The 57,671-nt window shown below is 59.5% G+C and carries 30 protein-coding genes (2 of these 30 running past the window's edge); 16 read left to right on the forward strand and 14 right to left on the reverse strand.

From position 1 onward, the window contains the following. The 9 genes from BGIM_RS0105485 to BGIM_RS0105525 all read left to right on the forward strand — a co-directional run. Window positions 1-165, forward strand: the end of a protein-coding gene (locus BGIM_RS0105485; RefSeq protein ID WP_020468793.1) for a DUF1549 and DUF1553 domain-containing protein. Its footprint begins 1,401 nt before the window's first position; 165 of the gene's 1,566 nt are visible here — the last part of the coding sequence; its start codon lies off the left edge, out of view; it ends in the stop codon at window positions 163-165. 28 nt (window positions 166-193) lie between these two features. Beyond that, complete coding sequence (locus tag BGIM_RS0105490) at window positions 194-1,483, forward strand: DUF1501 domain-containing protein (protein WP_020468794.1); 1,290 nt, start codon at window positions 194-196, stop codon at window positions 1,481-1,483. Further along, on the forward strand, window positions 1,480-2,718 hold the full coding sequence (locus BGIM_RS0105495; protein ID WP_020468795.1) for a CREC-EF hand family protein: 1,239 nt from the start codon (window positions 1,480-1,482) through the stop codon (window positions 2,716-2,718). The genes BGIM_RS0105490 and BGIM_RS0105495 overlap by 4 nt, the downstream gene beginning before the upstream one ends. Window positions 2,719-2,733: 15 nt before the next feature. After that, window positions 2,734-3,141, forward strand: coding sequence for an EF-hand domain-containing protein (locus BGIM_RS48825; protein ID WP_020468796.1), 408 nt, complete (start codon window positions 2,734-2,736; stop codon window positions 3,139-3,141). Window positions 3,142-3,373: 232 nt separating this feature from the next. Next, the gene (locus BGIM_RS0105505) at window positions 3,374-4,375 is read left to right on the forward strand and encodes a DUF1559 domain-containing protein (protein WP_029629764.1); all 1,002 of its coding nucleotides are present in this window, start codon (window positions 3,374-3,376) and stop codon (window positions 4,373-4,375) included. A 1-nt stretch (window position 4,376) separates the two neighbouring features. Further along, window positions 4,377-5,309, forward strand: coding sequence for a DUF1559 family PulG-like putative transporter (locus tag BGIM_RS56990; protein WP_020468798.1), 933 nt, complete (start codon window positions 4,377-4,379; stop codon window positions 5,307-5,309). 47 nt (window positions 5,310-5,356) lie between these two features. Next, window positions 5,357-9,307 (forward strand): cobaltochelatase subunit CobN, encoded by a 3,951-nt coding sequence (locus BGIM_RS48835; protein ID WP_020468799.1) that lies wholly within the window; start codon window positions 5,357-5,359, stop codon window positions 9,305-9,307. A gap of 1 nt (window position 9,308) precedes the next feature. Then, window positions 9,309-9,917 (forward strand): MotA/TolQ/ExbB proton channel family protein, encoded by a 609-nt coding sequence (locus BGIM_RS0105520; RefSeq protein ID WP_020468800.1) that lies wholly within the window; start codon window positions 9,309-9,311, stop codon window positions 9,915-9,917. Further along, window positions 9,910-10,233 (forward strand): DUF2149 domain-containing protein, encoded by a 324-nt coding sequence (locus BGIM_RS0105525; RefSeq protein WP_020468801.1) that lies wholly within the window; start codon window positions 9,910-9,912, stop codon window positions 10,231-10,233. The genes BGIM_RS0105520 and BGIM_RS0105525 overlap by 8 nt, the downstream gene beginning before the upstream one ends. A 23-nt stretch (window positions 10,234-10,256) precedes the next feature. On the opposite strand, the gene BGIM_RS0105530 is transcribed toward BGIM_RS0105525, so the two are convergent. The 4 genes from BGIM_RS0105530 to BGIM_RS0105545 all read right to left on the reverse strand — a co-directional run bounded on the left by BGIM_RS0105530 (window position 10,257) and on the right by BGIM_RS0105545 (window position 14,850). Beyond that, complete coding sequence (locus BGIM_RS0105530) at window positions 10,257-11,894, reverse strand: serine hydrolase domain-containing protein (protein WP_020468802.1); 1,638 nt, start codon at window positions 11,892-11,894, stop codon at window positions 10,257-10,259. 89 nt (window positions 11,895-11,983) lie between these two features. Further along, window positions 11,984-12,385: a RidA family protein gene (locus tag BGIM_RS0105535; RefSeq protein ID WP_052639670.1), complete on the reverse strand. Its 402-nt coding sequence runs from the start codon at window positions 12,383-12,385 to the stop codon at window positions 11,984-11,986. Window positions 12,386-12,422: 37 nt separating this feature from the next. Further along, window positions 12,423-13,388 (reverse strand): peptidyl-alpha-hydroxyglycine alpha-amidating lyase family protein, encoded by a 966-nt coding sequence (locus tag BGIM_RS0105540; RefSeq protein ID WP_238537526.1) that lies wholly within the window; start codon window positions 13,386-13,388, stop codon window positions 12,423-12,425. 1 nt (window position 13,389) lies between these two features. Further along, window positions 13,390-14,850: a sulfatase family protein gene (locus BGIM_RS0105545; protein ID WP_020468805.1), complete on the reverse strand. Its 1,461-nt coding sequence runs from the start codon at window positions 14,848-14,850 to the stop codon at window positions 13,390-13,392. Window positions 14,851-15,143: 293 nt separating this feature from the next. Between BGIM_RS0105545 and BGIM_RS48840 the strand changes: the two genes are divergently transcribed. The 4 genes from BGIM_RS48840 to BGIM_RS0105575 all read left to right on the forward strand — a co-directional run bounded on the left by BGIM_RS48840 (window position 15,144) and on the right by BGIM_RS0105575 (window position 20,562). After that, window positions 15,144-16,169, forward strand: a complete 1,026-nt coding sequence (locus tag BGIM_RS48840) for a DUF1559 domain-containing protein (protein WP_020468807.1) — start codon at window positions 15,144-15,146, stop codon at window positions 16,167-16,169. A 169-nt stretch (window positions 16,170-16,338) separates the two neighbouring features. Beyond that, window positions 16,339-16,743 carry a hypothetical protein gene (locus tag BGIM_RS0105560; protein ID WP_029629767.1) on the forward strand — a complete coding sequence of 135 codons (405 nt, stop codon included), beginning with the start codon at window positions 16,339-16,341 and terminating at the stop codon, window positions 16,741-16,743. 145 nt (window positions 16,744-16,888) lie between these two features. After that, window positions 16,889-19,147, forward strand: a complete 2,259-nt coding sequence (locus tag BGIM_RS48845; RefSeq protein ID WP_020468809.1) for a DUF1549 and DUF1553 domain-containing protein — start codon at window positions 16,889-16,891, stop codon at window positions 19,145-19,147. Between the two features lie 11 nt (window positions 19,148-19,158). Then, window positions 19,159-20,562, forward strand: coding sequence for a DUF1501 domain-containing protein (locus tag BGIM_RS0105575; RefSeq protein ID WP_020468810.1), 1,404 nt, complete (start codon window positions 19,159-19,161; stop codon window positions 20,560-20,562). Window positions 20,563-20,570: 8 nt separating this feature from the next. Here the strand turns inward: BGIM_RS0105575 and BGIM_RS0105580 are convergent, their stop codons facing one another. Then, window positions 20,571-21,887, reverse strand: a complete 1,317-nt coding sequence (locus BGIM_RS0105580) for an MFS transporter (RefSeq protein ID WP_020468811.1) — start codon at window positions 21,885-21,887, stop codon at window positions 20,571-20,573. Between the two features lie 9 nt (window positions 21,888-21,896). Beyond that, entirely contained in the window at window positions 21,897-23,054 is a 1,158-nt protein-coding gene (locus tag BGIM_RS0105585) for a mandelate racemase/muconate lactonizing enzyme family protein (RefSeq protein ID WP_020468812.1), read from the reverse strand. 202 nt (window positions 23,055-23,256) lie between these two features. Between BGIM_RS0105585 and BGIM_RS0105590 the strand changes: the two genes are divergently transcribed. Continuing rightward, a complete protein-coding gene (locus BGIM_RS0105590; protein WP_020468813.1) occupies window positions 23,257-24,645 on the forward strand; it encodes a hypothetical protein in 1,389 nt (462 codons plus the stop codon). Window positions 24,646-24,668: 23 nt separating this feature from the next. Here the strand turns inward: BGIM_RS0105590 and BGIM_RS0105595 are convergent, their stop codons facing one another. After that, window positions 24,669-25,289 carry a hypothetical protein gene (locus BGIM_RS0105595; RefSeq protein ID WP_157368626.1) on the reverse strand — a complete coding sequence of 207 codons (621 nt, stop codon included), beginning with the start codon at window positions 25,287-25,289 and terminating at the stop codon, window positions 24,669-24,671. On the opposite strand from BGIM_RS0105595, the gene BGIM_RS65750 reads away from it, so the two are divergent. Both BGIM_RS65750 and BGIM_RS0105600 read left to right on the forward strand, forming a co-directional pair. After that, a complete protein-coding gene (locus BGIM_RS65750; protein ID WP_157368627.1) occupies window positions 25,269-25,598 on the forward strand; it encodes a hypothetical protein in 330 nt (109 codons plus the stop codon). The genes BGIM_RS0105595 and BGIM_RS65750 overlap by 21 nt on opposite strands. Before the next feature lie 224 nt (window positions 25,599-25,822). Beyond that, the gene (locus BGIM_RS0105600) at window positions 25,823-27,055 is read left to right on the forward strand and encodes an MFS transporter (protein ID WP_052639674.1); all 1,233 of its coding nucleotides are present in this window, start codon (window positions 25,823-25,825) and stop codon (window positions 27,053-27,055) included. Between the two features lie 22 nt (window positions 27,056-27,077). Here the strand turns inward: BGIM_RS0105600 and BGIM_RS0105605 are convergent, their stop codons facing one another. The 7 genes from BGIM_RS0105605 to BGIM_RS0105635 all read right to left on the reverse strand — a co-directional run. After that, a complete protein-coding gene (locus BGIM_RS0105605; protein WP_020468816.1) occupies window positions 27,078-28,499 on the reverse strand; it encodes a WD40 domain-containing protein in 1,422 nt (473 codons plus the stop codon). Between the two features lie 11 nt (window positions 28,500-28,510). Beyond that, window positions 28,511-30,964, reverse strand: coding sequence for a DUF1553 domain-containing protein (locus BGIM_RS48850; protein WP_020468817.1), 2,454 nt, complete (start codon window positions 30,962-30,964; stop codon window positions 28,511-28,513). Window positions 30,965-30,980: 16 nt separating this feature from the next. Then, window positions 30,981-32,354: a DUF1501 domain-containing protein gene (locus tag BGIM_RS0105615; RefSeq protein ID WP_020468818.1), complete on the reverse strand. Its 1,374-nt coding sequence runs from the start codon at window positions 32,352-32,354 to the stop codon at window positions 30,981-30,983. Window positions 32,355-32,478: 124 nt separating this feature from the next. Beyond that, window positions 32,479-37,755 carry an FG-GAP repeat domain-containing protein gene (locus BGIM_RS56995; RefSeq protein ID WP_020468819.1) on the reverse strand — a complete coding sequence of 1,759 codons (5,277 nt, stop codon included), beginning with the start codon at window positions 37,753-37,755 and terminating at the stop codon, window positions 32,479-32,481. Between the two features lie 30 nt (window positions 37,756-37,785). After that, window positions 37,786-52,824, reverse strand: a complete 15,039-nt coding sequence (locus BGIM_RS0105625; protein ID WP_020468820.1) for an SBBP repeat-containing protein — start codon at window positions 52,822-52,824, stop codon at window positions 37,786-37,788. A 308-nt stretch (window positions 52,825-53,132) separates the two neighbouring features. Continuing rightward, complete coding sequence (locus BGIM_RS57000) at window positions 53,133-56,597, reverse strand: serine/threonine-protein kinase (protein ID WP_020468821.1); 3,465 nt, start codon at window positions 56,595-56,597, stop codon at window positions 53,133-53,135. Window positions 56,598-56,690: 93 nt separating this feature from the next. Further along, window positions 56,691-57,671, reverse strand: partial view of a protein kinase domain-containing protein gene (locus BGIM_RS0105635; RefSeq protein WP_020468822.1) — the 3' portion only. 252 nt of this gene lie beyond the right edge of the window; 981 of the gene's 1,233 nt are visible here — the last part of the coding sequence; its start codon lies off the right edge, out of view; the stop codon is at window positions 56,691-56,693.

The raw sequence follows: 57,671 nt of genomic DNA on the forward strand, positions 1-57,671 counted from the left end.
GAAACACTGTTCTTTGCCACATTGGGTCGCAACCCCACCGAGGCTGAGTTGGTTGCCTTGGTGAAACATGTGGACTCGGGTGGAGCCGAAAAGAACCCGACGAAAGCCTTGGCCGATGTGTTTTGGGCGTTGCTGAACTCCAGTGAATTTAACACCAACCATTGATCCCCCGGTATTCCCCAAGGAGTGAGACATGATTCGTTCCGTTGATATTTCCCGGCGGGATCTGCTCCGCACGGCGGGCGTCGGCTTCGCGGCCGCCTGGTCGTCGGGCTGGTTCAACCGGCTGGCTGCCGAGACGGCCGCCGATCCGCGTCGGCAAAAATCCGTCATTCTGTTATGGATGAACGGCGGCCCGGCCACCATCGACATGTGGGACTTGAAGCCCGGCCACGCCAACGGCGGACCGTTCCAAGAAATCGAAACCGCCGCCCCCGGCGTGAAGATCTCCGAGAACCTGCCGAAGCTTGCCAAGTGGACCAAGGACATGGCGCTGATTCGCTCCATGACTGGCAAAGAAGGGGATCACGGCCGGGCCACCCAGTTCGCCATGACGGGCTATTCCCCGGTGGGGGCCATCCAGTTCCCGGCGGTCGGCTCGTTGGTCGCCCATGAAATTGGCCGGGAAAACATCGACCTTCCCGGCTTCGTGTGCATCGCCCCGGCCCGCAATGGCATGACCTTCGGCGGCGGGTTCTTGGGGCCGAAGTATTCCCCGCTGGCCATCGGTGAGGAAGGCGGCACCCTCGACGGCCTCAAGGTTCCCGATCTTGACCGGCTGTCGGGCGTGAGTGCCACGGCCCAAGGGGACCGGTTGAATCTATTGAACGGCTTGGACAAAGAATTCGCCGGGAAGCGAACCAGTCCCGTGGTGGCTGGCCTGCAATCCGCGACGACACGGGCGGTTCGGTTAATGAGTCCCGAGGCGGCCGGGGCATTCCGCATTGAGGACGAAAAGGAGACCACCCGCACGGCTTACGGTCGAAATCTTTTTGGACAGGGCTGTCTGCTCGCCCGGCGTTTGGTCGAACGCGGCGTCGCTTTCGTCGAAGTGACCCTCGGCGGTTGGGACACACATCAGAACAACTTTGAGCGGGTGAAGGATTTGTCCGGCACGCTCGACAACGCTTTCGCCGCCCTCTTGGGTGATTTGAAAGAACGGGGCCTGTTGCAATCGACGCTCGTTGTTTGCATGGGCGAATTCGACCGCACGCCGAAGATCAACGGGGCCAAGGGCCGGGATCACTGGCCAAGTTCGTGGACGGCCGTGATGGCCGGAGCGAACGTCAAGGGCGGCCAGACGGTCGGCAAGACCAGCGCCGACGGCACGACGGTCGAGGATCGCAAGACGACTGTGCCGGACATGATCGCCACGATGTGCAAATCCCTCGGCATTGACCCGACCAAGCAAAATATGTCCAATGTCGCCCGGCCCATCCGCATTGCGGACCCGAGCGCGAAGCCCATTGAGGGGATCGTATGACCGGCCGGTTTTCGTTGCTCGCCGTCGTGCTGACGGCGGGCGTTTTGTTGGCCGATGAATCGAAACCCCGGCCCAAGGTCGCCGTCGGCCCTCGGGCCGATCATCTGGATCTGATCGCCCTCGCCGGGGATCGCGTTCTGCGAATCCAATTCCAAGTGGAGATCGACGGGAAATCTGTTTGCGCTCTTCAAGACGAGGCGTTCGCCAAGTTGTTCGCCTTCGTGGATCGGGACGGCAACGGCGTGATCGACCAAAAAGAAGCGGTTCGTTTGCCGAGCGCGTTTTCGCTTCGTCAAAACATCTGGGGCCAGTTCGGCCCTTATGGGGGGCAGGCGCCGTCATGGACGGAACTAGATGCAGATGGCGACGGCAAACTCACTCTTGCCGAACTGATTGATTTCCACCGTCGGGCGGGGCTGGGGGGCACGGTGATCGGGATTGGCCGTTCGGCCAACGCCGACGTGCTTTCCTCGACGATCTTGAAGGCTCTCGACACGGACGGGGACAAGATTGTCACCGCCAAAGAGTGGCAGGCCGCTCCGGCGATGCTTTCCAAGTTTGATCGCAACGACGACGAAATGGTCAGCCCGGCCGAACTCGTCTCCAAAGTCGCCTATCCGGGCGCCATCGGGGCCACGATGCTCCCGGCTCCCTCGCCGGAAGATCGGCCGGCCAAAATCATCGACGAGATGCCGCTCATCACTCTTCCGCTCCGACTGAATGACACTCATTGGGCGACGGTCTTGATCGCCCGGCGGGACGCGAACAAAGACGGTAAACTGGACCGTCCGGAATCCGACTTGGATGCCGCGACATTCGAGAAACTGGACACAGATAAAGATGGCAAACTCGGCCCGGCCGAATTGCTGGTGTGGCGAACCTTGGAACCGGACATCCGTTGCCGTGTCATGCTCGGCGAATCGAAGGAAGGCAAGCCAGCGTTTGAAATCATCGGCTCCCCCAAGGGGGCGACGATTCGGAACGAACGCTTCGATCTGGCCGTTGGCAACCTCCGATTGGAAGTCCGACATGATGTCGGCAAACTGCCATCGGCCCTTGCCGCCGCTCGCAAGCGGATCGTTGATCGATTCACCCAAACCGACGTGAACGGCGACGGCGTGATCGATGAAAAGGAAGCCGCCGCCCCCGCCCGTAATGGCGATTTGGTTCCGCTGCTCGCTTTCGCGGATCGTGATGCCGATGGCAAATTGACACGCAAGGAGTTCGACGCCTAGCTCGACCTTCAGGACTTGTTTGCCAACAGCCTCGTCTTGCTGACGGTCTTGGACCACGGAAACGGTCTGTTTGAACTGCTCGACGCCGATCGGGATGGCAATCTGTCCATCCGCGAAATTCGGGGGGCATTGGACCGTGTGACGTCCGCCGGTTTAATGAAGGATGGCAAATACGATCCCGCCGCGCCCTTGCCGCGCCAATTGATCGCCACTGCCAGCCGGGGCCATCCCCTGACTCCGTTGGGAACGGGCCGCCGAGCCGGACCATCGTGGTTTCGGGCGATGGACCGCAACGGCGATGGCGATGTGTCCCGCCGCGAGTTCACCGGAACGGCCGCCGACTTCCAGAAACTCGACACGGACGGCGACGGATTGATTAGCCCCGCCGAGGCCGAGGCGTTCAAATTGCCGGGGAAGAAGTAAGCGCATCGGGCATGTGATCGCTCTCACGTTTCCCTCAACCATTGCCAATTCTTCAGGTGGCTAATCGCTGGCCACCATCGGCTAAAAATTAGCCGACAAACACCGCTTCCGGTGCTAATCCGGCCCAAAACTGGGTTGGCGCCGGGTTTGCAATCTCCAGTGAGCATGTGTTTGGCGACGATTTCGCCGACATGGTTTTCACCCCCGCCAATATCCCACCTCCGGAGTTTTCGTGCGTCGTAATGCTTTTACACTCATTGAATTATTGGTGGTGATCGCGATCATCGCCATCCTGATTGGTCTGCTGCTGCCGGCGGTGCAAAAGATCCGGGAGGCGGCCAACCGGATGAAGTGTTCCAACAACCTCAAGCAACTGGTCCTCGCCTGCCATAGTTACGAGAGCGCGATGGGGCGGCTCCCCATCCCATACTCGACCGGTGATAGCTGGGTGGTCCAGGTTCTCCCATATGTCGAACAGGGGAACCTTCTCACGGGCTACACCAAATATTCCCCAGCGGCCCCGACGATCACCTGGCAGAGTTCAGTCAACGCGACCGCCGTTGCCACCCGGTTGTCGGTGGTGGAATGTCCCTCCAGCCCCACGCTCAAAACAACCCCGGCGTTCGACCTGACCGGCACGGTTCCCGTGGAATATGGCCGGTCTGATTACTTCGCCTCCTCCGGCGTGAACGCGACCGCTTACACCAACGCTTGGGGCGTGGCCCCCGGCGATGGCAGCGGTATCTTCGGCAACCAGATCAACGGCGCCACAGGCTTGGTGTCCGGGGAAACCTTCGCCGGGGCGACGGACGGCACCTCCAACACCATCGCCATCGGCGAATGTTCGGGCCGGCCTTGGGTCTACATCGCCAACGGCAAGCAACTCACCTCGTTCACGGACCCGAATTACATCGCCACCCCGACCGGCTTGTTCCCCGCCAGCGCCGTGACGGATCGCAATGGCACGATCCTGTGGTCTTCCACCATCCACGGCGCCTGGGCGCACAACAACACCTATAACATCAACACATTCAACGCCATCGGGAACATCGGAACGACCGGTCCATGCACCGTCAATTGCAGCAATGTGCGGGGGATTTATTCGTTCCATCCATCCGTCGGGAATGTTGGAATGGCCGATGGCTCGGTTCGCTCTCTCCGTTCGAGCCTGTCGCCAAAGATTTTGATGGCGATTACCACCCGCAGCAACGGCGAAGTTCCCGATAACTTCTGAGATGAATCACAAACTCTTGCGGGACAAATCGATGGACAAGCCAGGACGATCGGGATTCGTCTTGATCGACGCACTGGTGACAGTGGGTCTGTCACTCATCACGGCGAGCCTGATTTTTCCTGTCATCTGGCAAACACGGGCCATCGCCGACCGGGTCGGGTGTCAGGATCGGTTGAAACGCATCTCGATGGCCGTGTTGGCTTACGAACGCGAACATGGCAGACTCCCTCCTCGATCGACGATCTCCCCGGAACATGGTTGGTTCACGCTCATCCTCCCCTTCGCCGGGGAGGAGGCCATCGTGAAGAAAATTCGCTTCGACTTGCCTTATTACGATCCGGCGAACAAGGAAGCGATCGGCACCCATTTGTCCGTGATGCAATGCCCTGCGACGCCAAGCCCCGGCCGGACAGTGGCTGGAACCACCGGCGGCAAGAACTGGACAGCCTCGGCCGGGGACTACGCCGGCAATGGCGGCGTTTTCCCGAATGTGATGGAAATGGGCATCCTGCCCCCGGAGACAGATCGTTGGACTGTCTTCGCCAACGAAAGCATTCGGGCGCCGTTGCGGCTAGCGGACATTGTCGACGGCCAATCAAACACCCTGCTAGTGACCGAAATGGCCGGGCGCAACGAGGCATGGTTCGCCGGAACCAGAGACAAGGAACATCCCCAAGACGCCACTCGCGGCCCGTGGGCGGCCCCCAACCACTTTGAGGTACGCGGCCACTCTCGCGACGGCCGGACTTATCCGGGGTTGTGTGCCGTCAATTGCTCGAACTTCTCGGGAATTTACGGTTTCCACCCGGACGGGGCGAATGTCGCCGCTTGCGATGGCTCCGTTCATTTCATTCACAAGGACATGAACATCATGATCCTGTACGCCCTATGTACCCACGCCGGCGGGGAAATCATGACCGCCAGCGATTGGTGACCAAGTTTTCTTCGCCAATCAACCGCCGTTGATCGGATAATATCCCGATGAAATCCATCTTGCTCTTTCCTCTGTTGCTAATCACGGCGATCAGCATTCCCGCCGCCAATGCCGGGGAGAAACTGCTGGTCATCGGCGGTTGGGATTACGGCGAAGCCGTATTCGACCGGGCGGCCACCCAAGCCGGCATGTCGGCCAAATTCATCACCACTGAGGACACGGGCTTGGTCACCGTTGACCAACTCGCGGCCGCCGATGTGGTTTTTTTGTTGAACCTGCACCCGCAGGGCGCGCCGGTGCTTTTGGAACGCCTGACCGAAGCCCGCAAACGCCAGCCGAAATTGATCGTTCTCCCGCTGGACAACCGCGAGACGCAGAAGGGAATCGAACAAGCCGGGTTGCTCAAGCGGGATGAGGAAATCCGCAAGTATTGGCGGTTCAATGGATACGAGAACACCAAGCGATTGCTTGGCTATGTCCGCGTCAAACACTTGGGCGGCGCCGGGGAAATTCAACCGCCGATCCCCGTGCCGGATCATGGAATTTACGCCCCCGGCGCCCCGGACACATTTCCGGAAATCCCGGCGTTCACCACATGGGCAAAATCCAACGGTCAGTTCCGCGAAGGGGGTTCCCGCGTCGCCCTGTTGGTTCAACAAAGCTTTTTGCTAACCGGGGACACGAAAGTATACGACGCAATGGTGAACGCCCTCGGCAAACGCGGAGTGAACGTCGCCGTGATCTTTGCGAGCGATCCCAAAAAGCAAAAGGCCTTGCTGGATGCTTGGGACCCCGAATTGATGATCGACGACGCACATGCTTCTCCCGCCTTGAAGCAAGGGGCCGAGGAGCGGGACATTCCCATGCTGAAGTCGGTCGCCCTGTTGCGGTCCACCGTGGCCGAGTGGCAGGCGTCGGCGCAAGGAATGCTCCCGGCCGATGTGGGATTGCACTTTCTCACGCAAGAAGTTCACGGCATCATCGACCCCGTTTTGGTCGGCGGGATGAAAGCCAATGTCGGTGGCTACAAGCTCCACGAACCGATTCCCGACCGCGTTGAACGCCTCGCCGATCGGGCGGCTTCCTGGCTGAATCTGCGGCACAAGAAGAATGCCGAAAAGCGGATCGCTATTGTCTTTTACAACAAATATCTGGGTAAATCAGATGTGGGCCGCGGCTCGGCCACCGGGGCTTTTCTTGATGGTCCCGCGAGTTTGTTTCGTGTGCTTGTCTCCCTGAAAGAACGTGGCTACTCCTTCTCGAAGTTCCCCAAAGATGCCGACGAATTGCTTTCTTGGATGAAACGGGATGGCCGCAACATCGGCAATTGGGCCGGAGGCGACCTCTCGGAACTCCTGCGGGACGGCAAACCGGAACTAATCCCGACGGCAACCTATGAACGCTGGTTCGCCCGCCTGGGCGACGACAACCGCCGGATGGTGACGACCGCTTATGGCCCGGCGCCCGGCATGCAGATGGTGACAGGGGAAAACGCAAAAAGCATCGTGATTCCCCGTGTGAACCTCGGCAATGTGATCCTGCTGCCGCAACCGGCACGCGGTCCAGAGAACGACGAGAAGTTGCTGCACGCCCGCGATGTGCCTCCGCCGCATCAATATCTGGCGTGCTACTGGTGGTTGCAGGAAGGGTTCAAGGCCGATGCAGTCATCCACTTCGGCACACATGGCACCGAGTTGCTCCTTCCCGGCAAGTCAAACGGCATGTCGGCCGATAACTTCGGGGACATCTGTTTGGGAAACATGCCGAACATTTACCCGTGGATCATCGACAATATTGCCGAGGCCATCATTGCCAAACGCCGCGCCTACGCCGTGACCATCGACCACCTGACGCCGACGCTCGAATCGGCCGGGTTGTCCGACGAGTTGAAGACGCTCCACGATGACATCGAAAAGTTCGCCACGCTCGACGAGGGACTGCTGAAGCAAAAGTATCGCAAAACCATCTCGGAGGCCGCGAGCAAGGCCGCCCTCACCAAACTCGGCGGCGAATTGACGGATCCGCAAGTGGAGGAAATCGCCGGGCAACTACACCGGATCGAGCTTTCAGTGACGGCCGTGAAACTACACACGCTTGGCCTTGAACCGGAGACGAAACATCTGGTTCCCTTCATCACAAGCATGCTCGGCCGGGCATTCCTTGATGATCTCGCCAAGGCGCTGCCGGTGCCGGCTGACATTGCCAAGGAACCCGAGCATGTGCCGTTGTGGACACGCCCCCGGCTGGAATCTATCGTCAAATCAATGATCGTTGATGGGTTATCCCCGGCCGACGCGCTGACGCTCGCCGGAGGCAAGCTTCCCAAGGGCGATCCGGGCAAGATCATCGAAACCCTCTCGCGGGCCACAGAATATCGCAAGCAGATCGGCATGGCCGACCGGGAAATAGGCAACATCCTGCGGGCGCTTGATGGCAAGTTCATCTCCCCCGGCTCCGGAGCCGATCCGGTGCGGAATCCGTCGGCCGTGCCCACGGGCCGCAATCTCTACGCTCTCAACCCGGAGGAAATCCCCACGAAGCAGGCTTGGGCGGTCGGTGTTGAATTGGTCGATCAACTGCTCAAGCAAAAGCCCGGATTGAAGAAAGTCGCTCTCGACATGAACGGCCACGAAACGATGCGGGACTTCGGCGTAACCGAGGCCCAAGCTCTTTATCTGATGGGCGTCAAGCCAGTTTGGAATCACAACAACCTTGCTGTCGGTGTCGAGATCATTCCACGGGCCGAGTTGAAACGACCCCGTGTTGATGTGTTCCTTTCCATCGGCGGGAGCATGAGAGATCGCTTCCCGACACGGGTGAAACTGCTAGACCGGGCCATTCGGCTCGTCTCCGAACTCGATGAACCAGACAATCTCATCCGGGCTGGCACACAAGAAAAAGCCCGCGAACTGGCAGCCCAAGGTTTCTCGCCGGAGAAGGTTCAGCTATATGCCCCTGCCCGAATGTTCGGCGGCAAGCCCGGCGAATACGGCACGCGCATCCTCTATCTTGTGCCGCGAACCGGCGCGTGGGAGGACCGCAAGGAGATCGCGGACATTTACAAACAGCAAATGTCCCATGTTTTCACTGGTGATGCTTGGGGCGAGCACGTCCCCGGCCTGTATGAGCAATCGATGCGGGGAACCGAACTGATCTTGCGGACATGGACCTCGAACATGACTGGCCCGCTCACCAACCATCATGTGTACGAGTATGCTGGCGGCCTGAGCATCGCCATCGAATCGACGACCGGGAAACAGCCGAAACTGATCTTCAACGACGTGCGGGGCAAGCCGCAAGTACGGGACTTTGACGAGGTGTTGGCGAGCGAAGCCCATGTGACCATGTTCAACCCCAAATGGCTTCGCGGCATGATGGAGAACGGCTATTCCGGCGGCGGGATGATGGCCGAGGTTGTGCGAAACACCAGTGGTTGGGAGGCTACCCGGAAAGGGGCCGTGTCCCAAGAAATGTGGGCCGAGATTCATGCGGTGTATGTGCGGGACAAGCATGACCTCAAACTCCGCGAGTGGCTGGATGCCCAAAACCCTCATGCCCGTCAGGAGATTCTGGCGACGCTCTTGGAGGCCGCTCGCAAAGGGGATTGGAAGGCTGACGAAGTCACCCGCCGGGAGATGGCCCGCGATTATGCCGCGAGCGTGGCAAAATTCGGTGACAGCGCTGGGTTGGCCACCGGCGGCAACACGAAACTTCAAACCGAGGTGGCCAAACTTCTGAACGCTCCAGGCGATGCCGGTTTGGCCGGTGAATACAAAGCGGCCCTCGACAAATCTCAGAAACCCGCCCCAGTCACGGAGGTCGCCGAGGCCCCGAAGTCGGAGATTGTTCAAGGCGAGGAAATGACGGCCAAACCCCGATCAGCCGAGGCCGAGCCGACCGGCAATCCCTCAACGGGTTTCTGGACAATGTGTGGCATCGGCGGAGCGTTGCTGTTGCTCGTCGGCATCGGCGCCAGTCGGCGAAAGGGAGTCATCTGACATGGGGGGCACCGTTCAATCGCTGACGGAGGTGATGTATCACCTCTCCAATTTGTTGCTGTTGCCGGTGCTGGCGGTTCTAATCACCTGCTTGGCATGGGTCTGCGTGCTGGCGGGGGGCTTTCTGAGAGAATGGGCCGCCCGGCGTTTGGCCCGCCGGACCCTTGTGGCCCTCACTGTTTCGGCGACCAACGATGAGCAAACGTGGACCATGTTCGCCGCCGCCCGGCATGGTCTCGCCGGGCATTTTGCCAAAACCATGCCCGCGATTAATGCCCCGGCTGATTTGGTGAGGAAACGCCTTGCCACCGTCGAGGCCGACGTGGCCGACTCTCTGGCGAAACTCTCGTTCATCACTCGCGTTGGCCCGATGCTCGGGTTGCTCGGAACGCTGATCCCCCTTGGCCCGGCCTTGACGGGTTTGAGCGCGGGCAATGTGCAGCAACTATCCGGCAATCTGGTGATTGCCTTTACGACCACCGTATGCGGCCTCTTGGTGAGTTGTCTCGCATACGGCATGGGCCTCGTTCGTCGCTCTTGGTATGGCCGGGACATGGACGACTTAGAATTCATCGTGGGCCGTGTCTGGCCGGAGGTGCCGCGTGCGTAAACGCCGCAAGTGGGACGCGGAAGATGATGATCCAGGCGCGGGTCTGCTGAACCTCTTCGATATCTGGCTGGTGTTCGCCGTTGCCCTTCTGCTGGCGACCCTCACTCGCACCCGAGCGCCTGATCCGGCCTCATCCAAGGATGAGGTGACGGCGATCAACAACCCCGGCCGGCCGGACATGGAGATCATCCGGCAAAAAGGGAACGACCTCGAAACCCTCACTCCTAGTGGACAACCCGCCGGGGGTGAAGGTGAACGCCTCGGCACCGCCTTCCGGTTGAAAGATGGCCGAATTGTTTATGTGCCGGGAAAGTGAGGCGAGGTACCATCCTTGCGTGGTTACTTCAACGGCTCCAATCCCGAGTTAATCGCTTCCCAGAATTTGCCGTTGTATTTGTCCTGATTCTTCCCGATCTTGTTCCGCGTCATGATGACAACGAGCTTCCGATCCACATCCACGGAGAACGTCGCGGCGCTGGCGGCTCCGTGGCCGAACTTCCTCGGCTGCCCGTCCAGGCCGAATCCGAACGTCTTGGTCGCGTCCGGGCCGAGTTCAGTGGTCAGCTTTCGGGGCAGCATCAACTCGAAGGTTTCCTCCGAGAAAAACCGGTACTTGCCGTATGCGCCCCGGTTAAGCAACATCTGCCCGAACTTGGCAATGTCGAGCGGGATACTGAAAGCGTCGGCATGCGTGCCGTTCACTTCGGTGCCGGTGCAGCCAAGCGGGTCCAGCAGATGCTTCTTGTAAAACAGCGGCACAGATTCGCCTGTCACATTCTCGATGATTTTCCCGCCGAGTGCATACCCGCCGCCGTTGTAGGCCCAAGCAGAGCCAACTTTGAGAACCGGGTAGCAATCCGCAATACGATATTCGAGGTCGTTCTGGGTGTCGTCGCCGGAGGGGAACTTGTCCAGCCCGTTGGTGTGAGTGTGCAGATGCCGGATTTGGAGCGGCTTCGTCACCTTGATGTCTCGCAGAGCAGGGGAGAATTTGCCCACCGGGTCGTCAAGCGTCAGCAATCCTCGGTCGGCGAGCATGAGGACGAGCGACGCGGACATGGGTTTGGTGATTGAGGCCATCCAGCTTGGCGTGTCCACGGTCATCGGCTTGCCGTCACGAATGCCGTATGCCTTGTGCAACACGATCACTCCGTTGCGAACGATGCACACGGCGAACGCCTGATCGTCGTCCTTCGCCCATTCGGTGAGCGCCGCATCAATCTTGGCGGCCGTGCCGGGCTTCACCTTTGCCTCGGCTTCCGTGCCCTCGCGTACTTCGGTCGCGGGAATTCCCTTGATGAGGTCCGGTCCGTCGAACGGCTTCGGAAATTCCTTGTCCAGCCCCGTGATCTTCCGACGTAACGTGACCCATGCCTGCCGTTCATAGGCAAAGGCATCATTCAATCGGCTTACCCGAGTCGTGTCCTTCGGGGTGAGCGCCAGGCCAGCAAGCAGCCGTGCGAACTTCGGATCGCTCTCAAGTTGTTTGAACGGGCGGTCCTTGCAGACCTCGGCGATGAGCTTCGATTCCGTCTCGATTACCTTCCGATCAACACCAATGAGTTCAGCCAGATCAAGTGGCTTGGCGGGATCGAATTTCCAATCGGCCGCCGGCTTTCGCAACATCCGGAACAATGTGACATAACGGGTTGCGGGAGCCTGCTTCTCTGGCTTGGTTTTGATTTCGGCAAAGTACGGCCCGACCTCGAATGTGCTTCCCAGCTTGGCGCCGTTGTGGTCGTAGATGGTGACGGAACCAGCAAACGAGTTATCGGGACTGGTTACTGGCTTCGGGACATCGCTTCCTTCAAAGACGTACGCGCGAAAGCCGACGTTCGCGGACATCGCTTCTCGTGCGGCCTTCTCCTCGGGCGTCGGTTCCGGCTGCTTCGATTGAGCAAACACGACCGTCGCCAAAACGAACGAGACTAATGCGCACGAGAAGCGAAAAAGGAGCAGACGATTAATGCGGAGCATGGCAGCCCTTGAATGAAACGGAGAGAGAAAGACGCGATCAGTGTACCGCTTACAACATCGCTCGGAAGAGGATATTCCCGATGTCCGCATCACACGGCGGCCACAGCCACCAGTTCGATTTCGATCAGCCAATCCGGGACCACCAACGCGGCCACACCAACCAGCGTGCTGGCTGGCGGGTGGTCCGGGTCGAGGTACTTTCGACGAACTTCGCGGATATGCGACACATGTTCCGGTTTCAAACCGACGACGAAATAAGTAATCTTCACCACGTCCTTGAAAGTGGCTCCGGCGGCCGCGAGGGCGGTTTTAAGGTTCTCGAATGTGTGTTCAGTCTGGGCGCGCAAGTCCCCTTTGCCGATCACCTCGGCTTTATCGTTCACGCTCACCTGGCCGGAGATGTGAATCGTTTTTCCACCCGTTGACGTAACGACATGTGTGAAGCCATTGGTCGGGTTCAACTCGGGCGGGTTGAAAAACTGTTTCTGCATGTTTGGGTTCCCTTTCAAAATAAATTCGGATCGTTGGTCAGTCAGGCGATTTGGCGGCATGTGCCGCGAACTTCTGGATGCGTTTGTTGGTCACCTCGGCAACATACACATCCCCTCGGGAATCGACGCACAACATATGCGGCATCTGGAATTGGCCCGCCGCCGTCCCTTTTTCGCCAAGGCGACCGATTGATTTTCCGTCCGCTCCGAGAACCCGGACCCAGCCTGCTCGTCCATCGGCCACGAACAATCGATCCCCGGTGGAGAACAGCCCGTATGGAGCGCCGCTTTCCTTCCATTGGGCGAGGAACTTGCCCTCGGTGTCGAATATTTGCACCCGGTTATTCTCCCGGTCGCCGACGCACACCCGGCCTTTCGCATCCAGACAGACCGCATGTGGAAGGTTGAACTGGCCTTCGCCTTTGCCTTTCTTACCCCACTGTTTGAGCAGCTTTCCATGGCGATCAAATTTCAACACTCGGGCATTTCCATATCCGTCCGTGACAAAGAACTCGCCGGTTGAGGTCACCGCCACATCGGTTGGCTGATTGAACTGATCGGGCTTGTTGCCCGGCTCGCCCTTCTTGCCGAGGGATAGGAGTAACTTTCCCTCCGGGTCGAACTTCATCACGAGATGGTTGCCGATGTCGGTGAGCCAAACATTCCCATCCGGGTCGATCCGCAAACCATGCGGCGTGTCGATGTGGTCGTCGCCCCAGGAGCGGAGAAATTTGCCATCGCGGTCAAAGACGAGGACCGGCTTCGGGCCACGGTGAGCAACAAATACCCGGTCTTTTGCGTCAGTCGCCACGGCCGACACCGGGCCGAGTTCAAACTTCGGGGGCAATTGCGGCCACCCGGCGACCGGACGATAATCGGGGAACTTGGCGACTGTTTCATCCCCGCAAGCAGCCGGGGCGAAGGCAATCATGAAGCCGATTACGGCGAGAAACAGGTGGCGCATCATCATTCTCTCGGGAAAGCGGCGGGGTCGCGCGGCCACATCAGAATTTCGGAAGGACGTTCTTGATGCCTTCGTCAATCGGCATCTTGTCCGGCAGGGCGCCGTGGTCTTTCATCAACTTTTCGAGCAAGACAGCGAGCTCCCTTTTCTGCGCGGCGTAGGCCGGGTCGGCGACGAGATTCTTTGTCTCCAGCGGGTCGTCCTTGAGGTTGTATAACTCGGTCGTATGCCGGTCGGGAGTCCCGTCGCCGTGCGGGTAATGGATGTATTTCCAATCGGCGGTTCGCACAGCCCGGACGTTCGGTGTGTACGGGAACTGAGCCTCGTAGTTGTATTGGTAGAAAAACGCCGACCGCCATCCGGCCGCCTTGCCCTCCAAAAGCGGTTTCCACGACCGCCCGTCCGCGTTGGGGAGCGGCTTGGCTCCGCAGATGTCCAGAATGGTCGGGGCCAAGTCGAGGGAGAGCGCCATCTCGTTCACCATCGCGCCGGCTTTCGCCAGCGGAGGATAGCGGACCAGCATTGGGAGCCGGATGCTTTCCTCGTAGGCCGTCCTTTTGTCGACCCGGCCGTGATCGCCGATGGCGAATCCATTATCGGTGGTGAACACGATCAGCGTATTGTCGAGTTGCCCGGCGTCTTTGAGGGTCTGATACAACCGGCCGACGCTGTCATCAACCGAGGCGATGGTGCCCAAGTAGGCCCGGACAAACTTGTTGTAATCCTTCTGACCATAAAGCGGCCCGCCCAACCCGTGCCAGGTGGGTAACGATTCCTTCAGCCACGCGGGTTTGCCGCTCGCGGTCGTGTAAGCCTCCGCGTTGGCGGGCTTGGTGATGGTCTCCGAGTCGAATGCCTTTTCGTATTTGGGTTCGGGGACAATCGGGCCTCCATGCGGGGCCTTGTGCCCGAGAACGAGGAGCCACGGCTTCTCGTGTTTTCGATTGATCCAGTCCGTTGCAGCGTCGGTCACCACGGTGGTGTAGTAGCCCTTCACGACCTTCCGTGTGCCGTCGACGTTGAATTCCGTGTCGAAGTAGTTCCCCTGGCCTTTGTGGCTCATCCAGAAATCGAAGCCGGGCCGTTTCCGGTCGTCGTCCTCGCCCATGTGCCACTTGCCGATGTAAGCCGTCTCGTATCCGGCGGCCCGCAACCCGGCTGGATATGAGGGCAGGTCGTTCGGGAAATCAGTGAAGTTGTTGAGAACTTTGTGCCGGTGGGCGTATTGGCCGCTGAGGAACGATGCCCGGCTTGGCGAGCATAACGAAGTTGTGCAGAAGACGTTGGTGAATCGCGTGCCCTCCGACGCGAGTCGATCCAAGTTTGGCGTCTTGAACCACGGAAACAAAGCGGCCTTGCCCTGTTCCTTCTGCACCACTCCCATCGCATCCCACCGCATGTCGTCGGTCAGGATCACCAGCACATTCGGACGTTCGGCAGTCATGGCGTGGCCGCTCGCGGCTAGAATCGCAACGGTGACCAAAACAGCGATGCGGATCATGTGAATACTCCTTGCGGGGAACAGGGCATCATCCCCCCGGCACGGTTCAATGTCGAGGATGTTGTCGAAATTTCCTTGCTGGAAACAAGGGCAAGGCTGTCGTGATGATTTGCATTGGCTTTGGCGAATTGAACAATTTTTTGAGAACAGCCAACGTTGGAGACGACAGATTGTTCATTTGGCGGACAAACCGAGTCGTTACAAATCAATTACCTTGACAAGCAAGAACGAGGCTGTTCAAATGCAATGACTAAACACTTTCTTTTTCCGTTTCCCTTCTCCGGAAAAATACGATGAACGCTTCTCGCAGACATGGTTTTACGTTGATTGAATTGCTGGTGGTGATCGCCATTATCGCAATTCTCATCGGGTTATTATTGCCGGCCGTGCAAAAAGTGCGCGAGGCGGCCAACCGGATGAAATGCACAAACAATTTGAAACAACTCGGTATCGCGCTGCACAATTTTCACGACACCACGCTGACTTTTCCCCCTTCGGCTTCCGCGGACATTGCTCCTTGGAAAACACCACAAACAGCCGCTGATTCCAATTGGGGCAGTTCATGGATGGTTCACATTCTGGCGTACATGGAGCAGAGTAACCTAAGCGCCAAGTGGATTTTCAGCGGCGGCAGCGGATGGCAGAATTCCGGTAATAACGCGATGATCGCGGGGCTGACAATCCCCAACTATCGATGTCCCTCGACGAGTCTGCCGATGCTCAACCCCTATTCAGCCATCCTTCCGGGCGGTGGCGGTGTCGGAATCATGTATACGAGCTATGTGGCCATCTCCGGGTCTGTAAACGATGTTGGTGTGACCACTTTTGGCAGTAACATTGTCAGCACTCATGGCATTATGAGCGCCAACAGCAAAACGGTGATGGCGCAGATCACCGATGGTTTGAGCAATACGATCATGGTTGGCGAGCAAAGCAATCACCTTCGAGATGCAAATAACGCCATCATTCTCGGGGCCACTTATGGCGGATCCAGCAAAATTGCCGTCACCAGCCAGGGTCCGGACGGGTGGATTCAAGGCTGTACCACCAGCCAGCCTTCCGGCAACCTCGGCAATAACGACGTGGTTTATAACAGCGAGACCATTCGCTATTCCATCAACCAGATCGGCATGACTCTCGGTGCCGGCGGGTGTAGTGATAATGTCGGAAACAACATTCCACTCAGTTCCATGCACACCGGCGGGTGCAATCTCCTCTTTGGTGATGGCTCGGTGCGATTTTGGACAAACTCCGCTAGTTTGCAGACTTTATGCGCCGCCGCCAGCCGTGATGGCGGGGAAACTTATCAAGGGCCTTGATATCGCCATGCGGCCGTTGGACTTGCCCTCTTCCCGCGTTGAAAACGGTGGTGTCGGACGTCTTTTCATTTGACGCTTCCTCCTCTTTCCTTCGTTCCTGTGGGGAAAGCGGAAATTGTGACCCACGTTGTTTGTCTTCATGATTGTTCACTTTGCAGGAGCCCGTCTGATGGATCGATTTTGCGCTGCGATTGGTTTCGCGCTTTCGCTTGTGGTGAGCTTTGGATGCTCTCCAGCGCCGCAGGCGTCGGGGCCACCGGTTGGCAATGTCAAGGGAATCGTCAATGTCGACGGCAAATCAGTTCCCACCGGCGAGATCCACTTTGGGATGGCGGGCGTTCCCCCCAAGGTTCTCGAAATCAAGGACGGAGCGTTCACGGGAGAGGCCCCCGTCGGCAACAACAAGGTCGAAGTGTTCATCTACGTCGAGGGGCCTTCCTCTGAAAAATATGGCGGGGCCCGGAGCAAAAAGAACTCGATCCCGCAAAAGTATTGGGGGGCGAACACCACCCTTTCGGCCGTGGTGACTGCCGGTGGCGCCAACGACTTCAAATTCGACATCACTTCCAAGTGAAGCGATTCGTTTCAAAAAGCCCGAAACAGCGGCCGGGCATTTTCCTTGTTGTCATCGGCCGCCTGAGTTACAAGTGAAGTGTCGAAGATCATCAGTCCCGCGAGCCGTCACTCTCCCGCCTCGGCTTCGTGTCAGAAAGTCCCGCATGAGCAAGTTTCTGCAATTCGCGGCCAGTTGGGTGTTTGCCGTCACCTTCGTCATCGTCGCCCAACCTGTTGTCGCGGATGAGGCCGCCCAATCAGAACTTCCACGCACCTATCGTCCGGTCAGCCGTCCGAAGGTTCCCGAAGTCCGAAGCAGTGCCCGCACAGATGTGGACCGTTTCATCTTGGCGAGTCTCGAAGCAAAAAAACTCGCTTTGAACCCCGAGGCAGACCGTACCACACTCATCCGTCGCGTATGTTTCGACCTCACCGGCCTGCCGCCGACAATCGCTGAAATAGACGCATTCGTCGCGGACAAATCGCCGGATGCTTACGAGAAGATGGTTGATCGTTATCTCGCATCGCCGCATTACGGCGAACGGTGGGGCAAGCACTGGCTCGACGCGGCAGGCTATGCGGATTCCAATGGATACTTCAACGCCGATAGTGACCGGCCGCTTGCCTGGCGTTACCGGGATTACGTCATCCGGTCGTTTAACGCCGACAAGCCATATGACCAGTTCGTGAAGGAACAACTCGCCGGGGATGAACTCGTCGGTTTCACGCCCGGCGGCGACGTGACCCCGGCGATGGTCGATGCGTTAACCGCCACGCACTTCATTCGCAACGCTCCAGACGGCACCGGTGAAAGTGATGGCAACCCGGACGAAGTGCGGACCGACCGATTCACGGTGTTGGAAGGGAATGTTCAAAACGTGATGAACAACCTATTCGGCCTGACAGTTCAATGTGCCCGCTGTCACGATCACAAGTTTGAGCCGATCACCCAAGAGGAATATTACGGGCTACAGGCCATCTTGTTCCCGGTTTATAATCCGGAGAGATGGTCAAAGCCGAATGACCGTGTGATCCCCATCGGTTCCAAAACTGAACTTCAGAATATTCAGCGTCTCAACACGTTTGTTGACAACCAAGTCAAAGCGGCCCAAGCCGGATTGGCCGCGTTTGCCGACCCGCTTCGAGATCAACTTCTCGATGAACGGCTGAAAGATCTCGCCCCGGCGGCACGCGATGCGGTCATCGAATCAGTCAAGGCCGCGAAGGAGAAACGAACCGCTGCCCAACAGGCCCTTTTGAAGACCCACGCGAAGGTCATCGACATCAAGGATGACGATTTGGCCAAGCGATTCCCGGAATATGCCGCGTTGCGTGACCGCGTGAAACAGACCATTGCGGAACGCGAAAAGGAGCGGCCGAGACCGCCCGAGAAAATTGCGGCGTTCGTGGAAACCGATCCGACCCCGGCCGCCCATCACTTGCTCAAACGCGGCCAACACCACCTGCCGGGCGGCGAAGTTTTGCCCACAGTCCCGGTTTCGTTGCAGACACCCAAAAACAAATACCAAATTGCCACCCGTCCGGCGGGGCAAGTCTCTTCCGGGCGCCGGACCGCCTTTGCCAATTGGGCGACATCGCCGGAGAATCCGTTGTTCGCCCGTGTGATGGTGAATCGCATCTGGCAGCATCACTTCGGCACTGGCATCGTTCCCACAGCCGACAATCTCGGGGCTTCCGGAGCAAAGCCTTCGCATCCGGAACTGCTCGATTTTCTGGCTTCAGAATTCATGCAACGAGGCTGGAGCGTGAAAGCGGTTCACCGTCTCATCATGACCTCGGCGGTCTATCGCCAAACCAGCGCGCCTCGCGATGGATTGGCCGCCATCGATCCGGACAATCGCCTCCTTGCTATGTTCCCGGTCCGTCGATTGGATGCCGAGGCGGTTCGTGACGCCATGCTACAGATCGCGGGTGAACTTGATGTCAAGATCGGCGGACAATACGTTCCCAGCAAACGAACACCGGAAGGTGTTGTCGAAATTCCCGAGACCGCAAATGTGCCCCATCGACGTTCCGTTTACCTCCAGCAACGCCGAACGCAGGTGGTCACTTTTCTCCAATTGTTCGACGCCCCGTCCATTGTCAGCACATGCGGGAAGCGATCACCGTCTACAGTTCCTCTCCAATCTCTCATGCTTTTGAATTCAGAGTTTGCACGCATCCGGGCCAAAAATTTCGCGGCCCGGCTGGCCCGCGAAGCGACCGAGCCGACCAAAAAAATAACCATTGCATTACGCCTCACATCTGGTCGGGATCCATTGAAAGACGAGCAACTCGCTTGCGAAAAATTTTTGGGCAAGCAACATGAGGCTTATGCGGGCCAGAAGGATGCCGGAGAGCGGGCGTGGGCTGATCTTTGTCAAATGCTCTTGGCGAGCAATGCCTTTTTGTACATTGATTGAGAGTGATCGAGATGCCGCTATTTTCCGATTTTGCCCTGAACCGTCGCGCGTTCCTTGGCGGTTCTCTCGGCTCTTTGGCGATGGCCCATTTGGCCGCCGCCGAGTCGCGTGCTGCCGAACGAAATCCGCTGGCGCCGAAGCCGCCGCATTTTCCCGCGAAAGCCAAGGCGGTAATCTGCCTGTTCCAACATGGCGGCCCCAGCCAGATGGATTTGTTCGACCCAAAGCCCGAACTCACCAAACAAAACGGCAAGCCGCATCCGGACAAACTGGAGGTTCACTTCCACACCCAACAGGGCAAGTTGCTCGCGTCGCCGTTCAAATTTCAAAAATCCGGAAAATCCGGGGTCGAACTATCGGAGTTGCTTCCGCACACGGCCGGCATCGTCGATGACATTACGCTAATCCGGTCGATGAAGACCGATTCCGTGGACCACGAGGCCGCGCTGCGAGTGATCCACTCGGGGAAAATATTTCCGGGCCGGCCGGCGTGGGGATCGTGGGCCCTCTATGGCCTCGGGACTGAACGTCAGGAGTTGCCGGCTTACGTCGTCCTGTCCGATCCCGGCGGGTTGCCGGTGGATGGGCCGAACAACTGGTCGTCCGGGTTTTTGCCGGCGGTTTATCAAGGCACGCCGTTTCGGGCCACCGGCACCCCGGTCGCGCATCTGGCGACTCCGGCCGATGTATCCCCGGCCGCCCGGCGTAACCAGCTAGATTTGCTCGGCGAGTTGAATGCGGCTCACCTTCGCCGCCATGCGGGGAACTCCGAACTCGAAGCCCGCCTTGGCCACTACGAACTGGCGGCCAAGATGCAGACAGCCGTGCCCGAGGTTCTCGACTTGTCGAAAGAGACCGATGAAACGCGGAAACTCTACGGCATCGACAACCCGAAATCCGCCGAGTATGGCAAACGGTGCCTGCTCGCCCGGCGGCTCATTGAACGCGGCGTGCGGTTTGTGCAACTGTTCCTCAGCGGTCAGCCGTGGGACACGCACAGCAAAAATGCCGAGAACCTTAAAAATCTCTGCGCCATGACGGATCAGCCGAGCGCCGGGCTAGTGCTTGATCTGAAACGTCGTGGGTTGCTTGACTCGACCATTGTGATGTGGACGGGCGAGTTTGGCCGACTCCCGATTTCACAAGGGACCGACGGCCGGGACCACAACCGACATGCCTTCTCCATGTGGCTCGCGGGCGGTGGCTTCAAGAAAGGCTATGTCCACGGCGCAACCGACGATTTTGGTTATTCGTCGGTCGAAAAAGTCGTTCGCGTCGCCAGCCTGCATGCGACACTGTTGCAAGCTCTTGGCTTGGATCACACGAAGCTGACGTATCCGCATGAAGGCCGTGACGACACGTTAACGGATGTCGCGGTGACTCGGGCCGATGTCGTTCGCGATCTTTTGGCGTGATGTCCGGTTCAGTCGTCAATTTTTGAATCGTGTCGCGTGTTTGTTTGCGGGTTGTGGATTCCCAACCAAAGCAACCCGCCAACGGCACACATCACGCAAGCCACAATAATCGCGGACTTCCAGCCGAAGTGTTCTCCGATGATCGGGGTGACAATCGGGGCGAGCATCCCGAAACCGTTGCCGCCGGTGTTCACGAGGGCACATGCCAAGCCACCGTTTCGCTCTTCCAAAATCGGCGCCGTCGTCCAAAAAATGCTTTCGCACAAGCCGAGCGCGGCAAAGGCCAGCGAGAAACAGATGGTCACGGTCCGGGCATCGCTTGTGGTGAGGCCGAGCAAACTGAACATGCCCCCCAATCCCATGCCGACAAACGCCACAATCCGGCATCCCCAAAGATGTCCGGCGTGCCGACAGATCATGTCGGTCATCCATCCCCCGGCAGCCATCCCCACGGCCATTGAAACGGAGATCACGAAGGCTGCCTCACGGCTGTCCGATGGCGGGGCGTTTAGCACATTTTTGAAGTAATATTCGATCCAGTAGAAGAAGAGGTATTGGGTGTAGCCAATCGCACCATAACTGAGCGTAAGCAATACCAAAGACCGATTGCTGAACAATTTCAAGATTTCCCCAAGAGATGCGGAACTCCGGGGCGCCGCCTCGACGGCAACAAGATCGCGTTCACCGGTGTTGCAAGCAGGATGCTCGGCCGGCCGGTCGGCGGCCAGCGAATACCAGAGCAGGCCAAAAGCGATCATCACCGTTCCGCAAATCACGAACGCCATCGGCCAGCCAACGTTATCCATCAGGCTTCCAAAAACGGGATATGTGAAGGCGACGCCGAGGAGCGCGCCGGCGGTGATGAGGCCGTTCGCCCTTGATCGTTCCCGGATTGGCAGCCAGAGCGAGACCGACCTCGCGGCCCCCGGATGCAGCGGCACACTCGTCGCCCCGGCAATACTGCGAATCGCCAGTAGCGGCACAAACATCGCGGCCATCGCCAGTCCCATCCAGCCAAGAACTCCGGTGAGGGCTGTTAAAAAACCGAGTCCGAGGCCCATGCCGGCCAATGCCCGATAAGGGCCGATCCGGTCGATCACCCAGCCGCCGGGCAACATGCCCAGCGTGTAAATGAATAGGAATGCCGAATAGACCGATCCCATTTGCGCTTCGGAGAGTTTGTCGGGCCCGATGAAGTTTGAAGTGGCGGCGACGGAGATGCTTATCCGATTGAAGTGAGCGAGAAAGACAATGCCCGCCAGCAGCGCCACAATTCGCCAACGAATCATCGTGGGCCGCAAGGCTTCAGACGCGGGAATGCCCATTCGCGAACCTCATGAGAGCCGGTATCGTTCGATGATTTCCATCGGCAGATCATAACCGATCCCCGGCGAGAGGGGCAAATCGATAACGCCATCGCGGACCGGAAATCCGGCGTTTTGCAATTCCTGACGCAGCGGCGATTCGTAAACCTCGGCCGGAGCGAACTCAATAAATGGCGTGATGGGCGAATATGCGGCCAAGTGAACCGTGGCCGCTCCGAGAATCTGCGTGGACCAATTGCCGGGACAAACCACCGCCCCGCGCATTCGTGCGAGTTCGACGATGCGTTTCGCCTCGGTGATCCCGCCGCATGTCGCCATGTATGGCTGCACGACCGAAACACGCCCGCGATCCATCATGTCAAGGAATTCCCAACGGGTGACTCCATGTTCCCCCATCGCCAGGGGAATCTTCGTTCGGCTCGCCAGTTCCGCATACGGCAGTGGGGAATCCACCGGGAAGGGCGTTTCAAAAAAGTAGACGTCGCAGCTTTCCAATTCCTGACAAACTCGGGCGGCCGTGGGAACATCATGGAATAGATAGCCCACATCGATCATGAGGGTGGGCTGTCTTCCAAGCGATTTGCGGAACCGGCGGGCAAGTTCCACAACATCATGCGGCGTTGACATCATCGGTTCGAGTTTGAACGCCCGGTAGCCAAGCCCGGCCAACTTCTCGGCGCGAGCGACTTGCTGGCTGAACATCTGTTCGCCACCCCAGACATCCGAAACGATGGTGCAATATGGCGTGACGACCGGCTTGGTTCCGACCGGGGTCTGGAACGCCCCGCGCTGGACGCCTCCAAGCAATTCCCAAACCGGGCGGCCAAGCGATTTTCCGTACAGATCCCAGAGGGCGACATCAATCGCGCCGAGGATGATGATTTCCCAACCGCGACGGTTCGTGTGCAGAAACGCATCCCACATCCGTTGCCAGAGGCGCTCCGGATGGGTGATATGCTGGCCGAGGAGCAATCGGCCGAAATGCGTGTCCGGCCCGCCGACGGTGGCTTGAACAACCCCCGGCGGCACACGGAAGACCTCGGACAAACCCGTGGCCCCGTCGTCGCAGTGAATGCGAATGCACGCCAGCGGTTCGACCCCGCCCTTGTCCGGATCAATGTCCGGTCCATCGCCGAGGACGAATACTTCCAACCGGGTGATCTTCATCACGGCCACTTTGTTAGTCAGACGGTGAATCGAGTGACAGTGTAGACGATACGCAAGACTTATCTAGTCTCGTTTGTTCTGCAATAAACATAACGAAGTTGTTTCGGTTCCTGAAGCAAGAAAGCAAGCTCTTCTGTTCGCCGCCACTATGCTGAAGAGATCGCGTTCTCTCCCCGATAACAGACTTGGAAAGGATCGTCACATGCGAGTCTTTGCAATTCTGGCAGTGACTGCGGCCGCCTGCCTGCCCGCATGCGGGGCCGATGCGCTTCCGCATGATGAAGCCAAGGCCAGGCAACTTCGCGAAGACGCCATCGCCAATCACATGGCCAAGACATACGAGGTATACAAAAGTTCCGGCAACCGGAGCCCGAAGTGGGACTTACTCGTTCAAGCGGCTCACAAGCACAACAGTGAACGAATGTTTGGCCCGGAATTGCTCCAAATTGAGAACACGGCCTTGTTCTTGGAATCGGTGACGGAAGCCATCAAGGCCGGGTGCGACGACCCGCTCATCATCTACTACCGGGTAAAATTCTCGAATGAAGAATTCACTCCAGAGGTCCGCAAGGCATTGGAACAAAATGCCAGAGATTTGGAAAAGAGCCAATATTCCGATCTCGACAAAGCTCGCGCATGGCACAGCGCCGCTGTCGCCCGTCTGACTCCGGGGCCGGACGAAACGAAACGCGAGGAGGCAGACTGGAGGAGGGGGCTGGAATGCCACAAGGCCGTCGTGACCAAGTTGACGGCACTGGCTCGTTCCAAGGACCGGCATGATCGGGAGGGGGCACGCGAAATCGCCTGTCAACAGTTGTCGCTCGGCGCAACCTTCGGTTATCGACAACAGTTTTACAATAATATCAGAAATGTGCTAAGCACTTTCTCTTCGGCCGATATTTTACGCAATCTGATCGAAGGTTCATTCTATATTGATTACGCTTGGGAAGCTCGCGGCAACGGCTTCGCGGACGAGGTGACGGAAGAGGGAGCCAAACTGTATAAGGAACGGCTGGTGAAAGCCCGAGAACACTTCGCGGCCGCGTGGAGGGCCGACGACCAATGCGCCGAAGCGGCGGTGGGCATGATCCGGGTGTGCGTGGGTTTGGGGCTTCCGGCCGAAGAGATGGAGACATGGTTTGCCCGCGCTCGCAAAGCCAATCCGACACTCTATGAAGCGTTCGAGGCGAAGTTCAACTATCTCAAACCGCAATGGCACGGCAGCAACGAGGAACTCCTGGCATATGCCCGTCAACTGGCCAAACATCCGGATTGGGGGCGCCAAGTCCCGATCCTGATGATGGCGGCCCATGAATTGATTGCTCGCCAAAGCGGCGACTCTGTTGCGTATTTCACACGCAATCCGCAGGTTTGGAAAGACATACAGCCGGTTTTGGAGGAGATGCGGAAGCGGTTCCCCAAATCAATCATGGGCGCGACTCTGTATCTCCATTACGCCCGTTTGTGCAACAAGAACCGTGTTCAAGCTGCCGAATACGCCACTCCGGTGAAAGATAAATTGAAAATGAATGGGTTCATGGATCAGCAAGAGATTGACGCCGCCTTGCAATGGGCGGGAATCAAGAACTGAATGCCCGCATGGAACGCCTCTGTTCAGTCCGCGTCGTCGAGTTGACGGACTTGAATTTCTTCCACATCCACGGCGCTATTCATCCGGCGCATGATGATCGGTCCTTTCATGTTCTCGACCGGGTAAGCCCGTCGTTCGGACCAAACAAGGCGGCCATTGTCATACACCTCCATCCCCTTTGACGTGATCCGCCACCGAAATGTGTGCCACTTGTTGGGTTCCAAGGGGACCGTTTTGACACCCAAATGCGATCCGCTTTCGAGCTTGTCAGGGGTGCCGGTCGGCCGGGCCACGCGGAATTCACTTTTGTTCAACTCCCAATTGAAGATGATGACAGACCCGTTGTAGGCATTGATTCGGATGTTCTCGTCCTCCGTGCGGGCGGTCACGGTGATTTCAATCGGGCCGGAATACACGACCTTTGTCCGTATGGTCCCTTCCTTGACCGTGAGGCTGATGTGGCCGTCTTTCAACTTCCCGGCGTCCTTGTAATCGATGTGGCGCCACTTCATCGCCCAAATGGCTTCCAGCTCCTTTTCGATCTCGGCGGCCAGTTTGTCCCGGCCGGTTTTTCGGCATAATTTGACGGCCGATTCGTAAGCCTCTTCCAAGTCACCGGAGAGTTGATTGAGTTGTTGCGTCATGGCCAAGGGCAACCAAGCCGGCACAATTCCTTGCTCAACGTACAGAGCCTTTTCTTCTGTCAGTCTGTCGAGCGCCGCTTTGGTGATTGTTTTGGACGCCCGAAGATCATCTTCCTGTTTTTTGAACGCCGCATCGATTTTGACCCCGAGGGTTTTTATGTCAGCATCGAACTTTTTTCTCTCGTCTTTCAGGCGTTCACGCATTTCGTTGTCGGCATCGGCAACGACCGGGGCGGTGAGAAGCAAGACCGCAAGCAAGGTTCGGATCATGGGAAGGCACCCAGGCGGCAAATCAAGAATGAAAGTTGATGGTCATCGCTCATTTGAGGGAAAATCACTGACAAGCGACGGATGAAGAAAGACTACCGCAGCCGCCGACGGGTCACAAGATGATATTCCCAACGGAGACGGCGTGGAGGGCACATCGCCCGAACTCCCGGCATGAAGATCCGCGAACCAAAGAGTTGGCAAAGCCCTCATGTCATACAAAAATTACCTCGCCACTTTCGGCGAGGACAAGTCATATCCTCTTGATGAGGATTGAGACAGGGAGGCAAGTGGTGGGTGAGATTGAAGGAGATAGTGCAAAGGCGAAGACGAGTGGAACGGTCGTCGCCATTTTGGTGGGTCTCAGTGTCTCCCATCTGCTTAACGACCTGATTCAATCGTTGATTGCCGCCGTATATCCGCTTCTCAAAGATACTTACGCACTCACTTATGCCCAGATCGGGTTAATCACTCTCGCTTTTCAATTGACGGCATCCCTGTTGCAGCCTCTGATCGGCACATTCACCGACCGCCGACCTCTGCCATATTCTCTGGCGTTGGGAATGGGTTTCTCCCTCGCGGGACTTCTCTTGCTGTCCGTGGCATCTCACTTTTCGACCATCCTTTGCGCGGCCGCTCTGGTCGGGATCGGGTCGTCGGTCTTCCATCCCGAGGCATCGCGGGTGGCCCGAATCGCCTCGGGCGGGCGGCATGGAATGGCCCAATCGTTCTTTCAGGTTGGCGGGAACGCAGGTTCGGCATTGGGGCCTCTCTTGGCCGCGTTCATCGTTGTGCCACAAGGGCAGGGCAGTATTTCATGGTTTTCTGTCGCGGCGATCCTTGCGATGGTTTTCCTTGTCCGGATCGGCCATTGGTATCGGGCGCATCTGGCGAACCGTCCGAAGAAGACCGCCGGAACATTGAACACGGGCCTCTCACGTCGCCGGGTGGCGATCACCATTGCTATTTTGTTGTGTCTGGTGTTCTCCAAGAATTTCTACCTGGCGAGCCTGACCAGTTACTACACCTTTTACCTGATCGATAAGTTTGACGTGTCGGTTCAGGCCGCTCAGATCTATCTGTTTGTGTTCCTCGGGGCGGTGGCGGTGGGAACGCTCGTCGGCGGTCCGATTGGCGACCGGATTGGGTTCAAGGCGGTGATCTGGGTGTCGATCCTTGGCGTGCTGCCGTTCACCTTGGCGTTGCCTTATGCCAGTTTGTCTTGGACGGTCGTGTTGACAGTGCCCATCGGGCTTGTCCTGGCGTCGGCCTTCTCGGCTATCGTGGTGTACGCCCAAGAATTGGTGCCGAGCAGAGTCGGTTCTGTGGCCGGTCTTTTCTTCGGTTTTGCGTTCGGCATGGGGGCGTTGGGAGCGGCGCTGCTCGGCTGGCTGGCGGACCAGACAAGCGTCGGTTATGTTTACCGCGTTTGTTCATTCCTGCCATTGATTGGTTTGTTGACGGCCTTCCTGCCAAACCTTCACGCCAAGAAGGCTTGACGAATTCCGGCGAAGCATCGGCTCAATTCGGAGAAGCTTTAAAAGTGGCCAGTCCGTTTCCGGTCTTTGTGTCCCAAATGCGGATCTCGCCGTCGAAGCCGCCGGAGGCCAAATGGTTCGTGGCGGGATGGACGGCGACGGCATAAATCCAATCGGCATGGCCGGTGAATTCGTGGACGATTTTGCCGGTGGCGGCATCATGTTGGCGAATCAGGCGATCCCCGCCGGCCGAGAAGAGTTGCCCGTCGCCAAGGACCATCGCAAAAACTGGCTTGCCGGCGGGGAAGTCCAGATAGCGGGTGTGGCCGGCTTTTTTGAATCGTTCTTCCATGTCGGCCGCGCTGCCGTTCTCTTCGCGGGTTTTCTCAGGTTCCCATGCCCGAATCGCGGCCCCGCCCCCCGCCGAGTAGGCCGTTCCTGTCGCGTCAAATGCCAACGCATACACCTCGAATTGTCCCGCGTGCGGGGCATATTGGCGACGATGGCCGTTGAAGGTGGTGAATAGTTTTCCCGTCGCGGCCTCCAGCACTTTCACCGTGCGGTCCTTGCTGGCGGTGGCGACAAACCGGCCATCTTTGCTCCAGGCCACGCCGGTGATCCAATCGGAATGCAACGCGCTTCGCCAGAGTTCGGCGCCATCGGAGACTTGGTACGCGCGGACCGTGCGGTCGGCGCTGCCCGCAACAATTGTTTTGCCATCCGCCGAGAAAGCCGCCGACAACACGATGTCGTCAAACAAGCCGAACACCCGCAGACGCTTGCCGGTTTGGGCGTCGGCCAATGATACTTCGCCATATTCGCCCGATGTGCCGCCCGCGACCAGAAGGGATTTGCCATCGGCCGAGTATATGATCGAATGGATGCGGGCCGGGAGGCGCTGCAATCGACGGAGCAGTTTGCCGGTTGACACATCACGGATGAGGATTTCGTTCACGCCGCCAACGGCCAGTTCACTCCCGTCCGGAGAGAACGCCAGAGCGAACACCGCCGCTGGGGCCGGATATTTCTCCGGAGATAACGGGTGATTCCGCGGCGGCAGAATTGACCGCAGATGAGCGGCGGGGTCCGGCCGGTCAAAGGTTCCCCCGGCGATGATCCAGCTTTTAATCGCCGCGATTTCATCCGCAGTCAGCGGATCGTCCCCCGGCGGCATTCGCTCGGCCGCCTTGGCGGTCACCAACCGGCGGTAGAGTTCTGATTCTTCCGGTTTGCCGGGGACAATCGGTTTGCTGTCTGAATTGCCGGGTTCTGTGAGGTTCTTGAAGGTGTGTAGCCGATAGTCCCCTTTTGCCTTTTGCCCGGCATGGCAACTTATACACCGGGAAACCAATACGGGGGCGATTTCAACACTAAACACTTTGTCAGCCGCCAATGACGGGGCAGATACGGACGCGACGATGATCGCCAACGCCAGCCAATGGACAGATCGGAAAAAATGACTCATGGCAACCCGTGTCAGTGTTGGAGCAAAAATTCCCGCGTGTTGATCACTGCCCAAACCAAGTCTTTGATCGTGTCGGGCCGACTGGCTGATTTCTTCAACAGCGGCAGGACTTTGGCCGATTCGGCGGCGTTCGGCAAACGGGCGAGGGCGGTCAGCCACAGTTGGCGAATGAGTTCTTCGTCAGTGAGTTTGCCGTAAGCCTCCGCCGCCTTGGCCAACCGGTTGGCGACGATGGGGCCGTTCAACAATTGCAACGCCTGATCCACGGTCGGTTCGTCGATCCGTTCGCAGGCACAAGGGCTTTCCCGTTTGGGCTGGCCGAAGGCTTTGAGAAACACCGATTGTTCTGGTGTCAGCCGTTGGGTCGCGTATTCGCTCCGGTCTTTCAGCCGTTGCAGTGTGGTCTGCGCCCGCTTGTCATTCGGTTTTGCGGCCGCCTGTTTCTCGGCGGTGGCAATCGCCACGGTCAACTCAGCCGGGGTGTGGAGGGTGCCCGTCACTTGGCCGATACCATCAAGCAGTTGTTCCGCGCTGAGGCGTCGCACCGGGTAATGCGAGAAGAGAACATCGTCCGCTTCGTTGAAATTGTTCGTCGCGGCTGATCGTTGATATGTCTGGCTATTGCACACCAACCGGATGATGTGTTTCCGGTCATAACCGGTTCGCTCGAAATCGGCGGCCAGGGCATCCAACAACTCGGGAATCGCCGGGGGATTGGACGAGCGGAAGTCGTCCACCGGATGGACGATTCCCCGGCCGAACAATCTGGCCCAGATGCGGTTGACCTCGACTCTCGCAAAATAGGGATTGCCCGGTTTCGTCAGCCAGTCGGCAAAAGCCAGCCGCCGGTCGGCCTTTGGATCACTTGTCGCGGGGCCGAACGGGGTGAGCGTTTTTCCGGTGGCCGGGTGTCTGGTTTCCCCGTCGGCAGAGATCGAAACGATCTTTCCTGTTTTCTTGACTCGGGCGAAGACGGCCGAGATGCGGTAGTAATCTTCCTGCGTCCAGTTCTCGAAGGGATGATTGTGGCACTTCGCACAATTCACCCGCGACCCCATGAACAACTGGGCGGTCGTTTCCGTCAGGTCTTCGGCACTGGGGATGGCCAGAAAATAATTCGCCGGTGGAACAGCCAAGCCATCGCCGGTGGCCGTGAGGATTTCCTTCGCCACTTGGTCGAACGGGGTGTTCTTGCGGTAACCCTCAATGAGCCAGCGGCCGAGCAACTCCGCCCGGCCTTCGGGGAGCGTCTTGACATTCACCCGCATCAGGTCGGCGGTTCGCAAGGCCCAGTAGCGGGCGAATTCCTCGGATTCGAGCAATTCATCAATGATTTTGGCCCGTTTGTCGGTGGCTGTGTCCGTGAGGAAGGCATTCGTTTTTTCAAATGACGGCAGCAATCCGGTCAGGTCGAGAAAGACGCGGCGAATGAATGTGGCGTCGTCACATTGCCCGGATGGTTGAATCTGAAGTTGCTTCAACTTCGTGTGGATATGCTTGTCGGCCATGTTTGCTTCCGGCGGGTCGTTCCATCGGAAACCGGGGACAGGCTCGATGATCGTGAAATGCACTGATTCCAAGTGATTCAAATAACGAACTGACACCGCCCCCTGACCGCGTTTCAATCCGGTCACCCGGCCCCGGTCGGACACGGATAGGATTTCCTTGTGTGATACGTCGTAAGTGGCGAGCGTTGTGACATCCCGAGAACTTCCGTCGGCGAATTCGGCGGTGATGCTCAATTGTTGTGTGAGATGCGGCGTCGTCAGCACGCGGGCCGGTCCCGGATACACCACCAGTTTCACACAAGTCGGGAGATTTCCATCGTCCGTTTTGGTTCCCTGACTGATCCAGTCGTGCAGGATGGCGTAGCCGGGATCGTTTTTGTTAAGTCGCTTCCCGCCGACATGATCGACCCGCATCATCGGCTTTTTCAGGAGCAGGCTGTCTGTCGCGTTGAACAAGTCTACCCGCCGATTCAATCCTCCCCGCACAATGCTCTCCGCGTCGGCGACCGGATCATAGCCGAACAGAGAAAGACCGAACCCGCCTTTGCCGTCCGGCGAACCGTGACACGAACCGCTATTGCAACCCTGCTTGGTGAGAACGGCCAGCGTCTCCGTCCGAAATCGCACCAGATCGGGTTTCGACTGCCCGGTGATGGTGACCGGAATTTTCACCGTCTGGCCGCCCGCCGAGACGGAGATGTGCGTCTCGCCGTCTTTCAGCGGATTCACCCGGCCTTCTTGAACTTCCACGAGGGGTTCGCCAACGGCATAAGTGGCCTCGGCCGTCAGATCACGAAAGCCCACGCCGGACTCATGCCCCGTGACGACAATTTGCCCGGTGGCCCGTTTGGAGCCAAGCAGCAACTTGGCTGGATGGACTTCTATTTTGACCGGCGCATCGGCCGCGACCATGCCCGTCGCTGTAAAACAAATCAGGAGACTGAAAAACAAACGCATCGTCACAGGCTCCTGATTAGAACAATTCCGGAATGGCATGGCCGTCCTTGCCCGGATAGACCGGCCGACCGGCGGGCGTGTGGATCGGTTTGGAAGTGTCGATCCCGAGTTTCTCGTAAATCGTCACGGCGTAATCTTCAATCGTGTAAGCTTTGGGACTGGTGATATACCCGCCCTCAGAGTCGGTGGTCCCGACGATCTGTCCTCCCGGCACGCCGGCCCCGGCGAAGGCGAAGCTGAACGCATGGGTCCAGTGGTCCCGCCCCTTGCGGTCGTTGATGCGCGGCGTGCGGCCAAACTCCGTCACGAAGCAGACAAGCGTTTCCTCCAGCAATCCCCGTTGGTGCATGTCCCCGATCAGGGCGGCAAACGCTTGGTCGGTCGAACCCATCATCGGCCATGTCTGGATGCCCCAGCGTCCGGCTCCGGCCCCTCCGCCTTTGATGCTGGTGTCTTTGGGTGAATAAATGTGGTCGTGGTGGTCCCAGTTCATGTTGCCGCCGCCGGGGTATTGCGGGGCCGGGGGCTCGCGGCAATCAATCGTCACGAAACGAACGCCAGATTCGATCAGCTTTCGGCCAAGCAGGTAACACTGCCCGCGATGCCCCAACCCGTAGGATTCGCGGACACGAATTGGCTCGGCTTGCAGGTCGAACGCCTTGCGGGTGGCTGGGTTCGTGAGCATGTCTTCGGCCTGTTCGCGGACGCTCATCAGGATGCGAGAATCCTTCGCCTGACCGGCGCCGGGGATTCCCACATCGAGATTGCTCAACAAATCAGCCCGGTCCTTGAATCGCTCCGGGGCGATTCCCGCGAGGGCCAGATTGGGGACGGTCCAAGTTGGTTCATGGGGTTTGCCGCCGGTTTTGAAGACGCGATGCTGCGGTGGCAGAAACCCGAGCCGGGTGTTATCCTGTTGTTCGCTGGTTCCCGGAACCATGATATACGGCGGGAGGTTCCGGGCCGACGAACCGAGCCGGTGCGACACGACCGATCCAATGTCTGGCATTTCTTCGGCCCCGCCGGGGCTTTCGCCACTGAAGATGTATTGCGATCCCTTCGGGTGGCTGTTGCCGATGCCGGGTTTTGGTTGCGTCATGCAGCGAACAATGGTGAGCTTGTCGGCATGAGAGGCTGTTTTCGTCAGCAGTTCGGTGAAGCGAATCCCCGGCACGTTTGTGTCAATTGTTTTGAACGGCGTGCGATGCTCGGCAGGGGCCTCCGGTTTCGGGTCGAACGTGTCCATGTGCGACACCCCGCCTTGCTCGAAGATCACCAAAACCGATTTCGCCGCCGCCCGCTTCCCGGCGGCCAATGCCGGAAGGGCCGCCAATCCGGCGGCGCCGAGGCTGATGAAACTGCGACGGGAAAGCAGGGATGAATGCAACAAGGCGGGATTCTCAAAGGACCGGCGGCGGGATCAATCGGGAGGGAGAGAAGTTTGATTGTAACGTGTGCAAGTGGAACATGGCAAGAATTTGCCGCGAGCAAATCATGATTGGCAACGTCGGCGTTTACGCAGAACCCGCCGGAACAGTGCTCAATCCGGGGAGTGATGGTCTCCTCGTTCCCGCCAGTTTCGGTTGCAACATGACTGTCACCAGAAACGTCATCCACATCACTGTTGCAAACACATCACTCTTCGATTGCGACAGCGGTGAGGGTATTTCCTCCGATTTGACATCGTTTTCCTTTTCCGGTGGATCGTCGGACGCCAAGTCTATGTCTTCCCGGATGGTTTCGTCATTCCAAGGCTTCGCCGATTCGACCTGGTCGTTTTTCCCGGAAGGAGCGGCAGTCTTTTCCTTGGGGTCGACGGATTCCTCGGTCGGCCGGTAAAGTCGTGTCCCTTCCAGTTCTCGCTCGGCATCCGCGCTCGGCAGGATTTTGACAGGTTCCGCTTGCCCGTGCGCGACGCTGACGTTCTCTTCTTCTTCCACCACTTGGACACCCAGACGAGTCACAGGGGCATCAGCAACGACTTCTGCCGTGTCGTCACCATTGCCGTTGTCTGGCGATCCGTCTTCGGATAACCCGCCTGCCAGCAGCGTCACGACTACCGCAAGCGAATTAGGACTCAGAACCGTCGTCTTGGACACCACCGGGCTTTCGGTGGGAGAACCTTCCAGCCCCACTCCTTGCGAAACAGGCAGATCGAAGACAAACAGTTGATCGGAACCGGCCGATGCGACCAGTGCCCGAAAACCCGATTGTGTTTCCAACACTTCCAACGCCGTTGGTTCGGAAGGGATGCCGGTAAGCGGCGCCAGTTCCAAGCCGGAATGATAAAGACCGTTTGAATCGGCACTCAACACTTCGACCCCGTCATCCCGGTAAGCGACCAATCGGCCGTCGGAAAGTGCGTTGATCTCCCGAATCCCGCCGCCGTCAAAGACATCACCGACCGGTCGGAGAGTGTTGGGATCAATCCCGAGCAGGTTGCCATCACCCATTGGCACAACACCCGATCCCGAAACAAACACGGGTGGCGTCAGCGGAATCCCCGGCAACGGCGTCACTTGGGCGGTGTTGGCATTGAAGTATCCAAAGCCGCGATCGGACATGGCGACCAGACTCCCGCCTGTCGCCCCCGGCCCGCTCTGGCTGTTAGTCACGATCAATTCGGGACGGCCGTCGCCGTTCAAATCACGCAGCGTCGAGGCCACCGGCGCAATGCCGCCGGAAGAAACACGGGGGCCGGGCGTCGCCGTCCAATGCCCGGAGGCAAGCCCGCCGAACAGGATCGACACATCGTTGGACCCCCGGTTGGTGACCAGCAAATCCTTGATGCCGTCGCCGTTGATGTCTTGGGCGAGAACAGACACCGGGTTGGTTCCCACGGCATATCGTTCGGGCGGGGCGAACGAAGGCCGGCCGTTCGCGTCCGGTTCGAGGGAACGATAGATCACCACGTCGTTGCTGCCGGTTCCGACGACAATCAAATCGGGTGAAGACCCGCTGTTGAGGTTGGCCCAGATGCCATCGCCGGGAGCTTGTTGGGTATCGGAGGCCGGGGCGGTCAGTGTGGTCAGTTTTTGTGTTTTGCCTTTGGCCGTCACTGTTTGGATATTGGCCTCGTTGGTTTTCTGGTTGACCACCAGCACTTGCTTTTCGGACGTATCGGCCCCATCCATCACGGCCAGCGAGGTTTGTGTCCCGGTCAGCGGCGGCGGCGGTTCAAAACGGCCGTCACCGTCTCCCGCCAACCGCAGGACATCCCCGAACGGATCGCCGACGAGGAGATCCGTTCGATTGGTGTTCGGATTCTGCCAAGCGGTCAACCCCTCGGGCATCACCCCCGCCGGGACGGTTTCCAAGAATTCAAAATGGCCGTTCCCCAATCCGCGATAGACCCACACCTCTCCCGAATCCCGATCCAAGAAGGCGACATCGGTGATGTTGTCGCTGTCGAAGTTACCGCTTACCAAGGGACCGGGCAGATCGCTGGTGGTTTGGCCACGGGTGGTCGGCGTCACCCATTGATCGCTTGGATTTAGGAAGCCGCCACGGTCGTTGTTTTTCAGCACGGCCAGTTGGTGGCTTCCTTGCAGCAACACCGCGAGATCGTCCGGCCCGCCGCCGGGGAAGAAATCTCCGGCGACCAGACCGGCCGGTTTTCGGTAGGAAAGAACCGACCCCGTGTCGTCGGCCCCGGACAAGTCGCCGCCAAGACGAAAGCGGGTCGCGTCGGTGAACGTGTGTCCCGTGTCGTTGTGAAGGACTGTCACGTCGCCGCCCACCGAATCGCTTATGAGCAGATCGGGGCGTTGATCGCCATCGACATCGGTGACCAGCACGTTCGTCGGGTTTTCACCGGTCGGCCGGACAATCGGCGAGTCGAAGCGGTCGGGCAGGGCGATTGTCACGCGGTTGTTCAAGGCGTGAATCAGGATCAAGGCGTCACGTTCTGATCCATCAAGATTCCCCGATGCGATTCCGGTCGGGAGCAATGTGGTGGTGAATGCCAGTTCCCGTTTCACCTGATCTGTCGCATTCACGGTATATTTCGAGATGCGGTAAACGGGTGTATCGCCGGTGGAAAGTTCGGCGTCCGGTTCCAGATCAATCGCGGCGATGGCCTCGCCATCACCGGTGTTCCAAGCGACAATATCTCGCGCCCGCTGATCCGGCGAAGCGTTTAACAGCCTCGGGGCCGCGAACGGCTGATTCGCATCATTTTGCCCCTTGCGAAACAGGATGTTGCCAGAGCGGTCGCGGGTGATGCTGTCGGTCAACCCGTCGCCATCCAGATCAACCAGCACCGGAGAATACCGAGGCGGGGCCGAACGCAACGGTGTGCTTGCGGTCGGCGAATCGGCATTGTCAAAGGGGCCGAGCAACACACCGAGCGTCGATTCACGTGAATTGGCCGTGACCAAGTCAGGGCGGCCGTCATCGTTAAGATCGGCCGTCGCCAGATAAATCGCCCCTTTGCCTGCGGGTACCGTGAACGGATCTTGAAACTGGCCGTTCCCGTCGCCGAGCGAAACACTCACGTCGCCGGTCAGGCTGTCGGACACAGCCAAATCCGGATGGCCGTCGCTGTTCAAATCGGTGACGATCAACCCATAAGGCCCGCTTCCGGCGGGAACATCCGGAAGTCGTTGGAACGGTTCGCCTCCGATTCCAGCCACCGGGTTTTGCGTGAACACGGCGACAATTCCGCTTTTGCTTCCGGAAACCAGATCGGGCAGTCCGTCCCCGTTGATGTCAGCCGCCGCCACCGAGACGGGAAAAGCGTCATTTCCCAAATTCACGTTCGACCGTGGTTGGAACGACCGGGGGGCGTTTGCATCACTCAAGATCACGCTTAAATCGCTGGATTGTTCGTTGGCCGAAACCAAATCCGGCCGGCCGTCTTGGTTCATGTCGGCCACCGTCACCGCGATTGGTCCCTCGCCATCATCAATTGTTAGTTGGTTCTCAAAGGTGCCGTCGCCTTTTCCCCACCACACGGTCAGAGTGTTTGAATCGGCATCGGCGGTGACGAGATCCGGTATGCCGTCTCCGTCAATATCGCGGGCAACAATTGCCTGCGGCCGGTCGCCGACCGGGTAGGTTCCCGCTGGCAGGAAAGTTCCGTCGCCGTTTCCGAGCAACACGCTGACGGTGTTGTCGATTTCGTTCGAGCAAACCGCGTCGATCCGGCCATCTCCGTTAAGGTCCGCAAGGGAAACCGAAGTCGGGCCTTGTCCGACGGCAAAACTCTTGCTGTTTCCGAATGTGCCGTCGCCGTTGCCCAAGGCCACGTCGATGGTGTTAGAATTATTGCCCGCGCTGACGGCATCCGGCACGCCGTCCCCGTCGATGTCGGCCAAAGCCACTGAGGCCGGTTTTCGGCCAACGATGAACGCCCTCGGAGACAAAAAGGTGCCGTCGCCGTTTCCGAGCAACACGCGAAGTTCGCCCGGCGTGCCGTTGGCCGAGACGAGATCGGTTTTGCCGTCCCCGTTGAAGTCGGCCACGGCGGCGGCCGTCTGATCGGATCCGGCGGCCAGTTCCTCGGCCGGGCCGAATGTCCCGTTCCCGGCGCCAAGCAACACGCTCAGGGTGTCGTCACGGTTCGCCACCACCAAATCGGGCGTTGTGTTTCCATCCGCACGGGCGACGGCCACGGAAACCGGGGCTGAGCCAACGGGCACCGGAGCCATCGCCGACAAGGTTCCATCGGGATTTCCCGCCAGCACGCTGACCGTGCCGGAAAGATTGTTCGCCGTCACAACGTCCTGTCGGCCGTCGCCCGTCACGTCTTCGACCAGCAGGGCAACCGGTCCATTGCCGACTTGATATTCGCTTTTCGCCCCGTTCGGATCGAACGTGCCATCGCCGGTTCCTGGCAAGATTTTCACGAAGCCGTCTTGATAGGAAGTCCAGACCAAATCGGGCTTGTTGTCCCCGTTGGCATCAGCAATGGCCACGGCCGATGGCTCAAGGGTGTCTTGAATTTCCGCAAGTTCTTCAAAGGTTCCGTCCCCGCTGCCCCGGAGGACACTCAGGCTCTGGCCGGTGCGGCTGGCGCTGGCCAAGTCGATGTGGCCGTCGCCGTCAAGGTCGCCTGCCGCCACCGCCACCGGACTTCCTCCGACAGGCACGTCTAGCCGGGGGAGAAACGAACCGGGGTTGGCCTTGTCGGCCAGAAACACGCTTAGCGAACCATCGTCGCCCGAGTTCGCTGTCACAATGTCCGGCCGGCCGTCGGCGTTCAAATCCGCCATCAACACGGCCTGCGGTTGATGATCCTCCGGAAGTTCCAGATCGCGGGGAGGCTGAAACGTCCCGTCGCCGTTTCCAAACCACAGGCTCACCGTGTCGGCTACGCGGTTGGCCACGGCCATGTCTGCAAAGCCATCGCCGTTCAGATCGCCGACGGCCACTCCTTTCGGATAACCGGGGCTTTCCAACGGTGCCGTCGGAGAGGCAGCTTCCGTGAGATGAGTCGAGAGATGATAAGCGATACCAGATTCCCCGGCCGACACTCCGACGCGGTAGGAACCGGGATTCAAATGCAATTCGACTTGCCCGGAAAGCGGATTGCCGGAAGCGCCCTCGGAGGTCATCAGAATGGTGTTGTCAGCGGTGGCCAATGTCAGCCGCAGGCCTTCGGTCGAACCTGCGTCCGGTGTGGCCTCGGCTTGGAGAACACCGGCGGTGTCCACTTCCAAGGGAAGCCAGTTGACGACCCCTGCGGCCGACAGCCGGTCGTCAACCGACAGGTCGGCGGCCGGTTCGGCCCGTGTTTCCAGCGGTTCCAGCGCGGGCCGGACCCGGTGTTTTCGCCGTTCGAGTCGCATGGGGCGGTTCCGTCGTCTTTCCTCGTTGGGTTAACGCAGGTTGAAATCATCAATACTGTCGCCCGATCCCAGATGAATGCCAGTCAATCCGGCGGCGGCCAGAGTCGTGTCGGTGGCCGAAATCGATTCGCCGAACAGAGACAGTTTCAGAGTCGATCCTTCGACATCGAATTGCAGCACCCCGGCCGTCGCCTTGGTGAATTTCAGCGTCTTCAACAATTTCGGACTGGCGCCAAGTCGCTGAATGGTCGCCGTCAGCGAGCCATCGGCGGCCTTGGTCAGCCGCCCCTCGTAATAATTCCCGCCGAAATAGCGGGCGATCAGGCCGACGGTGTGTTGGCCCGGCTGGGTAAAATCGAACCGAGCCGAAACCGACACATCAGCCAGCGACGGCTGAACGGCAAGAGCCACACCATCGCCGTCGGCCGTGAGTTGGCCTCCCGAAATGCGAAGATTGCCCCCTGGTTGTTCGTTCCACGCGGCGCCAAGGGAAGTGTTGTCGGCCCGGTTGAAGTTGTCGGCAAATCGAGGGGCGAGAGGCGTGATGTTGAAATTCGTCAACGCCACGTTGCCGGTGGCATAGATTCCCGCCCGGCCGGCAAGCAAGATTGATTTGTCGATCACCACGGTGTTCGTGCCCGAGACGGGCTGCGCCACGCCGTTGATGAGCAATCGCAATTGATCGCCCCGCACCTCCAGTCCCAAGGTTCCCGTTGAGGTGATTCCGGTGGTGATGGTTGCGAACGCCTTCGCCGCTCCGTTCACGTATCGCAACAGCGTGGCGGTGAACACCCCCGTTGTCTTCTCGGTTACTTGAGCTTCGTAATAGCTCCCCTTCGCGGCTCCGTTATGCCGGGCAATCACGCCAATCGACTGACCGGCCGCCTGAAGGGAATAATTCGCCGTCACCAGCACGTCCGCGACACGCGCCGGGGTATACAAGGCAGTGGCCGCCACGCCGGTGGCCGCGACAAACTTGCCGTCTTGGGCGGTGAACTTGCCTGCCACCGCTTGCCACGCCGAGCCAAGCCCGGCGGAGGAAGCTTGGTAACTCACGGGCAGCGGCACGTCGATCGCACTGGCTTGGAAGTCATCGACCACCACACCGGTCGTCCCCGCGAATCCCGTCCGGCCGGCGGGAAGGACTTGTGTATCCGTGAACTCCACGTATTGGTTGCCGTTCACAAGCAAACGCAGGAACTGCCCTTGCACCTCCAGCCGCAACACCCCTCCGGTCACCTTCGGGCCTGCCGCATACGTCAGCAGCGAGGAGACGCCGTTGACCGTGCGGTAAAGTTTCGCGGTAATCACCCCTTTGTAAAGTTCCAGCCGGGCCTCGTAAGCCGTCAGTTTGCCGTTCGTCAGGTTGGTGCGGGCCAGAACGGAAACCGTCGGCTTGCCCACTGTTGGCAATTGGAAATTCGCCTGAACACCCGTGTCCGTCAGAGGCGTGTCCGCCGTCCGCAGAGCCTGGCCGTTCGCGGCGTTGATGGTGAGTTGCCCTTGGACGACGTTCATCGCTCCGGTCACCGACCAGTCGGTTCCGGTGCCAAAGGCGCCGCTCAAATCGAATCGTTCCAGCGGGTAAGTGGCCCCGATCTTGGTTGCGGAATCCAATCGCAGGCTATAGGAAACCGCCGATGCGTTGGGGTTGGAGATCACCAGCGTGTAGGACTCGGCATTGCCGCTTTGCGTGTAAGGCAGAAGCAACGTGCCGGTTCCAGTGGCCGAACTGACGACATACCCGGCCGAGTTACGAATCTGCGCTTCCACCGACTGGCCGCCGGAGATGGTCAGCGACACCCGCCGCAGATCCGATTGCGGAAGAGCGGTTGTGTTGAATTGCAACCAATCTTGCCCCGCAACCCCCGCCACAACCCCGGCGACCGCATAGCCTGCGTAAACCGTGCCAATCTGCGGTTGCAGGACATACGTTTTGTCCGGCGAAGTGTTGTTGCCCGAAAGGTCCGCAGCGGCGGCCGGGGGACTGATCGTGAAACCGTAATTGCCGATTTCCGTGTTGGCGTGGAAATGTAGGTAGTAGGTTTGCGTTCCGGCCGACAGGTTGTCCAGCCGAATCCGATTGCTCACGGACTGGGCCAAAATGTTGTTATTCGAGTCTCTCAATTCCGCGAGGATTGGCAAGGAGCCGCCGACCGTGATGTCCGCCTCCAGCGTCGATCCGGGCGAGTTCACTTGGAACCGATACCAGTCTTGGTCGTCAATTGTGTTCAAACTGAGACCGGGCCGGGAGATGCCGCTGGAACCGAGCAATTGCAAATCGGTCGCGGTCGCCTTGGAGTCGTTGTTGCCGGCTTTGTCGTCATAGTCCCCGTCGTTCGGCCGTCCGTCGGCGGCCTCCTTCAACTGGGATAGCATGGTCAACCAAGATGTGGCGATGTCAAACCCTGCGTATTCCGTTCCGTAGTTGGAAACCCGTGTCGGGTCGATGGTCAAAATATCCTGATCGCTGACCGGCAGATAAACAGAGAGGCCGGAACTGTTCCGCAAGTCGGATGTCCGGCTGAGAACTGCTTGATTCAACTTGTTCAGTGCCGTGGTGGCGGCGGTTCGCAGGGAGGTTGAGAGAGTTCCGTCGGCAATCACGCCGGACAAGAAACTTCCCAAATCACGCTGCTCGTCGGCGTCTTCATCCGGCAACAATGTCTGGGCCGCGATGGACACCAACTTTAGCTTGTCGCTCTGCGAAGCGGCATCAATGGCCGCCGATAAATCGCCCAAGGCGGCGGCCAAACCGGTCAGATCGGAAGTACGCACGGCCGAAAGGGTGTCCGAGCGGCCGGTGCTGCCGTATCGCTCGCCGTAGGACTGCACCATGCCAGTGGCGAGATTCTCAGCGGTCACGGCAGCCGGGTTGGTTTGCAAGGCGGCCAGCACCGTGTCGTACTCGAAGCCATCGCCGGGAACCGCCTCCTGTGAGGCGACGACCACATCGGTCACATCGCGGAGATTATAAGCCGTCTCGGTGACCCCCATGAAGCAGGCGTCGAAAGCAATCAGATCGAGTTTTGGTTCGCCGGTGAGGGCATTAACGACTTCGCTCGTTGTCAGGTGATCGGGGGCCTGTCCGTCTTGGGTGTCAAAATTGAAGCCCCGCAGACCATCGCCGTGATCCCAGAAAATCAGGGCGTAGTGATTGGCGGGGGCGTTCAGTTTTGTCCAATCCACAAAACTCTTTAACGTAGCCGGATCGCCGGTGTCCTTCTCGGGAAGGATCTGAAAATTCGTGGCGATCTGGTTCGGGTTGGTGTCCGGGGAGATCAATCCCATGCCGGCGGTTGACCAAGCCTTTTGGGTGTTGTTGCCGGTCGGATAGGTTTGTTCGTTGGCGCTCTGATCCCACAACACGGAAATGTTGACCGTGCCCGGCAACTTGGCGACGGCCGCTTCCATTTCGTTGATGTCGTTGAAAGCCCGCTCCGCAAGAGTGTCGGCGGTCATGTACACCATCACAGTCCAGTCGTCCGGGGCGACGGCGGCCGACGAACCGGGCGCGTCAAAAGTCAGTTGGTAATCACTGCCGGTGCTGCCACCCTTCGGAATGAACGTCCGGGCATAGTAGGTCCCGGCCGCCAGCCCTTTGAGGGACACCACCAAATTGCCGTTGGCGCCGGTGCTTGTGGCGATTTTCGCCCCGGCGGCGTTGTACAGTTCGAGGCCAAGCGTGCCGTTGGCGGCGGGATAAGTCATCACAATGTCGTGCTGGGCCGTTCCCTTGCCGACGGTGGTGAAGCGATACCAGTCCGTGTCCGTTCCCGTCAGGCTCAGATCGACCAGCGACTGGGAGCCGACGAGTTTGGTCTGGCCCGGTGTCTGGACCACCGACGCGGTCTGTCGCGTCTGGTTCCCTCCCGTGCTCTCCAACCGGTCGGGGAGAATCGCGGCTTCCGGGGCCACGATTCGCAAATTGTAAGACGGCTGTGTCGCCCCGGAGAAACCGGACACCCGGAGATAATACGTCCCCGCTGCCAATCCTTGCAGGCTGGTTTGCTCGGTGTCGGTGTTGCCAGTCGAAGCGGAGATCAACGCTCCGGAAGTGTCGTATAACCGCAGATCCAAGTCGCCTTCGGTGTTGACAAAGTCGATGGCCGCCAGGTGACCGGCCAATCCCGCAGACGACGTGGAGAACTTAAACCAATCTTCGTCGGCGCTGGAATCGATGGAAAGATTGTTCCACGACTGCTCGCCGTTGACCACGCCCAAGTTGGTGGCCGAAAGCCGGGTGTTGTTGTTTGGCCCGGTCTCGAACACGTCCGGGATCAATGGCAAGGGCGGCCGGACGGTCAGGGTGTAGGCGGGGTTGATTGCGTCGTCGTGGCCCGAAACTCGGACCAGATAATGATCGGCGGGCAGTCCGGCGAGGTTGATCGATTCAGAATCATCCAACCCGGCCGAAGTGCGGAGCAGGTTGCCGTTGCCGTCAAACAATTGCAGGTCGAGATCGCCCAAGGCATTGCGGAAATCGATCCGCACTTCGGACGAGAGGGTGCCGACGGCGACCGTGTCAAAGGCAAACCAATCCTCATCACCGGGGGTGTTGATCGAAAGGCCGGTGAAACTGCTTGGCGTCCAAAGGGCGCCCAAATCTGTCGGAAGAGCCGATGTGTCGTTCGGTTCGTCGGCGTCTTTTGCAAAGCCCTTGGGAACATCAAGCGTCAGTTTGTACGCCGGGTTGGCCGCACCGGAGACCCGGATCAAATAACTGTCCGGCGTCAGCCCGGCGAGGCTCAACACGCCAGTGTCGGAAGAATCATCCCCGATGGTGAGGGTTTGCAGGGGATTCAAGCCGCCATCGCGGTAGAGCTCGAGGACGACATTGCCGTGACCGGCGGCGATGTCGATGCGGACTTGGTTTGCCGCCTCGGATGCGGAGAGCAGGTCAAAGCGGAACCAGTCTTCATCGTGTGACGAAGAAAGGCTCAGGCCGTCAATCTCCGAATGGACGTTGATGACTCCCAAATCGGTCGCGGCCGACGCCTCGCTGTTTGGCTCAAACGCATCAAGGGGATAGGCCCCCCCGGCGGGCGTCTGGTCGATGCGCCCGGCGAACAAACTAGTCGCGGGTCCGCCTGTCAGGCTTTGATCGCCGTCACCGGGATCAAACGTGCCTTGATTGTAAATGGCGCCGGCAAAGGTCACGCGGCCCGCCGAATCAACCGCCACTCCCTGCGCGGTGTCGTCGTTGTCCCCGCCGATACGGTGCGCCCATTGCCGGTTGCCCGACGGATCAAGCTTGGCGACGAAGCCATCCTCGCCGCCGGCGCTGACGAGCTGAAGTTGACCGGCGCCGGGGTCGAAATCGGCCGTTTGTTGAAATGAACCGGCGACATAGACCCCGGTGGCGTCGGCGGCCACCGCGTTCGCGTCGTCGGTGGCAATGCCCCCCAATGTCTTCGCCCAGACCGGCGCGCCGGCCGGGGTGAGTTGCCACACAAAGGCGTCGGTCGCGCCGGTGCTTTGAACTTCAAGCAGACCGAGGCCCGGATCGAAGTCCGCCGTGTCCGAGAATGACCCGACAGCGTACACATGGCCGGCGGAATCAACGGCCACGCCCGTGGCATCGTCGTTTTCCGGGCCGCCGGCATGGGTGGCCCACGCCACGTTTCCGTTCTTGTCGAGTTTCCAGACGAAGGCATCTCGCAGGCCGTTGCTGGTTTCATCCAGCACGACCGTGCTCGGGTCAAAGTCGGCCGTTCCGGAGAACGAACCGGCGACATACACCGCGCCCGAGGCATCCAAGGCGACCCCTCGTCCGAGATCGTCCCCGTTGGCCCCGCCGACGCGCTGCGCCCACAGAGCATTTCCATCAGTTGTCAGGGCGGACACATAAGCGTCCTGCGATCCAAAACTGTTGAGAGAAATCACGCCGACGCCAGGATCAAAGTCAACCGATCCCTTGAAGGAACCGGTAAAGACCACCTTGCCGCCGCCGACCGCGATGCCATTGCCGTAGTCGTCGCCAATATCTCCAAACTGTCTGGCCCAGACAGTGGTGCCTGTCGGATCGAGTTTGGTGACAAAAGCATCGTACCCCTTCGACACGGCAAACACGCCGGTTCCCGAATCGAAGAAGTCCGCATTGCCCTTGAAGCGACCGGTGACATACACATTGCCGGTCTCGTCCACGGCGATGCCCTGGCCGCCGACATCATCATTCCCTTGAAAACGACGCGCCCACAACAGAATTCCAGCCGGCGTGTATTTGGCCACGAAGCCGTTGTTTCCAGCGCTCGCGCTGGTGAGCGTCGTCACGCCGGGGCCGGCATCGAAGTCTACCGTCCCTTTGAAATCACCGGTGACGTAGACATTACCGGCGGCATCCGTCGCGCTGGCCAAAACTTCGCTCGACCCCGATCCGGTCGTCGTCCATGCGGCGCCAAAGAGCTGGTAAGCTCCCGCCGTGCCTGCGTCCAACATTGTCGGGACAGCCGCGTCCGCCATGAACAGCGAAGAGGCTCCTTGCGCGTTCACATCGCTGTCGTAGAGGTTGTTTCCGCCATGATTCTGAGCCGTGAAGGTCAACCCTTGCGCTACGGATGGCTGAACCCGGATGTAATAACCCGGCCCGGCCGTTGGGGCGGCAAAATGGTACGTGCCGTCCGCTGCTGTGACTTGTGTGCCGATCAGGACATCATCGCCGTCGCCGATCACCGCGTTGGTTGATCGATACAAACTGACCAAGGCCCCGCCTTCGTTGGGTTCGGTCGAGTCACGCAGGCCATTCCCGTTGGAGTCGTGCCAAACGTGGCCGCTGATGCCCCCGGCGGGAACTTTCCAGACGAAGGCATCGGCTCCCCCTTCGCTGGTCACCGATTGAACGCTGGAACTAATATCGAAATCAGCCGTCGCTTGGAACGATCCCGTCACGAAAGCCGTTCCGCCAGCAGTCACTGTCACGCCGTTCGCCGTGTCGTCGCTCGACCCTCCGAATGATTCGGCGTTGATGAAATTGCCGTTGCCGTCGAACTTGCTCACGACCGCGTCCTTGTCGGTCGTGTTATTGCTCGTGATCGGAAACGTTCCCGCTCCGGGGTCGAAATCGACGGTGCCGGTGAAACTGCCTGCCGTGAGGATGTTGCCGCTGCCGTCCGTTGCGACGGCCGTTTGATTTCCGGCCAGGGAGACACGCCATACGTCCGTTCCGGTCAGAGTGTGCTTCCAGAGTTCTGATCCCACCGTATAGACGGCATCATTCGTGACGGTGATGGAGGACATCAAACTGGGGTCGGATTCATCAGCCCAGACAAATTTGCCGGTCGTGTCGTACTTGGACACAAAGGCCCCGCCAACATTTCGGACTTTCGTTCCCGGATCGAGATCGGCGGCGAAGGCTTTGCCGTTGAAATAGACGTTCCCTTGGGCATCCGTGGCGACACCAGCGGAAAGATCGTCCGAAGTCCCCCCGATCTTGCTGGCCCAAACGTAATTGCCGTCTTTCGTCAATTTGCTCAGGAAGATGTCAATAGAAGGTGGTTTGCCGGTGGTGGTCTTCAGCGTGCTGGTAAGGTTGGCAGTTTTCTTGGGGTCGGGGTTGAAATCGGCGGTGCCCGCGAAGGTTCCGGTTGTCAGCACGTTCCCGGCCGTGTCCACGCTGATGCCGGTGACGGTCTCGCTCTTGGCGCCGCCGATTTGCCGGACCCACACAAAGTCGCCATCGGAGGTCAGCTTGAGGATGTAAACATCTGGTCCCGTCGCATGGCCGGTGAGCGTCGGCGAATTGGGGCCGAAGTCCGCGCTGCCTGAAAATATCCCGGTGACGAGAACGTTGCCGGACGCATCCGTCGTGATGGCGTCCCCTTCATCGGCCCCGGCACCGCCCAATCGTCTCGTCCAGAGCAAATGTCCGGTCGGATCGTACTTGGCCACGAAGCCATCGGCGGCCCCCTCGCTGGCGAGACCATTGCCGGTTGACCGGGGGTCGAAATCGACCGATTGCTCGAATTGCCCGGTCACATAGATGTTCCCGGCGTCGTCTTTGGTGACGGCCCGGCTGGTCTCGGACCCTCCCCCGCCCAAGCCCCACCCGCCCGTGACGAGGGGCGATTCTTGATAGCCAGCGCCCAGATTTGCAATCGGCCCTTGTGTCCGTCGCACCAGTCCGGTTTGGCCAAGTCCGTCAATGTCACTGTCCTGAGCGGAGTTTGTTCCCTGTCCGGCGAGAGTGGCCACATACACCGGCAGGCTGTCCGAGGAAGTCTGATTTTGCGGTAGGCTGAACCGAACATAATAGCCGAAACTATCGGGCGGCTCGAAGAATTGATAACCACCGGTGAACGTAGTCACGGAATTGAGCAGCACATCGTTGCCATTGCCGATGATGCCGTCCACGGAGTCGTAAAGTTCCACGGTGGCATCCGTCAGTTCCGGCTCGCCGGAGTCTTGAACTCCGTTGGCGTTCAAGTCGTCCCAGACCCGTCCTTGAATGGTGAATTCTTGGAGTTTGCTGACGAAGCCGTCCGTGGCGCCACTGGCGGTTAGCAGGAACGGTGTGACGCCAAGGTCCAGGTCGGCCGTGCCGCCAAATCCGCCGACGGCGGTCACATCTCCCTGCCCGTGGACGGCAATCGCCGCCGGGTTATCCGACCCGGCTCCGCCCAACCGGTCTGCCAGGACAAACTGACCGCTTGAAGTCAGTTTGGCAACGAAACCATCCGTGGCCCCGGCGCTGACCATGTGGAAGCCGGCCGGGTTGTCGGTGTTGAAGTCAGCGTCGCTCGTGAACGATCCGGTGGCGTACACATACCCGCGTGCATCAACCGCGACGCCGGTTCCCGTGTCGGCGCCTGAACCGCCGAATGATTTGACCCAAACGAAGTTGCCCAAGGCAGTCAACTCGCCGACATAGGCATCCGCCGAACCGCCATGACTCGTCAGGTTAAAGTGATTGACGGAATCAAAATCCACCGTGCCTTGAAAGCCGCCGGTGAAGAGGACATTGCCGGTCGGGTCCAGGGTGATGCCTTGGGCCGTGTCGGCGCCGCCGGCGCCAAACTGTTTTGCCCATCCGAAACTGGTCGCGTTGAGCCGGACGACGAAGGCATCCGAACTGCCGCCAAAGCTGGTGAACTGCTGGGTGCCCGCGAACGGGTTGAAGTCGGCGGTGCCGGTGAAAGAACCGGAGACGTAGACGCCGCCGCTGTTGACGGCGATTCCCGAGACAGTCACCGTGCCCGCGCCGCCAAGTTGCCGGGCTGTTCCTGTCACGGTGCTGCCGTCAGGGTTTAGCTTGACGACGAAGGCATCTGACCCGCCGGGGTTGGTGAAGGCCGTGCCGCCAATGTTGGCGTCCCCCGTGAATGTCCCGGCAACTTGGATGCTGTTCTGGGCATCCACGGCAACAGCCACACCGGTGTCGTCGCCCGCGCCGCCGAACCGTTGCGCCCACAAAAACACGCCGGAAGAGTCTAGTTTCGTGACGAAGGCATCGGTTCCACCGGCGCTCGTCAGCATGGTCGCGCCGAAGGTGGCCGTCGTGGTGAACGTCCCGGTCACCACGACGGCTCCGTTCGCGTCGATGGCAACTCCCGAGGCTTGGTCGTCGCCGGAGCCCCCCATCGATTTCACCCACAACAATTGTCCGGCGGGGTCGTATTTGGCGACGTAGCCATCCGAACTGGAACTTGTCAACGCGGAGACTCCGGGGTCGGGGTCAAAGTCCGCCGTGCCGCTGAAGGAGCCAACAATATAAGTGTTACCGGCCGCGTCCGTGGTCACGCTCTTGGCCGAATCCGTTCCGGCGCCGCCGATGGCCCAAGCGAGAGTTGTCGTCGAAACCGTTCGCAGGCCGGCGTTCAGCGATTGAACCGGGTTCACGCTGAGATCGAAGATGGCCGTCCGGCCATAGTTGTCCGTCTCGTTATCATTGCTCGGGATCGTTGGCTCAAGATAGGCCGGATTGTTCCCGGCGGTTCCGGTCGGGGGGCTGACACGGATATAACGGCTTCCGGCGCGGACCGGGTCGCGGAAGCGGTAAGCCCCGTTGGCGTCAGTGGTCACGGATTCCAACAAGATATCGTCGCCATCGCCGACAAGCCCGTCGGTCGAATCGTACAATTCCACCGTTGCATTGGCGACACCGGGTTCGTTGAGATCACGAATGCCGTTGCCGTTTTGATCGTCCCATACGATGCCGGTCACATCCGCGAAAGTCAGTTTGCTGACGAATGCGTTGTTGACACTGGTGAGAGGTGAAGAAGTATTTGGATCAGGGTCGAAGTCGGCTGTGCCGGAAAAAGATCCGGCGGTGTAAACATCCCCTTGATCGTCCGCCGCCACTCCGAACCCCTGTTCGTCTCCCGTCCCGCTCAGTTGTTTGACCAAGACAAAATTGCCGGCGGCGTCCAATTTGGTGACATAGGCGTCCAGCGAACCGGCCGGGGTAAAGGTTTGCGTGGAAGACCCGACTTGGACACTGAGAACGCTGTTAAAAGTTCCGGTGGTGTAGACGTTACCCCGGTTGTCTGTCGCCACGCCGTATCCAAAGGTGAGGTCTGTTCCGCTAATTTGGTTTGCCCAGTCAAACTGGCCAGCCGAGTTCCACTTGAGTACGAAGGCATCCGCATTGCCAGCGCTGGTCAGGTCGAAAACGCCGGTCGGATCAGGGTCGAAGTCAACTGTTCCCGAAAAATACCCGGTGGCGTAGACATTTCCGGCGGCATCGGCCGTCATTCCATAGATCACATCGTCGATGGAGCCGCCAAAACACCTGGCCCAGACAAAGTTGCCGGCCGAGTCCAGCTTGCTCACATAGGAATCTTGGTTGCCGGCGCTGGTCTGGTTGAACGTGCCGACCAGATCGGGATTAAAGTCGGCCGTCCCGGCGAAAACACCGGCGGTGTAGACGTTCCCGTTCCCGTCCAAAGCCACGCCGACGCTGTCCAAGTTTGAGGACCCGATGAATTGCTTCGCCCAGATCAAGTTGCCGTTCGCGTCCAGTTTGCTCACATAGGCGCTTGTGACAGCAGAACCGGAGCCAGTCAGCGTACTGATTCCGGCGCCGGGGTCGAAGTCGCCCGATCCGGTGAAACGCCCGGTGGTGTAAACATCCCCGAGTCCGTCCACGGCCACGCCGCGCCCGATGTCCGATGCCGTGCCGCCGAGTTGTCTCGCCCAGACCAAGTTGCCATTAGCGTCCAGTTTCATCACGAACGCATCAAAACCGCCAGCGCTCGTCAGATTGGTGGTCAGGTCCGGGCTGGGATCGAAATCGACCGTACCCGAGAAGTCCCCGGTGACATACACGTTCCCGGCGGCATCCGTCGTCACCCCCAATCCGTTGTCGTTTGTCGCACTGCCAAAACGCCTGGCCCATATCAGGGCTCCGGCGGCGGTGTATTTCGCCACAAAGATATCATCGCCCCCGGCGTTCGTGAGGGTGTAATCGCCAACCGATGGATCAAAGTCGGCGGTCGTTCTGAAACTCCCGGTGGTGTACACGTTCCCGGCGGCGTCCGTCGCCACCACCTGTCCAAGGTCAGTCCCCCCCGAATTGAGGGCAAACCCAAACGACGGCGCGGCACCGGACAGCCCGGCGTTCTTGACGGCGGCCTGATTGCCCGCCAGTGTGAACGCGGCCGTGCGGCCGGTGCTTGGAATGGCGTCGTTCTCTCCGGCGGTCGGAGAAAAGCCGAAGCCGACCGGCGGCCGGAATTGTACCTGATACCCGCTGTCGGTGGTGTCCGGCGGGGCGATGAACGAGTATTTGCCGTCCGCCCCGGTTGCTTGCACGCCGAGGGATTTTCCGTTGCCGTCGAGCAACTCCACAACAGCCCCGGCCACGGGCGGTTCGTTGAAGTCTTGCACGCTGTTCCCGTTTTGATCGTCCCACACGACGCCGCTGACGGTCGCCTGCGTCAGTTTGGCGACAAAAGCGTTGGTGTTCCCGGCGCCTGTCAGCGGGAAACTGGCATTTGACGGGTCAAAATCAGTCGTGTCGGAGAAAGTGCCGGTGGCGATGACTCCACCCAAACCGTCCGTCGCCACCCCGTATCCGTAGTCGTCCGATGTCCCGCCCAACCGCCGGGCCAGCACGAATTTGCCCGAACTGTCCAGTTCGCTGATGTAAGCATCGATAGAGGAACTGTCGCTGGTCAGGTTGAAAACTTCGGCGCCCGGATCAAAGTCGGTCGTTCCTTGAAAATGACCGATCGTGAACACGTTTCCGCGGGAGTCGGTCGCCACGCCCGAGGCAAACTCGTCTGACGTTCCGCCAAGCTGCTTGGCCCAGACGAAGTTGCCGGCCGGGTCCAGCTTGCTCACATAGGCATCATCCCCGCCGTCATTGGTCAGGTTGAACGTCCCGGCGCCGGGGTCGAAATCGGCCGTCCCATCATAGAAACCGGTGGTAATGATGTTGCCTTGCGCGTCCGTTGCCACGCCAAAGCCTTGTTCGGTCGCCGTTCCGCCAAGCTGTCTGGCCCAGACAAAGTTTCCGGCCGGGTCCAGCTTGCTCACGTAAGAATCGTCGCTGCCGGCGCTGATTAAAGTGAATGTCCCGGCGCCGGGATCGAAGTCGGTCATGCCGCCGAAGAAACCGGTGGTGATGACATTGCCCTGGCGGTCCGTCGTCAGACCCAATCCGCCGCTTGCCGAAGTCGATGAGTTCAACACCCTGGCCCAGACAAAGTTCCCGGCCGGGTCCAGTTTGCTGACGTAGGCGTCGCTGCCGCCGTTGACGGCGGCCGTCAGATTGAAGGTTCCGACACCGGGATCGAAGTCGGCTGTGCCCGTGAAGTAGCCGGTGGTGTACACATTCCCGGCGGCATCCGTCGCAACTCCCTGCCCGCGGTCGTCGCTCGCTCCGCCGAGTTGTCTGGCCCAGACGAAGTTGCCGGCCGAGTCCAGCTTGCTCACATAAATGTCTTGATTGCCCGCGCCGGTCAGGTTGAACGTCCCGGCGCCGGGGTCGAAGTCGGCTGTGCCCGCGAAATTCCCGGTGGTGTAAACATTGCCCTGCGAATCGACCGCCACGGCATAACCGAAGTCATGAAACATCCCGCCGAACGTCTTCGCCCACACCAATGCCCCGGCGGCCGAGTATTTGGCCACATAGGCATCCACATCGCCCTCGCTGGTCAGGCTGTAGTCTCCGGGGCCGGGATCGAAGTCGGCTGTTTTGGTGAAGGCGCCGGTGATGTACACGTTTCCAGCCGCGTCGGTGGTCGCCGCCTCGCCTTGGGCATCGTGATTGTCGTCCACTTGGTCGGCGAATCCGAAGGCCGGAGAGGCGCCGGTCAACCCCACGTCCCGGACGACCTGCTCATTGGCCCCCAACGGGAACAGAGCCGTCAGCCCGGTCGCATCGGCATCGCTATCCCGGCTGTCGTCCCCCCCTTGATCCTGGCTGGTGAAAACAAAACCGGTGGGAGTCCGGAATCGCACTGCATATCCCCCGGCACTGGCCGGCGGCGTGATGAACGAATAAACTCCGTCCGCTCCGGTGATTTGGATGCCGAGGGATTTTCCGTTGCTGTCGAGCAACTCTGCCACGGCCCCGGCCACGAAGGGTTCTCCGTTGTCGCGGATGCCGTTGCCGTTTTGATCGTCCCACACCCGGCCGCTGATGCCGGCCTGGATCAGCTTGCTGACATAGGCATCGCCGCCACCCAAACTGGTCAGCGAGAGAACACCGGCCTCCGGATCGAAGTCGGCCGTGCCGGAAAAGGTTCCCGTGGAGTAAACATTTCCAAACAAGTCTGCCGCCACGCTGTTTCCGGTGACTTGGGTCGTTCCGCCGAACCTCTCCGCCCATTGAAAATTGCCTGCCGAATCTAACTTGCTGACAAAGGCATCGTTGGCGGTCCCGCTGCTTGTTAGATTGAAAGTTCCGGCGCCGGAATCGAAGTCGGCCGTGCCTTTCAGAGTCCCCGTGGTGTAGACATTTCCCTGCTTGTCCAACGCGAGGGCGTTCCCCGAAACCTGCCCCAATCCCCCCATCTGACTGGCCCAGATGAAATTCCCGGCCGAGTCCAGTTTGGTCACGAAGGTGTCTCTGTTGACACCAAAGTCATCGGCACAACTCAGGTTGAAGACTCCCGGACCCGGATCGAAGTCGGCCGTGTCGCTGAAAACGCCGACGATGCACACGTTCCCTTGAGCGTCCAATGCCAGTCCGTTGCCTGCGGACACTCCGTCGCCGTTAAACTGTTTGGCCCAGACGAAATTCCCGTCCGGGTCCAGTTTGCTGATATAAGCGTCGCCGTTGCCGCTGAGATTGTAAACCGAAGGCCCCGGATCAAAGTCGGCCGTGAAGTTAAAGAACCCGGTGCTGTAGACATCCCCGAGCGCGTCAACCGCGATCGCCCCTGCGTTAACCGAAACGGTTCCGCCAAACGACTTGGCCCAAACGAAATTCCCGGCCTGATCCAGCTTGCTCACGAAAGTATCGAAACTTTTGGAAGTGATGCTAAAGACGGATGATCCCGGATCGAAGTCGACCGTTCCTTCAAAAGTTCCCGTGGTGTAGACATTTCCGCTATTGTCCACGGACACCGCTTTTTGCTGAGCATATGACAGGCCGCCGCTCAAGACATCGAACTGTCTGGCCCAGACGAAGTTGCCTGCCGAATTCAATTTGGTGACAAACTCGCCGCCGGAATTCAAGTGATAAACACCGGGTCCGGGGTCGAAATCAACTCCGCCAGTGGCGGTTCCCGCCGTGTAAATATTCCCATTCGCATCCACGGTGAGCGCGAGATCATCAAGGAACACTCCACCGCCGAACTGTTTGGCCCAAATCAGGTTCCCGGCCGGATCTACTTTGGTGAGATAAGCATTTGCCTGGCTGTTGCTGGTGAAATTGAAAACACCCGGTCCCGGATCAAAATCAACCGTGCCCCCGAAGAATCCGGCCGCGTAGACGTTTCCGGCCGAATCGGTGGCGACCGAATGACCCTCTTCATCTCCAATGCTGCTTCCAATTTGGTAGGTCAGGCCGACTTGGGCGGGAACGGCGCGAATTTCGAGTTCTTCCAGTCGGATCCGCTTTGGGGAGACCGGCCGGGATTGTGGAAACCGAAAGAAGGATCGCAGCCAACTCGGGCGAGACATCAAGACCACTCCAAAAGGCCGTCCGGTCGCTCTGAATGGTTAAGCGAACCGAACCGGGCCAACCGGACAAGCAATTAGGAATTCGCGAAAAACATCGCCATCGCGAAGATAATCAAACGGGGCTTTTGCTGACGGAGGGGTATCCGTCAGAGGAGTCATTTGGCGCTGGCGCGATTGTTTTGGACACTCTGCCAGCCACTCAAATTCTTTGTCAATTTACACATTCGAGGAGGGCCATGCGACGGCAAAACCGGAAAACTTTGCCCGATTCACCAGCCGAAAACTCCGGTCGCAACGGCGGCCAACCCTCACCAGCCCTGAGTGCGAGCCAGACGGGCGACGTCGGCATTTTTCAACAATTCTCGCAGGGTGACATCCTTTTCCACCTGCTCCCGCCAGAATTTCGACCGCCCGTTGGCGGGGACCATCTCAGCGGCCCGCATCAGCAATTCGGCCCCGCGTTCTTGGTAAAGCAGAGCGGTGGTGGCGTCACCGTTCGCGGGGCCGAGGCGGGCCGCCCGGACATACACGCATGCCAGATTGCATAAGAGCGTGGTTGTCGGCTTGCCGCCATGTTTGAGGGCTTTTTCCGCATCGGCGACGGCTTCCGATACCTTGCCGGTCAACGCCAGAATTTGCGCCCGGCCACACAATGCGTCCGAATGTTCGGGTTTTGCCTTCAATACCGCCTCAAAGTCGGCCAGCGCCAGCGGCACGGATTGGGCCTGCAAATACGCCCAACCCCGATAATTCAACACTTGCGGGTCGTTCTTCAATTGCAACGATTGGGAATACGCCAGTGCCGCCTTGGAATACTCCTTGAGCGTGGCGTGGATCAACCCCCTTGCCCGGTAGGTCTCCGCGTCCGGCGTTTTGGTATGGGCGATACATTCATCCAATGCCCGGCCGGCCTCGGCGTGCTTGCCCATGCTCAACAAAGTTTCGGCCCGCTGACGGTAGGCCGGGGCATAGCCATCGACCACCTTCAGGGCCGCGTTGTACTCGGCCAGCGCCTCTTCCCGGTCGCCCGCCAGATGTTTCAGATATCCCAACTCAACGTGGGCGCTGGCCAGCCATCGATCACCGGTTTGCCCGCCCGATTCGACGGCCTTCACGAAATCTTGCCTTGCCCCGGCGATATCTTCTGCTTCACGGCGAATCTGGGCGCGGGTGTAATAAAGCTGACCATCTTTCGGCTGGGCAATAATCGCCAAATCCAGTTCCCCCAGCGCGGCCTTGGTATCCCCCAATTGGCGATACACTTGGGCAAGATTGGCATGGGCCTGATAGCCTCCCTCCGGCCGGGCGGCGATGGCCAGTTTCAACGCATCGCGGGCGTCTTCCCATCGTTCGCGGACGGCCGCCAGCCGACTCCGGGTCATGAGGCCAAGGTAACGGGCGGCCTGTTCGACCTTGTCTCCCTCCACCGATTTCAAGTCCGACTCGGCCCCGTCGAGGTTTCGCAACTCGACCCTCGCCCCGGCCCGCAGCACACGCGGCCATACGAAATCCGGCCGTTGTGTCACGCAGGTGGTCAGCCAGGCGTCGGCCAGCGCCCATTGTCGTTGCCGCAGATGACACAAACCCTGCAAATACGGGGGCCAGAAGTATCCCGGCTCCAACCGCACCGCTTCCTCGCATCCGTGAATCGCCTCTCCGGTCCGGCCTTGCCGATAGCTATCCACGGCCAGCAGGAAGTGATCCAAGGCTGATACGGGCGGGCGATTCGCCACCTTCACCTGATCGGCTTTCGCCCCCTTGTTGTCGCCCAAGACGGCCAAGAGTCCGGCCCGGCGTTGATACAACACGTTCGGGACGGGCACCTGATTGGATTCGGCGACAATTTGCGCCATGTTCAACAACCGAACGGCCTGCCGTCGCCCGGCTTCCTTGGCGCTGTCGGCTTCCGCCTCGGCCCAGACGAACAGGGCCTCGCAACACCAGCGGGCGGTCTGTCGAAGTTGGGCCTCCGATTGGAAATGCCGGGCAAACTCTTTGAGCGGCTGTTTGGATGATTCTCCCGGCCGTGACGGATCAATGCGAAACGACGCCAGCGAGGCCGGCGCCAATTTGGCGATGGCCTCGCGGTTGTCCGCCTGCCCGTCCGAATCCACGCTCAAATGCCGGAACAATAATTCATCCCGATCGCGGCCAAGCTTGGCGATCCATGACTGGACATCCCGACGTTCTGACTGGTCGCTGGCTACTTCACGCGATTGTTTCCGCACCCCCTCCAACCTGGTTTCAATCTCGGCCCGCAGCGTCTCATCCTCCGGTTCTCGCGAAGCGGCCAGCACGGCCAATGCCTGTTCCATCGACCCATCGGCTTCCGTCAACAGGCGAATGGCCGATGCTTGGTCATTGCGAGTCAAGGCCTGTCGGCCTTCACTCTCCGATTCCCGGCCTTTCAGCCAAAAGGCATCTGCCTGACGGCGTCGCTCGCTTTGTTGCTTGAACACACGGGTTTGCTGCTCGGCATAGAGGCCATAAATCCCGGCCCCGAGACAGCCGACGCAGATGATGAGCAGCACCGCGACCGCCAGCGCGGCATCGCGTGGCCGCCGACGCGCCCACTTGACGCCCCGCTCGAAAAGCCCGACCGAACGGGCCAAAATCGGCTCGGCGGCCGCAAACCGCCGGAGGTCTTCAGCCAGTTCGGCACATCCGGCGTATCGTTGGCGCGGGTCTTTTTCCAGCGTCTTCAGGCAGATCGTTTCAAGATCACGAGGGATGTCGGATCGCAATTTGCGGGGATGCGGAACCGGCTCGTTCTGGTGCAAAAACATCTGCTGGGTCGGCCCCCCGGCGAAGGGAGTGCGACCGGTCAGCATTTGGTATAGCGTGCAACCGAGACTGTATTGGTCGCTGGCGGCGATGCCGTTCCCGTCGATTTGTTCGGGGGCCATGTAGGCGGGCGTGCCCATCGCCGTGCCTTCCTGCGTCAGCTTTTCGTCCCCGGCCTCCGCGCGGGAGGCCAGGCCGAAGTCCAGCAGAAGCGGCTCGCCCTTCTCATCCATCATCATGTTTTGCGGCTTCACGTCCCGATGCACGATCCCCTGCGAGTGGGCATAGGCCATCGCCTCGGCGACCTTCCGCATGATCCGCGCCGTCTCGGCGACAGGCATCGGTTCCGAGCGGTCGTTGTGTTTCTCGATCACCGCCTCCAGGGTTTTCCCGGCGATGAATGCGGAAGCGATGTAACACCGCCCGTCTTGCTGGCCCGCCTCGAACAGGGGGACGATGTTCGGATGCCGCAGATTTCCCGAGGCTTTCGCCTCCCGGAAAAACCGCTCCAGCCGTTGGGGCGTGCTGATGGCTCCCGGCTTGGCGAGCTTTAACGCGACTTCTCGATCCAGTTGCGGGTCATACGCCTGATAGACTTCGCCGAAGGCTCCTTCGCCAAGTTTTTGACGCAGTTCAAACCGGCCGATGCGACTGTGATAGGTCTCCGTCAAACCCGGTTCCGCAGGCACATACGATGCCGTCGCCATTGGATCGACGGAGAAAGAAAGCCCTTCGCCGTTGACGGGCGCATTGGCTGGCAAAACGAGCGTCACTCCGGCGGTTGGCGGGGGAAAAGCCGGGGTTTTGGAATCCGCGTTTGGCGGCAGGTCGAGCGTCACGCGGGCGGTCGGCGGGGGAAAGGCAGGGGTGTTGCTGTCGGCGTCCGGTAGGTCGAGCGTCACGGGAAGCAACGGGTTGCCGCTTCCGAAGACGAGTGTTTCCCGCGAATCGGGAAGCACGCGGTTGGACGGACGCGACGAGTCGGACATGGCGATGTCCCGATTTCACTGGCGGGTAAGATGTTAATGTAACATCAATCAGACGATGCGCCAAATCGGCTGCTTGTCAAGGAAGGAAGAAGTTTAACCCAAGGCCCTGGCAAAGGCCGCCACATCGGCATGGCGGTCCTCGGGGTTAATCGTCATCGCCCGTGCGAGCGCGGCGGCCATCGGGGCCGGGGTGTCCGGCCGGAGGCGGGTGACCGGCGGGGCGGGTTCGGTCAGCAGTTTGCGGAACAGGTCGGCGTGGTTCGCCGCCGTTCCGTGCGGGTATTCTCCGGTCAGCAGAAAATAGATGGTTGCCCCCGCCGAGTATTGGTCCCCGGCCGGTTTCACCGTGCGAAAATCCCGCACCTGCTCCGGAGGCATGAATGCGGGGGTGCCCATCGACCGGCCGGACAGTGTCAGTCCGCTCAATGGCGAATCTTGATAGGCTCTCGCCAATCCGAAGTCGGCCACTTTCACCATCCCGTCGTCGGCGACCAGCACATTGCCGGGCTTGATGTCCCGGTGGATGTATCCGGACCGATGGGCGTGGGCGATTCCCGCCAGCAAGCCATTGGCGATCCGTTTCACCTCGGTGATCGGAAGTTGCCCGCCCCCTTTCTTCGCCTCTTTGACGCATGTGGAGGCATCCCGGCCGCGAACCAACTCCATCACAAAAAACAACACGCCGTTTGCTTCGCCGAGTTCCTCGAAGCCGACAATGTTCGGATGCGACAACCGCCGCAGGATGTCGGCTTCCCGAATGAACCGGCTAATCATGTCCCCGGTCGGGGAGACGGCCGGTTTGATCGTCTTCAGGGCCACTTCCTTGCCGTCCGACTCGCGGACGGCCCGATACACATCCCCCATCCCGCCGCCGCCAAGCCAGTCGGTGACCACATACCCGCGAAACATTGGGGGAACATTCCCCGAAAGTCGGCCCGTGGAAGGGAGCCCGGCACTGGATGACTGTGAGATGGTGGGAGCCTCGCCAGTGACTGCCAATTGCTCGGGAAGCGAGCGTGTGGCATCCAATCCGGAGAGCGTGACACGGAGTTTGGAAGTTCCCACTTCGATGAC

The organism is Zavarzinella formosa DSM 19928, from assembly GCF_000255705.1.
GTDB classification, from domain to species: domain Bacteria; phylum Planctomycetota; class Planctomycetia; order Gemmatales; family Gemmataceae; genus Zavarzinella; species Zavarzinella formosa.

Excerpts from the sequence above, each read along its gene's own strand:
- BGIM_RS0105575 (WP_020468810.1), top strand. The coding sequence starts at position 19,159 with ATGCCGCTATTTTCCGATTTTGCCCTGAACCGTCGCGCGTTCCTTGGC.
- BGIM_RS0105580 (WP_020468811.1), bottom strand. The coding sequence starts at position 21,887 with ATGGGCATTCCCGCGTCTGAAGCCTTGCGGCCCACGATGATTCGTTGG.
- BGIM_RS0105520 (WP_020468800.1), top strand. The coding sequence starts at position 9,309 with ATGGGGGGCACCGTTCAATCGCTGACGGAGGTGATGTATCACCTCTCC.
- BGIM_RS0105535 (WP_052639670.1), bottom strand. The coding sequence starts at position 12,385 with ATGCAGAAACAGTTTTTCAACCCGCCCGAGTTGAACCCGACCAATGGC.
- BGIM_RS0105590 (WP_020468813.1), top strand. The coding sequence starts at position 23,257 with ATGCGAGTCTTTGCAATTCTGGCAGTGACTGCGGCCGCCTGCCTGCCC.
- BGIM_RS0105595 (WP_157368626.1), bottom strand. The coding sequence starts at position 25,289 with ATGACGCAACAACTCAATCAACTCTCCGGTGACTTGGAAGAGGCTTAC.
- BGIM_RS56990 (WP_020468798.1), top strand. The coding sequence starts at position 4,377 with ATGAATCACAAACTCTTGCGGGACAAATCGATGGACAAGCCAGGACGA.
- BGIM_RS48840 (WP_020468807.1), top strand. The coding sequence starts at position 15,144 with ATGAACGCTTCTCGCAGACATGGTTTTACGTTGATTGAATTGCTGGTG.
- BGIM_RS0105530 (WP_020468802.1), bottom strand. The coding sequence starts at position 11,894 with ATGCTCCGCATTAATCGTCTGCTCCTTTTTCGCTTCTCGTGCGCATTA.
- BGIM_RS57000 (WP_020468821.1), bottom strand. The coding sequence starts at position 56,597 with ATGTCCGACTCGTCGCGTCCGTCCAACCGCGTGCTTCCCGATTCGCGG.
- BGIM_RS48845 (WP_020468809.1), top strand. The coding sequence starts at position 16,889 with ATGAGCAAGTTTCTGCAATTCGCGGCCAGTTGGGTGTTTGCCGTCACC.
- BGIM_RS0105585 (WP_020468812.1), bottom strand. The coding sequence starts at position 23,054 with ATGAAGATCACCCGGTTGGAAGTATTCGTCCTCGGCGATGGACCGGAC.
- BGIM_RS56995 (WP_020468819.1), bottom strand. The coding sequence starts at position 37,755 with ATGCGACTCGAACGGCGAAAACACCGGGTCCGGCCCGCGCTGGAACCG.
- BGIM_RS0105625 (WP_020468820.1), bottom strand. The coding sequence starts at position 52,824 with ATGTCTCGCCCGAGTTGGCTGCGATCCTTCTTTCGGTTTCCACAATCC.
- BGIM_RS0105495 (WP_020468795.1), top strand. The coding sequence starts at position 1,480 with ATGACCGGCCGGTTTTCGTTGCTCGCCGTCGTGCTGACGGCGGGCGTT.
- BGIM_RS0105490 (WP_020468794.1), top strand. The coding sequence starts at position 194 with ATGATTCGTTCCGTTGATATTTCCCGGCGGGATCTGCTCCGCACGGCG.
- BGIM_RS0105545 (WP_020468805.1), bottom strand. The coding sequence starts at position 14,850 with ATGATCCGCATCGCTGTTTTGGTCACCGTTGCGATTCTAGCCGCGAGC.
- BGIM_RS0105600 (WP_052639674.1), top strand. The coding sequence starts at position 25,823 with ATGAGGATTGAGACAGGGAGGCAAGTGGTGGGTGAGATTGAAGGAGAT.
- BGIM_RS0105605 (WP_020468816.1), bottom strand. The coding sequence starts at position 28,499 with ATGAGTCATTTTTTCCGATCTGTCCATTGGCTGGCGTTGGCGATCATC.
- BGIM_RS48850 (WP_020468817.1), bottom strand. The coding sequence starts at position 30,964 with ATGCGTTTGTTTTTCAGTCTCCTGATTTGTTTTACAGCGACGGGCATG.
- BGIM_RS48835 (WP_020468799.1), top strand. The coding sequence starts at position 5,357 with ATGAAATCCATCTTGCTCTTTCCTCTGTTGCTAATCACGGCGATCAGC.
- BGIM_RS0105560 (WP_029629767.1), top strand. The coding sequence starts at position 16,339 with ATGGATCGATTTTGCGCTGCGATTGGTTTCGCGCTTTCGCTTGTGGTG.